General features: G+C 63.8%; 67 protein-coding genes, 1 tRNA gene, 1 other RNA gene and 1 pseudogene (1 of these 70 only partly in view). 18 read left to right on the forward strand and 52 right to left on the reverse strand.

Going from position 1 to position 52,551, the window contains the following annotated elements:
- The first annotated feature begins 175 nt into the window (after positions 1-175).
- Together HKK80_RS07685 and HKK80_RS07690 are read left to right on the forward strand one after the other, a co-directional pair.
- On the forward strand, positions 176-304 hold the full coding sequence (locus HKK80_RS07685) for an AbrB/MazE/SpoVT family DNA-binding domain-containing protein (protein ID WP_411799027.1): 129 nt from the start codon (positions 176-178) through the stop codon (positions 302-304).
- 5 nt (positions 305-309) lie between these two features.
- Positions 310-1,548: an RNA-guided endonuclease InsQ/TnpB family protein gene (locus HKK80_RS07690; RefSeq protein WP_411799028.1), complete on the forward strand. Its 1,239-nt coding sequence runs from the start codon at positions 310-312 to the stop codon at positions 1,546-1,548.
- A gap of 108 nt (positions 1,549-1,656) precedes the next feature.
- On the opposite strand, the gene HKK80_RS07695 is transcribed toward HKK80_RS07690, so the two are convergent.
- A complete protein-coding gene (locus tag HKK80_RS07695; RefSeq protein ID WP_411799029.1) occupies positions 1,657-2,253 on the reverse strand; it encodes a DUF1684 domain-containing protein in 597 nt (198 codons plus the stop codon).
- Between the two features lie 119 nt (positions 2,254-2,372).
- Between HKK80_RS07695 and HKK80_RS07700 the strand changes: the two genes are divergently transcribed.
- The gene (locus tag HKK80_RS07700) at positions 2,373-2,690 is read left to right on the forward strand and encodes a transcriptional regulator (RefSeq protein WP_411799030.1); all 318 of its coding nucleotides are present in this window, start codon (positions 2,373-2,375) and stop codon (positions 2,688-2,690) included.
- 3 nt (positions 2,691-2,693) lie between these two features.
- Here HKK80_RS07700 and HKK80_RS07705 read toward each other — a convergent pair whose 3' ends face one another.
- From HKK80_RS07705 to HKK80_RS07720, 4 genes are all read right to left on the reverse strand, one after another.
- The gene (locus HKK80_RS07705; protein WP_411799031.1) at positions 2,694-4,946 is read right to left on the reverse strand and encodes an NADP-dependent malic enzyme; all 2,253 of its coding nucleotides are present in this window, start codon (positions 4,944-4,946) and stop codon (positions 2,694-2,696) included.
- Between the two features lie 41 nt (positions 4,947-4,987).
- Positions 4,988-6,403: a PAS domain S-box protein gene (locus tag HKK80_RS07710; protein WP_411799032.1), complete on the reverse strand. Its 1,416-nt coding sequence runs from the start codon at positions 6,401-6,403 to the stop codon at positions 4,988-4,990.
- A gap of 142 nt (positions 6,404-6,545) precedes the next feature.
- Positions 6,546-7,676 carry a hypothetical protein gene (locus HKK80_RS07715; protein ID WP_411799033.1) on the reverse strand — a complete coding sequence of 377 codons (1,131 nt, stop codon included), beginning with the start codon at positions 7,674-7,676 and terminating at the stop codon, positions 6,546-6,548.
- A gap of 52 nt (positions 7,677-7,728) precedes the next feature.
- Positions 7,729-8,850 carry a M24 family metallopeptidase gene (locus tag HKK80_RS07720; protein WP_411799034.1) on the reverse strand — a complete coding sequence of 374 codons (1,122 nt, stop codon included), beginning with the start codon at positions 8,848-8,850 and terminating at the stop codon, positions 7,729-7,731.
- Positions 8,851-8,954: 104 nt separating this feature from the next.
- Between HKK80_RS07720 and HKK80_RS07725 the strand changes: the two genes are divergently transcribed.
- Positions 8,955-9,824, forward strand: a complete 870-nt coding sequence (locus HKK80_RS07725) for a COX15/CtaA family protein (RefSeq protein WP_411799035.1) — start codon at positions 8,955-8,957, stop codon at positions 9,822-9,824.
- Positions 9,825-9,866: 42 nt separating this feature from the next.
- Here the strand turns inward: HKK80_RS07725 and HKK80_RS07730 are convergent, their stop codons facing one another.
- The gene (locus HKK80_RS07730; protein ID WP_411799036.1) at positions 9,867-11,354 is read right to left on the reverse strand and encodes a replication factor C large subunit; all 1,488 of its coding nucleotides are present in this window, start codon (positions 11,352-11,354) and stop codon (positions 9,867-9,869) included.
- A gap of 108 nt (positions 11,355-11,462) precedes the next feature.
- On the opposite strand from HKK80_RS07730, the gene HKK80_RS07735 reads away from it, so the two are divergent.
- Both HKK80_RS07735 and HKK80_RS07740 read left to right on the forward strand, forming a co-directional pair.
- Entirely contained in the window at positions 11,463-11,900 is a 438-nt protein-coding gene (locus HKK80_RS07735) for a pyridoxamine 5'-phosphate oxidase family protein (protein WP_411799037.1), read from the forward strand.
- A 124-nt stretch (positions 11,901-12,024) separates the two neighbouring features.
- Positions 12,025-12,732, forward strand: a complete 708-nt coding sequence (locus HKK80_RS07740; RefSeq protein WP_411799038.1) for a helix-turn-helix domain-containing protein — start codon at positions 12,025-12,027, stop codon at positions 12,730-12,732.
- Between the two features lie 36 nt (positions 12,733-12,768).
- On the opposite strand, the gene HKK80_RS07745 is transcribed toward HKK80_RS07740, so the two are convergent.
- The 8 genes from HKK80_RS07745 to rnpB form a co-directional block, all read right to left on the reverse strand.
- The gene (locus tag HKK80_RS07745; protein ID WP_411799039.1) at positions 12,769-12,939 is read right to left on the reverse strand and encodes a hypothetical protein; all 171 of its coding nucleotides are present in this window, start codon (positions 12,937-12,939) and stop codon (positions 12,769-12,771) included.
- 64 nt (positions 12,940-13,003) lie between these two features.
- Positions 13,004-14,479 (reverse strand): lipase maturation factor family protein, encoded by a 1,476-nt coding sequence (locus tag HKK80_RS07750; RefSeq protein WP_411799040.1) that lies wholly within the window; start codon positions 14,477-14,479, stop codon positions 13,004-13,006.
- Between the two features lie 69 nt (positions 14,480-14,548).
- Positions 14,549-14,920, reverse strand: coding sequence for a DUF5811 family protein (locus HKK80_RS07755; RefSeq protein ID WP_411799041.1), 372 nt, complete (start codon positions 14,918-14,920; stop codon positions 14,549-14,551).
- 87 nt (positions 14,921-15,007) lie between these two features.
- The gene (locus tag HKK80_RS07760; RefSeq protein WP_411799042.1) at positions 15,008-15,487 is read right to left on the reverse strand and encodes a pyruvoyl-dependent arginine decarboxylase; all 480 of its coding nucleotides are present in this window, start codon (positions 15,485-15,487) and stop codon (positions 15,008-15,010) included.
- Between the two features lie 119 nt (positions 15,488-15,606).
- Positions 15,607-16,830 (reverse strand): proteasome-activating nucleotidase Pan2, encoded by a 1,224-nt coding sequence (gene pan2, locus HKK80_RS07765; RefSeq protein ID WP_411799043.1) that lies wholly within the window; start codon positions 16,828-16,830, stop codon positions 15,607-15,609.
- Positions 16,831-16,926: 96 nt separating this feature from the next.
- On the reverse strand, positions 16,927-18,735 hold the full coding sequence (gene pepF, locus HKK80_RS07770) for an oligoendopeptidase F (RefSeq protein WP_411799044.1): 1,809 nt from the start codon (positions 18,733-18,735) through the stop codon (positions 16,927-16,929).
- Between the two features lie 24 nt (positions 18,736-18,759).
- Entirely contained in the window at positions 18,760-19,617 is an 858-nt protein-coding gene (gene truA, locus HKK80_RS07775; RefSeq protein WP_411799045.1) for a tRNA pseudouridine(38-40) synthase TruA, read from the reverse strand.
- A gap of 60 nt (positions 19,618-19,677) precedes the next feature.
- Positions 19,678-20,152, reverse strand: an RNA gene (gene rnpB, locus HKK80_RS07780) — RNase P RNA component.
- A 117-nt stretch (positions 20,153-20,269) separates the two neighbouring features.
- Here rnpB and HKK80_RS07785 point away from each other — a divergent pair.
- Complete coding sequence (locus tag HKK80_RS07785; protein WP_120103433.1) at positions 20,270-20,872, forward strand: TIGR00296 family protein; 603 nt, start codon at positions 20,270-20,272, stop codon at positions 20,870-20,872.
- 17 nt (positions 20,873-20,889) lie between these two features.
- Here HKK80_RS07785 and HKK80_RS07790 read toward each other — a convergent pair whose 3' ends face one another.
- From HKK80_RS07790 to HKK80_RS07815, 6 genes are all read right to left on the reverse strand, one after another.
- Positions 20,890-22,062, reverse strand: a complete 1,173-nt coding sequence (locus HKK80_RS07790; RefSeq protein WP_411799046.1) for a nicotinate phosphoribosyltransferase — start codon at positions 22,060-22,062, stop codon at positions 20,890-20,892.
- A gap of 54 nt (positions 22,063-22,116) precedes the next feature.
- Entirely contained in the window at positions 22,117-23,640 is a 1,524-nt protein-coding gene (locus tag HKK80_RS07795; protein WP_411799047.1) for an Hvo_1808 family surface protein, read from the reverse strand.
- Between the two features lie 31 nt (positions 23,641-23,671).
- The gene (locus HKK80_RS07800) at positions 23,672-24,241 is read right to left on the reverse strand and encodes an NUDIX hydrolase (protein ID WP_411799048.1); all 570 of its coding nucleotides are present in this window, start codon (positions 24,239-24,241) and stop codon (positions 23,672-23,674) included.
- A 114-nt stretch (positions 24,242-24,355) separates the two neighbouring features.
- Positions 24,356-24,802, reverse strand: a complete 447-nt coding sequence (locus HKK80_RS07805; RefSeq protein WP_411799160.1) for a hypothetical protein — start codon at positions 24,800-24,802, stop codon at positions 24,356-24,358.
- Positions 24,802-25,338, reverse strand: a complete 537-nt coding sequence (locus HKK80_RS07810) for a hypothetical protein (protein WP_411799049.1) — start codon at positions 25,336-25,338, stop codon at positions 24,802-24,804. The genes HKK80_RS07805 and HKK80_RS07810 overlap by 1 nt, the downstream gene beginning before the upstream one ends.
- A gap of 209 nt (positions 25,339-25,547) precedes the next feature.
- Positions 25,548-25,961 carry an Lrp/AsnC family transcriptional regulator gene (locus tag HKK80_RS07815; protein ID WP_411799050.1) on the reverse strand — a complete coding sequence of 138 codons (414 nt, stop codon included), beginning with the start codon at positions 25,959-25,961 and terminating at the stop codon, positions 25,548-25,550.
- A 96-nt stretch (positions 25,962-26,057) separates the two neighbouring features.
- Here HKK80_RS07815 and carA point away from each other — a divergent pair, with 96 nt between their 5' ends.
- From carA to HKK80_RS07840, 5 genes are all read left to right on the forward strand, one after another.
- A complete protein-coding gene (carA, locus tag HKK80_RS07820; protein ID WP_411799051.1) occupies positions 26,058-27,119 on the forward strand; it encodes a glutamine-hydrolyzing carbamoyl-phosphate synthase small subunit in 1,062 nt (353 codons plus the stop codon).
- Positions 27,120-27,222: 103 nt separating this feature from the next.
- A complete protein-coding gene (locus HKK80_RS07825) occupies positions 27,223-27,615 on the forward strand; it encodes a DUF5778 family protein (protein WP_411799052.1) in 393 nt (130 codons plus the stop codon).
- Between the two features lie 96 nt (positions 27,616-27,711).
- On the forward strand, positions 27,712-27,933 hold the full coding sequence (locus tag HKK80_RS07830) for a hypothetical protein (protein ID WP_411799053.1): 222 nt from the start codon (positions 27,712-27,714) through the stop codon (positions 27,931-27,933).
- An 85-nt stretch (positions 27,934-28,018) separates the two neighbouring features.
- Positions 28,019-28,273, forward strand: a complete 255-nt coding sequence (locus HKK80_RS07835) for a hypothetical protein (RefSeq protein WP_411799054.1) — start codon at positions 28,019-28,021, stop codon at positions 28,271-28,273.
- A gap of 89 nt (positions 28,274-28,362) precedes the next feature.
- Positions 28,363-29,238, forward strand: a complete 876-nt coding sequence (locus HKK80_RS07840) for a homoserine kinase (RefSeq protein ID WP_411799055.1) — start codon at positions 28,363-28,365, stop codon at positions 29,236-29,238.
- 103 nt (positions 29,239-29,341) lie between these two features.
- Here the strand turns inward: HKK80_RS07840 and pdxS are convergent, their stop codons facing one another.
- The 28 genes and pseudogenes from pdxS to HKK80_RS07980 all read right to left on the reverse strand — a co-directional run bounded on the left by pdxS (position 29,342) and on the right by HKK80_RS07980 (position 46,027).
- Positions 29,342-30,250 carry a pyridoxal 5'-phosphate synthase lyase subunit PdxS gene (pdxS, locus tag HKK80_RS07845; protein WP_411799056.1) on the reverse strand — a complete coding sequence of 303 codons (909 nt, stop codon included), beginning with the start codon at positions 30,248-30,250 and terminating at the stop codon, positions 29,342-29,344.
- Positions 30,251-30,530: 280 nt separating this feature from the next.
- Positions 30,531-30,932 (reverse strand): type II toxin-antitoxin system VapC family toxin, encoded by a 402-nt coding sequence (locus HKK80_RS07850; protein WP_411799057.1) that lies wholly within the window; start codon positions 30,930-30,932, stop codon positions 30,531-30,533.
- Positions 30,929-31,081: a hypothetical protein gene (locus HKK80_RS07855; RefSeq protein ID WP_006114452.1), complete on the reverse strand. Its 153-nt coding sequence runs from the start codon at positions 31,079-31,081 to the stop codon at positions 30,929-30,931. Before HKK80_RS07855 ends, HKK80_RS07850 begins: the two co-directional genes overlap by 4 nt.
- Positions 31,082-31,365: 284 nt before the next feature.
- Positions 31,366-32,856 (reverse strand): preprotein translocase subunit SecY, encoded by a 1,491-nt coding sequence (secY, locus tag HKK80_RS07860; protein ID WP_411799058.1) that lies wholly within the window; start codon positions 32,854-32,856, stop codon positions 31,366-31,368.
- Between the two features lie 3 nt (positions 32,857-32,859).
- Positions 32,860-33,342, reverse strand: a complete 483-nt coding sequence (locus tag HKK80_RS07865) for an uL15m family ribosomal protein (RefSeq protein WP_411799059.1) — start codon at positions 33,340-33,342, stop codon at positions 32,860-32,862.
- Entirely contained in the window at positions 33,342-33,806 is a 465-nt protein-coding gene (rpmD, locus tag HKK80_RS07870) for a 50S ribosomal protein L30 (RefSeq protein WP_411799060.1), read from the reverse strand. The genes HKK80_RS07865 and rpmD overlap by 1 nt, the downstream gene beginning before the upstream one ends.
- Complete coding sequence (locus HKK80_RS07875) at positions 33,806-34,453, reverse strand: 30S ribosomal protein S5 (protein ID WP_411799061.1); 648 nt, start codon at positions 34,451-34,453, stop codon at positions 33,806-33,808. Before HKK80_RS07875 ends, rpmD begins: the two co-directional genes overlap by 1 nt.
- Positions 34,450-35,004, reverse strand: a complete 555-nt coding sequence (locus tag HKK80_RS07880; protein WP_411799062.1) for a 50S ribosomal protein L18 — start codon at positions 35,002-35,004, stop codon at positions 34,450-34,452. The genes HKK80_RS07875 and HKK80_RS07880 overlap by 4 nt, the downstream gene beginning before the upstream one ends.
- Positions 35,004-35,462 (reverse strand): 50S ribosomal protein L19e, encoded by a 459-nt coding sequence (locus HKK80_RS07885; RefSeq protein WP_411799063.1) that lies wholly within the window; start codon positions 35,460-35,462, stop codon positions 35,004-35,006. The genes HKK80_RS07880 and HKK80_RS07885 overlap by 1 nt, the downstream gene beginning before the upstream one ends.
- Entirely contained in the window at positions 35,455-36,174 is a 720-nt protein-coding gene (locus HKK80_RS07890) for a 50S ribosomal protein L32e (RefSeq protein WP_411799064.1), read from the reverse strand. Before HKK80_RS07890 ends, HKK80_RS07885 begins: the two co-directional genes overlap by 8 nt.
- Before the next feature lies 1 nt (position 36,175).
- On the reverse strand, positions 36,176-36,715 hold the full coding sequence (locus tag HKK80_RS07895; protein WP_411799065.1) for a 50S ribosomal protein L6: 540 nt from the start codon (positions 36,713-36,715) through the stop codon (positions 36,176-36,178).
- Positions 36,716-36,717: 2 nt separating this feature from the next.
- Positions 36,718-37,110, reverse strand: coding sequence for a 30S ribosomal protein S8 (locus HKK80_RS07900; protein WP_120103451.1), 393 nt, complete (start codon positions 37,108-37,110; stop codon positions 36,718-36,720).
- Between the two features lie 2 nt (positions 37,111-37,112).
- Positions 37,113-37,304 carry a 30S ribosomal protein S14 gene (locus tag HKK80_RS07905; protein WP_411799066.1) on the reverse strand — a complete coding sequence of 64 codons (192 nt, stop codon included), beginning with the start codon at positions 37,302-37,304 and terminating at the stop codon, positions 37,113-37,115.
- Complete coding sequence (locus HKK80_RS07910; RefSeq protein WP_411799067.1) at positions 37,301-37,825, reverse strand: 50S ribosomal protein L5; 525 nt, start codon at positions 37,823-37,825, stop codon at positions 37,301-37,303. Before HKK80_RS07910 ends, HKK80_RS07905 begins: the two co-directional genes overlap by 4 nt.
- Positions 37,826-37,980: 155 nt before the next feature.
- A pseudogene (locus HKK80_RS07915) lies at positions 37,981-38,700 on the reverse strand (30S ribosomal protein S4e); the annotation flags it as partial.
- A complete protein-coding gene (rplX, locus tag HKK80_RS07920; protein ID WP_411799068.1) occupies positions 38,697-39,059 on the reverse strand; it encodes a 50S ribosomal protein L24 in 363 nt (120 codons plus the stop codon). The pseudogene HKK80_RS07915 and the gene rplX, both read right to left, overlap by 4 nt.
- On the reverse strand, positions 39,056-39,454 hold the full coding sequence (locus HKK80_RS07925; RefSeq protein ID WP_120084042.1) for a 50S ribosomal protein L14: 399 nt from the start codon (positions 39,452-39,454) through the stop codon (positions 39,056-39,058). The genes rplX and HKK80_RS07925 overlap by 4 nt, the downstream gene beginning before the upstream one ends.
- Complete coding sequence (locus HKK80_RS07930; RefSeq protein ID WP_411799069.1) at positions 39,454-39,795, reverse strand: 30S ribosomal protein S17; 342 nt, start codon at positions 39,793-39,795, stop codon at positions 39,454-39,456. The genes HKK80_RS07925 and HKK80_RS07930 overlap by 1 nt, the downstream gene beginning before the upstream one ends.
- Complete coding sequence (locus HKK80_RS07935) at positions 39,786-40,268, reverse strand: ribonuclease P protein component 1 (RefSeq protein ID WP_411799070.1); 483 nt, start codon at positions 40,266-40,268, stop codon at positions 39,786-39,788. Before HKK80_RS07935 ends, HKK80_RS07930 begins: the two co-directional genes overlap by 10 nt.
- 2 nt (positions 40,269-40,270) lie before the next feature.
- Complete coding sequence (rpmC, locus tag HKK80_RS07940; protein ID WP_411799071.1) at positions 40,271-40,495, reverse strand: 50S ribosomal protein L29; 225 nt, start codon at positions 40,493-40,495, stop codon at positions 40,271-40,273.
- Positions 40,495-41,505: a 30S ribosomal protein S3 gene (locus HKK80_RS07945; protein ID WP_411799072.1), complete on the reverse strand. Its 1,011-nt coding sequence runs from the start codon at positions 41,503-41,505 to the stop codon at positions 40,495-40,497. Before HKK80_RS07945 ends, rpmC begins: the two co-directional genes overlap by 1 nt.
- Positions 41,505-41,972, reverse strand: coding sequence for a 50S ribosomal protein L22 (locus HKK80_RS07950; protein WP_411799073.1), 468 nt, complete (start codon positions 41,970-41,972; stop codon positions 41,505-41,507). The genes HKK80_RS07945 and HKK80_RS07950 overlap by 1 nt, the downstream gene beginning before the upstream one ends.
- A 2-nt stretch (positions 41,973-41,974) precedes the next feature.
- Positions 41,975-42,397 carry a 30S ribosomal protein S19 gene (locus HKK80_RS07955; RefSeq protein WP_411799074.1) on the reverse strand — a complete coding sequence of 141 codons (423 nt, stop codon included), beginning with the start codon at positions 42,395-42,397 and terminating at the stop codon, positions 41,975-41,977.
- The gene (locus tag HKK80_RS07960; RefSeq protein WP_411799075.1) at positions 42,397-43,125 is read right to left on the reverse strand and encodes a 50S ribosomal protein L2; all 729 of its coding nucleotides are present in this window, start codon (positions 43,123-43,125) and stop codon (positions 42,397-42,399) included. The genes HKK80_RS07955 and HKK80_RS07960 overlap by 1 nt, the downstream gene beginning before the upstream one ends.
- Position 43,126: 1 nt before the next feature.
- Positions 43,127-43,381, reverse strand: a complete 255-nt coding sequence (locus HKK80_RS07965; protein WP_411799076.1) for a 50S ribosomal protein L23 — start codon at positions 43,379-43,381, stop codon at positions 43,127-43,129.
- Positions 43,378-44,124 (reverse strand): 50S ribosomal protein L4, encoded by a 747-nt coding sequence (gene rpl4p, locus HKK80_RS07970; RefSeq protein WP_411799077.1) that lies wholly within the window; start codon positions 44,122-44,124, stop codon positions 43,378-43,380. Before rpl4p ends, HKK80_RS07965 begins: the two co-directional genes overlap by 4 nt.
- Before the next feature lie 2 nt (positions 44,125-44,126).
- Positions 44,127-45,143 carry a 50S ribosomal protein L3 gene (locus HKK80_RS07975; RefSeq protein ID WP_411799078.1) on the reverse strand — a complete coding sequence of 339 codons (1,017 nt, stop codon included), beginning with the start codon at positions 45,141-45,143 and terminating at the stop codon, positions 44,127-44,129.
- A 5-nt stretch (positions 45,144-45,148) separates the two neighbouring features.
- Positions 45,149-46,027, reverse strand: a complete 879-nt coding sequence (locus tag HKK80_RS07980; protein WP_411799079.1) for a putative RNA uridine N3 methyltransferase — start codon at positions 46,025-46,027, stop codon at positions 45,149-45,151.
- A gap of 225 nt (positions 46,028-46,252) precedes the next feature.
- Between HKK80_RS07980 and HKK80_RS07985 the strand changes: the two genes are divergently transcribed.
- The 3 genes from HKK80_RS07985 (at position 46,253) to HKK80_RS07995 (ending at position 48,351) form a co-directional block, all read left to right on the forward strand.
- Positions 46,253-47,293: an NAD(P)-dependent alcohol dehydrogenase gene (locus HKK80_RS07985; protein ID WP_411799080.1), complete on the forward strand. Its 1,041-nt coding sequence runs from the start codon at positions 46,253-46,255 to the stop codon at positions 47,291-47,293.
- Between the two features lie 126 nt (positions 47,294-47,419).
- Positions 47,420-48,127 carry a DUF2270 domain-containing protein gene (locus HKK80_RS07990; protein ID WP_411799081.1) on the forward strand — a complete coding sequence of 236 codons (708 nt, stop codon included), beginning with the start codon at positions 47,420-47,422 and terminating at the stop codon, positions 48,125-48,127.
- Positions 48,128-48,280: 153 nt separating this feature from the next.
- Positions 48,281-48,351: transfer RNA gene (locus HKK80_RS07995), tRNA-Gly, on the forward strand.
- Positions 48,352-48,527: 176 nt separating this feature from the next.
- On the opposite strand, the gene HKK80_RS08000 is transcribed toward HKK80_RS07995, so the two are convergent.
- Positions 48,528-48,977: a type II toxin-antitoxin system VapC family toxin gene (locus HKK80_RS08000; RefSeq protein WP_411799082.1), complete on the reverse strand. Its 450-nt coding sequence runs from the start codon at positions 48,975-48,977 to the stop codon at positions 48,528-48,530.
- On the reverse strand, positions 48,974-49,249 hold the full coding sequence (locus HKK80_RS08005; RefSeq protein ID WP_411799083.1) for a hypothetical protein: 276 nt from the start codon (positions 49,247-49,249) through the stop codon (positions 48,974-48,976). Before HKK80_RS08005 ends, HKK80_RS08000 begins: the two co-directional genes overlap by 4 nt.
- A gap of 105 nt (positions 49,250-49,354) precedes the next feature.
- On the opposite strand from HKK80_RS08005, the gene HKK80_RS08010 reads away from it, so the two are divergent.
- The gene (locus tag HKK80_RS08010; protein WP_411799084.1) at positions 49,355-49,666 is read left to right on the forward strand and encodes an MTH1187 family thiamine-binding protein; all 312 of its coding nucleotides are present in this window, start codon (positions 49,355-49,357) and stop codon (positions 49,664-49,666) included.
- Between the two features lie 104 nt (positions 49,667-49,770).
- On the opposite strand, the gene HKK80_RS08015 is transcribed toward HKK80_RS08010, so the two are convergent.
- On the reverse strand, positions 49,771-50,145 hold the full coding sequence (locus HKK80_RS08015) for a hypothetical protein (RefSeq protein WP_411799085.1): 375 nt from the start codon (positions 50,143-50,145) through the stop codon (positions 49,771-49,773).
- A gap of 154 nt (positions 50,146-50,299) precedes the next feature.
- Between HKK80_RS08015 and mch the strand changes: the two genes are divergently transcribed.
- Both mch and HKK80_RS08025 read left to right on the forward strand, forming a co-directional pair.
- The gene (mch, locus tag HKK80_RS08020; RefSeq protein ID WP_411799086.1) at positions 50,300-51,235 is read left to right on the forward strand and encodes a methenyltetrahydromethanopterin cyclohydrolase; all 936 of its coding nucleotides are present in this window, start codon (positions 50,300-50,302) and stop codon (positions 51,233-51,235) included.
- 97 nt (positions 51,236-51,332) lie between these two features.
- Positions 51,333-52,550, forward strand: a complete 1,218-nt coding sequence (locus HKK80_RS08025) for a potassium channel family protein (RefSeq protein WP_411799087.1) — start codon at positions 51,333-51,335, stop codon at positions 52,548-52,550.
- On the opposite strand, the gene HKK80_RS08030 is transcribed toward HKK80_RS08025, so the two are convergent.
- A protein-coding gene (locus tag HKK80_RS08030) for a GTPBP1 family GTP-binding protein (RefSeq protein WP_411799088.1) crosses the window boundary here: on the reverse strand, positions 52,547-52,551 show its final stretch. 1,627 nt of this gene lie beyond the right edge of the window; 5 of the gene's 1,632 nt are visible here — the last part of the coding sequence; its start codon lies off the right edge, out of view; the stop codon is at positions 52,547-52,549. The genes HKK80_RS08025 and HKK80_RS08030 overlap by 4 nt on opposite strands.

Genomic DNA, 52,551 nt, shown 5'->3' on the forward strand with positions numbered 1-52,551 from the left:
CACCTGATTCACCCGCTTTCACTCAATACTACGTGTCAGCCATTGGGCCGTTATGACAGATTGGACAACTAGCGATTGTGTACAAGCGGTACGAGGCGACTGCCCCGGGGCTTGACCCCGGGGTTGAAGCCGACAACACCCAATCTTCATTACGGTTGAGTATGAATAAATAACAATGAGTTCGATGGAGTGCTACCCAAAACTCAGAGAACGCGGGCAAGTCACAATCCCAGAAGAGGTCCGCGAAGGACTTGATCTGGAAGAAGGCGACCAGCTACAACTCACTGTTGAAAAACTCGACTAACAACGATGAAATACACGCTTCGCTTCCGTGCATACCTGCCCGACGACGTGGCAAGCGAAGCGTGGCACCAGATCGACATTCTCCGGCAGATTCGTAACCATGCCGTACGGGACTACTATAACTCCGACTACAACGACAAGCCATCTGACTACGACCAACACAGCAAACTCAAAGACTGGACAGACCAGTGGCCGACCTTTGCCGACCCGTCACAACACGCCGCACAACAGGCTATCAGCCAAATTCACAGCGACCTAGAGACGCTGCAAGAACGCCGAAACGAAGGCTACGATGTTGGGCGGTTGCAATGGCAAGGATCAGGCGAATTTCGGTCAGTGTCGTACAATCAGTCAAGTCGCTTCAACGTGGATTACAACACGGGCGACCACCGATTCGTGCGACTCCGACTCGAAAAGATTGGCTGGTTCAAAATCCGAGCAGACCGGGACGTACCACCAGCAGAGGACATTGACGAGGTAATCCTAAAAAAAGAGACGACTGGCGAATGGTACGTCTCACTCGTCACCACTGTCGAAGACACACCCGAGAAACCGCCACTCAGTGAGATTGAAGCCGAGGACTGCGTGGGCGTTGACCTTGGTATCACCAGCTACATCCACACTTCGGAGAACCTGTCCGTTGATACACTCGACCTGTCCGATGAGTACGACCGCTACGCACGCGAGCAGCGGAAACTCGACCGGAAAGAACACGGTTCCGCCAACTGGGAAAACCAACGCCGGAAAGTCGCCCAAGCGAAACGAAAAATTAAGCGGAAGGTGCGAGACTACCAGCACAAACTCACGACGTGGCTGGTCACAGAGTACGATTTTGTGGCCGTCGAAGACTTGGATGTGAAGCCAATGCTGGAAACCAGCCAGAACGCCAAGAACAAGCAGGATGCCGCGTGGTCGCAGTTTATCGAACTGCTGGAGTACAAGGCTGACATACACGGCACACACGTCGAAAAGGTGAAGCCGGGAGGAACAACCAAAGAGTGCGCTGTGTGTGGTGTCGAAACAGCCAAGCCAATCTGGGTACGCGAACACTCGTGCCCAGCGTGCGGCCATACGGAAGACCGCGACCTCAACGCGGCGAAGAATATTCTCTCTCGCGGACTGAAGCAGTTAGGGGCGGGACGCTCCGAATCAACGCCTGTGCAGACTGCGCTCCCTACGCTCACGCCTCACCGGGAGGCTGTGAGTGCAAAGCGCGTCGTTGAAGCAGGAAGCCCCGGGGCTTGACCCCGGGGTGAGTTCACCGCAGGCTCACAGGCCACGTCAGTGTCGGTGGCAGGAAGGTCGGGCGACCAGCTATCGGCTGTCGGAGAGCGTGATAGGATCAGCGGTGGGTCACTCGACGATCGCCTCGGGCGGCGTGCGTTCACCCGCCGGCACAGCAACATCCAGCCAGTTCTCTTCGGGCGGGAGCGGGCAGGCGAAGGTGTCGCTGTAGGCACAGAACGGGTTGTACGCGAGGTTGAAATCCAGCGTGACGGTATCCCCGTTTGTGAGCTCCTCGTCGGGTTCGGTCTCCATGTATCGCCCGCGGTGGTAGGTCTGCTGGCCGGTCGTCTTATCGCGGAACGGGATGAAGATCGTGTCGGTGTCCTCGTCTTCCTGCTGGTAGCCGGCGAGCTGTTGGCGTTCATCCCGAAGCTCGAACTCGAAGATGAACCGCCGAAGGTAGCGGATCGGCTGGCCGGCGGTCACCTCCAGTTCGATCGGATCGGGGTTCCCGTAGACGCGAACACGGGTCGGCACGCGGAACGCCGGCTTGGGATCAAAGTACGCCAACCCCTCGAAGTCGTCCCGGACTTCGGGCTGGATCGGCGACTGGGGGTGGTCGGTGAAGAACTCGTCCTTGTCGGCTCGCATCTGTTTGATCTCGCTGACCCAGCGTTCGTACTCCTCGGTATCGTCGGTGTCGGTCGCTTCGGGATCGGTCATACACCGCGTTTGCGGCGGAGCTACCTAACGGCGTTGCACCGCAGCGCGGTCACGGAGCCGCCGATCGGTTGCCGAACGGTAATCGGCGGTTGTTTACTGCCGGCAGCCAAACGATGGGTATGGCCGATCTCAACCCGATCGCAAAGCGGATTCACAACGTGACACCCGACCCGGTGCGGCTGACGCTGGATGACGGCACCGAGGCCGTCTTCGAGTTCGAGTGGACGGAGTTCTTCCAACAGGAGTTTCAGGCCGAGGGGAGCCGCAGCGACGACGACGCCAGCTACCGGCTTGTCTCCAGTGAGGACAACGAGGAGATCCTCGTCGGTCGCCAACCCGCCGGTGGCGACGGCTGGGAGATGCTCGGCGCGATCACCGCCGCCGAAGCCGCCGACAGCGACGCCGAGGCCGCAAACACCGACAGCGACGAGTCATAGCTGTTAGTCGGAATCCTGGGCGTCGACAACGGCGACGCCGGCGAGATTAACGATATCCTTGACCTCGTCGCCGCGCTGGAGGACGTGTACCGGCTTGTCCATCCCGACGAGCATCGGGCCGATGGCGGCCGCGCCGCCGAGCCGCTGGAGCAGCTTGTAGCCGATGTTGCCCGACTCAAGATTCGGGAAGATGAGGACGTTTGCGGGGCCCTCAAGCTGTGCGAACTCGTAGGTATCGGTGAGAATGTCCTCAACGACGGCGGTGTCGGCCTGCATCTCGCCGTCAACCGGGAAGTCGACCCCGCTATCGTCGTGGAGCTGTGAGACGGCATCCCGGATGGTCGCTGTGGCCTCGTTGCGGACGCTGCCGAAGTTCGAGTACGACAGCATCGCGGCCCGCGGTTCGACGTTGAAGCTGCGGGCCAACTCGGCGGTGTGTTTGGTGACCTCCGCCAGCACGTCGGCGTCGGGGTGTTGGTTGACCGTCGTATCGGCACAGAAGACAACGCGATTTTTGAACGCCAAGAGGTAGACGCCGGCGGCGTAGTTGGCGTCCTCGGCGGTGCCGATCACCTGCAGCGGCGCGCGCAACGCCGAGGGGTAGTGGTGGGTGAGTCCGGTCAACATCGCGTCGGCGTCGCCGGCTTCGACCATCACGCTGCCGAGATAGTTGGTGTCGCGCTCGATGAGCTCGGCTGCCTCGCTGCGGGTGATCCCCTTGCGACGCCGCAGCTCATACAGCTGGTCGGCGTAGGCGTCGAGTTCGCGGCCGCCGGGGTCGACGACCTCCGGCTCGAAGGCGAGGCCAAGATCGTCGGCCGTCCGGCGGATATCGCGTTCGTCGCCTAGCAGTACGGGATCGGCGATCCCCTCCTCGGCAAGCTGGTAGGCCGCCCGGATCATCTTTTCATCGGTTCCTTCGGCGAGCGCAACGCGCTTGGGGTCGCTTTTGGCCTTGTTGAGGACGATCCGCATCATCTCGCGGGATTTGCCGAGCCGCGCTTCAAGCTGTTCGGCGTAGGTGTCGAGATCATCGATCTTGGTGCGGGCACAGCCGCTGTCCATCGCCGCTTCGGCGACCGCGGGAGCGACCTCGAACAGCACGCGCGGGTCAAGCGGTTTCGGGATGACGTAGTCGGGGCCGAATTGGAGGGGTTGATCGCCGTAGGCTTTGACCACCTCGTCGGGCACGTCCTTGCGGGCCAGCTCCGCCAGGGCCTCGGCGGCGGCGTGTTTCATGTCCTCATTGATGTCGGTCGCCCGCACGTCGAGGGCACCACGGAAAATAAACGGAAATCCGAGGACGTTGTTGACCATGTTTGGATAATCGGAGCGACCGGTGGCGACGATCACGTCGTCCTCGCGGGCGGCCTTGGCGGACTCGTAGTCGATCTCAGGGTCGGGGTTGGCCATCGCAAAGATGATCGGGTTGTCGGCCATCGACCGCACCATCTCCTGGGAGACGATGCCGCCAACCGAGAGACCGACAAACACGTCCGCACCCGCCATCGCGTCGGCCAACTCGCCGGGAGGTACGTCGCTGGCGAACCGCTGTTTGTACTCGTTGAGATCATCCCGGTCGGTCGTGATGATCCCCGAGGAGTCACACATCGTGATATTGTCGTGGTCGACGCCGAGTGAGACGTAGAACTCGGCGGTCGCAATCGCCGACGCGCCCGCGCCGGAGAAGACGATATCGAGCTCATCGAGGTTCTTGCCCGTGATGTCAGCGGCGTTCAGCAGCGCGGCCCCGGAGATAATCGCCGTCCCGTGTTGGTCGTCGTGAAAGACGGGGATATCCATCCGGTCGCCGAGGCGATCCTCGATCTCGAAGCATTCGGGGGCCGTGATATCCTCCAGGTTGATGCCGCCGAAGGTCGGCTCCATGGCGGCGACCGATTCGACGAAGGCGTCAGGGTCGCTGATATCGAGTTCGATATCGAAGACATCGATGTCGGCAAACCGCTTGAAAAGGACGCCTTTACCCTCCATCACTGGTTTGGAGGCCTGCGCGCCGATGTCGCCAAGGCCGAGGACGGCCGAGCCGTTGGAGACGACGCCGACGAGATTCCCCTTCGCGGTGTACTCGAAGGCGGCCGTCGGATCGGCGTCGATATCGCGGCAGGGGGCGGCGACGCCCGGCGAGTACGCTAAGCTCAGGTCGCGTTGGGTGTTGGTCGGTTTCGTCGTCTCGATTGCGATCTTGCCCGCCGGCGGCTCCCGGTGGTACTCGCGTGCATCGTCATCTAATCCCATAGCTATCGATTACAGGGCAGCGACAAAACGATGGTGGCAGCTCACTTGTTGTCCGGGGGCGCGGTCGCAGCATCAGCCGTCAGCAGCGTTACCCGAATCCGATTGCCGCCGGAGTCGGCGGTTTCGACCGTGATCGACCCCTCCGAGAGCTCGACGACCCAGTAGACGAGCCAGAAGCCGAGACCGCTGCTGTGGTAGAGTGCGTCCATCTCGTGGTCGCCGGTGAGCACGCTTGACTCCATGCTCGGGATGGCGATCCCGTCGTCTTCGACTGTCAGCGTGACCCTGTCGTCGACGCTGACGGTCACCTCGACCGTCGGCTGGGTGGCCTCGTTGTGTGTGACGGCGTTTTCGATGAGTTCGACGACCGCCGCCTCAAGCTCGTCGATCCCGCAGGTCGGCGCGGTGTCCGGAGCCGACAGCGAGATGTTGGCGGCAGGATACTGTTCGCGGACGATCTCGACAGCGTCCTCGGCGACCGCGACGAGATCACGCGGGCGTATCGCAGCCGGGCCGGTCAGTGCCTCGATGACGCCACGCTGTTTTTCCGCGCTGGCGAGCAGGCTCTCGCCGGTGCGTCTGATGACGGCCGCGCGGTCGGCGGCCTCGGGGACGGTCTCCTCGATCAGTTCGGCGTTGCCAACGATGACGCCGATGTCGTTGCGGATGTTGTGCCGGAGGAGGTTATCCATCACCGACAGCTGTCGCTCCCGGCGGCGGCGGTCGGTGATATCGCGGGCAAAGCCGGTGATGCGGACGACCTCGCCGTCCTGAACGATGGGCTCGGCCTGTACCCACACCCAGGTCGTGTAGTTCGTCTGTGGGTTCACACGGTACTCCATGTCGACCGACTGACCCGCGGAAAGACAGTTCATCGCCTCGCGGACGGCCGGTAGGTCGTCGGGGTGGATCGCATCAAGAAACGACGCGGGATCGGCGTCGACGATATCGACCGACTGGCCAAACACCGACTCGTAGGCCGGGTTCACAAACAGGAGTTCCGACCAGTCGGCATCGAACATCCACAGTACGTCGCTGGTCGTCGACGACAGCTCCTGAAGCCGGGTCGTCATCGTGCGACACGCCTGTTCGGCGGTCACGCGGTCGGTGATATCCCGTGAACTCACGACGTAGCCGTCAAGCGACCGATCGGTGACGTTCGACATCCGGCTTTCCAGCCAGACCCACGCGCCGTCGGCCGCCCGAAAGCGGTAGTCGACGCTGCCGGCGGTGTACCCCTCGCTGTTGATCGTCTCGGTGAACCGCTCCCGAACCGCGTCGACATCGTCAGGATGGAGATAATCGAAGGTGTTGGTGCCAACGAGTTCGGCTGGCTTGTAGCCGAGGATCCGCTCGGCCGCGTCGTTGACGTAGGTAATCGAGCCGTCGGCGTCGATGAGGGCGATCTTGTCTTGAGCGTGATCAAGGAGGACGCCCAGTGAGGCCGAGCGTGACATAGCTGCTCTGACATGGGTCGTGAGGGGACAGCAAACGACTGTCTTAGCTACGTTGGGCCAGCATCATAAAAGCCAGTCACGCGTCAGCTACCCGTTGTTTTGGCCAGCGATCCGACACACGAACCCCGGCCGACAGCGACGATCAGTCGACGACCGCCGTCTCGCCGCCGTCGTCGCTGGCGTCCGTTTGGGGTCGCAGCCGCAGGGCGTCGTCACAGGCCGCCAGCATCGACACCTCGTAGGTGGTGACGTAGGTCAACACCGCGATCTGCACCGGCAACAGCAACACCCAGCCGGCCAGCAGCGTCAGCACCGCGAGCAGCCCCAACACCACGAGCGCGGCGGTCGAGGAGGCGGCCGCGCTGAGCCCACCGAACAGCCCAAAGACGATGACCAGCCCGATCACGCCGCCGATGACAAGGACGATCCCGTAGACGATGACCGAAAGGATCGCTCGGGCGATCCCGATCGCCAACAACAGCAGGAAGTGGACGACGAGGTAGACGCCAAACTGCGAGAGTTGCCCGCGGAAGATCGGCCAGAACCGCCGCCACCCATCGAGGACGCCGCTGTCGGTGACGACCATCGTCGGGACGACGAACTCGTCGGTGATCCGGCTCACGATCGTCGACACAAGGATGACCGCAAAGACGACCAGCGCGGCGGCCACGCCGACGCCCAGGCCGATCGGGATATCGGCCAGCACGACAAACGCCACAAGCCCGGCGATCGGCCCGACGGTCAGCAACTGGAGGCCGATCTTGAACACGTACAGCCGGAATGCCTGGCCGAATCGGCGTTTCGCGGGCTCGATGAGCCGCACCCTGTCGGTCTGGAGATCGTCGTAGAAGACGAACCGCAATGTCTCCGTGAGGAGACCGATCACCAGCACAAACCCAAGTATGAGGAGGGCGATCGCGGCGATGATCCCGAGTTCGGCACCGGCCATCTCAAGCAGTTCACTCGGCGGCGGCAGCTCACCGGTCGGCGGCGCGCCGGCGGTCACGTTGCCGTCGGGGGCAAACTCGCCGCCAGGTGGGGCGGTGATGTTCCCGTCGGTGGTCACGTTGCCACCGCCGGTGCTCACGTTACCGGCAGGGTCGTCGCCGGGGATCGAGGAGGGGAGGTTCAACAGGCCGAGGCCGGAGCCGCCCGTCCCGACAAAGATCGAGATGAGGGCGAGTTTCAGCCATCGACCGACGGCAAACGGGGAGAGAAACGACCGAGTTTCCTCGATCGCCTCGTCGACACTATCGATCGCGTGCCATGACATATGTGTGACCAGTCTTGACTCCCTCAAAGGGGTTTCGAAGGCGCAAATCGCGTTATGGGTTCCGATGTAGCACCGCCGGGCGAGCGAGCGTCGCCTCGCCAGCGACATCGTCGACGGCGTCGACCTCGATCGTCGGCCACGCGTCGGGCAGCGTCAGCGGCTCGATCGTATCGGCGGTGACCAACACGGTGCCCTCGCTTTTCGCGCCCTGCACAGTCGGGTTCCACGCGTAGGCCATCGGCGCGACAACGCGGGCCGGGTGGTCGGGTGTGGCGATCCACTCCCGGCCGGCGAAGCCGGCGGCTCCACCCTGATGGTGGTTCGTCCACTCGTCGGGCCAGTCGACGGCGGCGTAGGCCTGTTGAATAGCTCCAAACACGTCGCCGGCGGTGCCGCCGTCGGCTGCGGCCTGCTGGGTCGCCGCCAGCGCGCTTACCTCGACGGCCGCGGCGGCGCGGTGGCGGTCGGCAAGCCAGTCGGGCGCGTCGAAGGCGACCGTTCGGGTCGCACTCGCATACAGGCCGCCGCGGTGGGCGGTCACCGACAGCAACGCGTAGTCGCCAACTGCCGTCTCGGTCGGCGTGTAGTGGCGATACTGCTGGGCGCGCTCATCGCCGCCGACGAGAACGACCGGCGCGACGAGCCCGCGGGCTTCGAGTGCCGCCCGGAGTTCGGTGGCGACCTCGCGTTCGGTGTCAGTGGCGGCGATCGATCGCCCGACAGCCTCGATGGCCGCGGCGACATCCGCACCGACCGCCCGATAGCGATCGATATCGGCGGCTGCCAGCGGTTGGCGGAGCGACGAGGCATCGACTGTCTCGAACCCCGGTACGTCGAAGTCGGCAGCGGCCGGCGTCGGCGACCGCTCGGCGACAGCCTCAGCTAGTGAGTCAGCATACCAGTCGGCCGCCTCAATGGTGAACGCGTCGGGTACCTCCTCGTCACGAAGTCGCGGGGCTTCGATGGTGTCGGTGATGACGCGAAAGCCAGCCTCGCGGTCGTAGCCGGCGGCGGCGACGCCGACCGGCCCCTCGCGGTCGACGACGTTGCTGCCGCCGGTCAGCCACGCGAAGCTGTTGGGGCGAGCAAACCAGACGGCCGCGAGATCGCGGGCGGCGAGATAGCGATCGAGTCGCTCACGGCGGTCGGCCAGCGGCGGTGTTGCAGGTGGCATACCGCTAGCTTCGGCCGCAGCTACTTCAACGCGAAGCTCACTGACACCGGCGGTGCGGCGGCGTGTGAACAGGTCTAAATATCCAGCAGCCCGATGTTAGGCAAATGGTTGAACGCCCAGACTGGCTTAGCTTTCGGCGGTTTGCGGCGGTGACAACCGCGCTCACACTGTCGCTGATCACCCTCGGCGTCTACACCTCGGCGACCGGTTCCGGGCTGGCCTGTCAGGCCCAGTGGCCGCTGTGTTCGGATCAGTTGATCCCCGCGCTCACGATCAACCCGGATTTCATCGAATGGTTCCACCGGGTCGTGGCGATGATCACCGGCTTCTTCATCCTCGGCACCGCGGGCTGGGCATGGCGGCGCGGTGACCGCCAAACGACGCTGGCGGCAGCCGGCGCGGTCATCCTGCTTCCGCTGCAGATCTCGATCGGCGCGATCACCGTAACGATCAACGGGCTTGTGCCGTGGGGGTATTCTGTCCCGACACATGCGGCGCACCTCGTGGCCGCGCTATCGATCTTCACGCTGTTGTCGCTGACGACGATCTACGCCTACCGCGATCACCACAGTCGGCCGCCACGAGCACGGAGTCGACGCGCCCTCAGTGTCACCCTCATCGCGCTGCTGGTCAGTGGCCTGTTCAGTCGTGGCGTCCCGCTGTTGGAGTACTCGGTGGGCGCGCAGGCGTGGTATTACGCCGTGTCGCTGGTCGCGGTTGTCGGGCTGTTGGCGACGGTGCACTGGCTGACCGGTGTCGACCGTCTCGGCCGGCAGTTGGCCGGGGTCGCCCTCGGTATCGTCGTTGCCACCATGTTGATCGGCCGGGATCTCATCGTCTACACGCCGACCGTCCAACTGCTCAACTTCGGGCTCTATGTGGCTGCGGTGGTGCTTGTCGCCGCCGGGCTCTGGCGGCTGTTCGGAGGGGCACAGTCGCCGTCGACGCCGTTCGGAACCGAACACTCAGAGTAGAAGGCATCGTCAACACCAAGCCGTGAAGCGCGTGCCCATCGTCTACATGAAGTCGTTGAGCCCGGCCTGATTCTCATCGTCATCAGCAGTCTCGGCTGTGGCATCGCCGTCAGTGTCGGCGTCGACAGCGGAGTCACTTGCCTCGCTGTCGTCGGAGGCGGCAGGATCGCTCTTCGTCCCATCGGCGTCGCTGTCGGCGTCGCGTGTGGCCCCGGCGAACGCGCCGCCGGAGTGGGCTTCGATCGCCTCCGCGCGCAGTTCCTCGGCGTCGGCGACGATCGACTCAACCTTGTTCGTTGACTCACCGCTGCCGGTAATAAACGAGACCGCCGCTTCGTCGAGCTCGTACGCTGCGGCCATCGCCACGGTCAGTTCCCGGGGCTTGCAGTGGTGTGTCATCGCCGACAGGAACGGCAGCACCTCGCGGCGAGCGGTGTCGATGCTGAGGCCGCTGCGCTCGGCGATCCGCTGGCAGACCTCGTCGGCGGTTTCGTTGGAACCAGGCCAAAACTGCGGGCGGCTGTAGCGCGTCCAGCCGCCGTTGGTGCCGTCGCGGGCGGCGGCGACCCCGGCGGCCGCGTTGTCGGTCGCATACCGCCAGTAGCTGTAGTTTTGGGTGGCACGCACGCGGCCGAGCCAGCGGTCGGCGTTGGCGAGGGCATCGTAGGCGCGGGCAGCCTCGGTTGGCTCGTAGACCGCCAGCAGATTGTTTTCGAGCCACTTCGTCAGGTCATCGGGCGTCTCATCGACGCGGTAGGCCGACTGCAGGGCCTCCTCGGCGGATTCCTCCTTGAGGACGGCATCAAGGAATGGAAACAGATCCATCGCCCGGTCGCGGCCGCTGGTGACGACATCCTCGGCCGTGATCGCATCGCGGCCCTCCGCGGCGGCCTGGAGATCCTTGATCGCCCCACGAAGGTCGCCGTCGTTGGTCTCGGCGATGGCGTCGAGGGCGTCGCCTTCGTACTCGATGTCCTCGCGGCGACAGATATCCCGCAACACGGGGACGATCGATCGGCTCGACACGTCCCGGAACTCGATATCCTCACAGGCGTTGCGCAGCCCCCGGGACATCTCGTAGAACTCGTTGGCGATGAGGACGATCGGTTGGCCGGACTCCTTGACCAGGTTCGTGATCGCCGACGCGCCGCCGCGGTCGTAGGTGCCGTGGATGTTGTCGGCCTCATCAAGGATGACGAGTTGGCGGCTCTCGGTGTCGCCACCGCGGGCACCGCCACCGCCCGCACTGCCGGCCAAGGTAGCATTGTTCGCCGCCCGGCCGGCAAACCGCTCGATCACGTCGGCGGTTCGCTGGTCGGAGGCGTTGAGTTCGACGGTCTCCCAGCCCATATCGTTGGCCAGCGCGTGGGCCGCGGAGGTCTTGCCGACCCCCGGCGAGCCATGGAGGATGACCGCCTGCCCGTGGTCGTCCCACGTTGTGGCCCACTCGTGAAAGGCGTCGCGGGCTTTGTCGTTGCCCCGCACCTCCGAGAGGGTCGTCGGGCGGTAGCGTTCGGTCCAATCAGCCATTATCCGCATGTGGCTCGTCGCTTGCTTAGTGGTTGCGACCGCGGGGGAGGGAACAGAGCCGCATCGGTCGCCGGTAGATTCATCCGGACAGTGACGGAACTGTATGGTATGGGAGAACATCAATCACACGCGATGGATGACAGCGAGATCGATTCACTGCTCGGCAACGGCGGCACGGGCGTGGTCTCGTTCGCTGATGGCGACGAACCGTACGCGATCCCCATCTCCTACGGGTATGACAGCGACGAGGGCAGCATCTACCTCCGGTTTGGCTTCGCCCCTGACAGCGAAAAACGGCAGTTTGTCGACGACGGTGTGACGGCGTCGCTGGTCGTCAGCGATGACACAGGGGGCTGGCGGAGCGTCATCGCCCGCGGACCGCTGACATCGATCTCCGAACCCGCGATCCAGGACGGGGCCACCGAAAGCATCCACCGGATGAACATCCCCTATGTGACGATTCACGAGACACCCGCCACGGAGATGGAGTTCGAGGTCTACCGACTCGATCCGAAAGAACTGACCGGTCGCAAAGAGCGACCCTAAGCGTCGAGCCACCGGAGATAGTGGCTGTCCCCAAGCGGAATACGACAGCTGTCTAGGCGATGGTTCGACACGCTTTTTTCCGAATCGGCGAAACAGCACGTATGAACCAACAGGTGCGTATGCGGTGACAACGACCGTCCGTGAGGATCTCGCCCACCGGATCGCCGGCGAGGTCACGCTGAGCGACGACCCCGGTGCGACGCTGAAGAAGTGGCGCACCGATTTCAACATCTCCCAAACCGAGTTGGCCGCCCAGATCGACGTTTCCTCCTCGGTGATATCGGATTACGAGAGCGGCCGCCGGGAGAGCCCCGGTATCGGCATCGTCCGCCGGCTGGTCACCGCGCTGCTGGATGTCGATGAATCGCGTGGCGGCAGCCACATCCGCCAGTACGGTCGCGTGCTGTCGGCCGGCTTCGAGAGCGACATCGTCCACGACCTCCGGGAGTATCCCGCGGCCCTCGCACTCGATGAGTTCTACGATGCCCTCGACGCCACCGAGGTTAGCGAGGGGAAATGGGATTACGTCAACGGCCACACCGTCATCAACAGCATCCAGACGATCACGCGCCTGAGCAACGAGGAGTTCTACCGGCTGTACGGCCAAAGCACCGACCGCGGGCTCGTGTTTACGAACGTGAGTCGCGGGGAGGGGCCGCTGGTCGCCATGCGCGTCGTCACGCCGACGCCAAACGCCGTCGTTCTGCATGGGATCGAGGCCGACGACCTCTGGGAACACGCGCCCGCACTCGCAGAGATCGACGGCTTCTCGCTGGCGACCTCAACCCGTGACCTCGATGATGCCCTCGCGGAGCTACGGGAGTTGGCCTAAGCGACGGCGGCGACGCGGCAACAACAACGACGACGCTCAGTAGTCGATCTGACTGTTGATCCCGACGGCGAGCGCGACGACACCGACGAGGGCGACAGCAACGCTGCCGAGCCACGCCTGCGAGGACGGGGCAGCGATCTGACTCCCCCAGAGGCCGACGACAAGCGCGAGGCCGCCGGCGACGATGAACTGGACGAACCGTTCCATCGATTGCGGTGTTGCCGCGGCGACGACGAGAATGTTACCGTTTGTCTAGCCACGCGGCACCGACTCAAAACACCCGCCGTCGACGCCCGATGCCGCCCTCACGCAAGTCAGCTTCCGACACCGGCATCACGTACGTCCCGACCCGTTCGCGGCGCCACCAGTCGCCGGTGTCGGCGCGCTCCTCGCGGGTTGTAAACCGGTAGCGATAGCGACGGACGCGGAGTTGCTCCGGCGGCTCATCGGGGAACGGATTCGATTCGAGTAGCGACAGCGTCGCCGCGTCGTTGTCGAGGAGGGCTGCGAGGAACGACTTGAACCACCGCTGTCGCGGGCCGGGTTGCGGGCGCATCGCGGCGAACCAGAGTTGCCAGTCCAGTCGCAGGTGGTAGGGTGCCCACTGCGGCGGTCGCTCGTCGGTGGCGACGGGCTGGCCCTTGAACTCGTAGGCCTGCCAGTCGTCCTCAGTCGGGTTCGTCGCGTCGGTGCCCTCAATCACGAGTTGGAAGCGGTCGGTCGTCACCGAGCCGAACGCGCCGTAGGTGTTGACGAGGTTGAGCGGATCGAAGGCGGTGTTCATCACCTGCGACCGCGAGAGCATGTTCGCCGTCGGGCGGATGCTGAGCGCGGCGACGAAGATAGCCAGCAGGATCGACGCCGCCGAGAGCCACCCAGGCGTCGCCGTCATTGCTGGCGCGGTGATCGGCAACAGGGATGTCAGCACGCCATCGCTGAACAGCGCGACCGACTGAACGATGGTGAGCGCGTTCAGGAACGCGAAATTACCGGTGAGCATGAGCCAGCCCTGAAAGCCGATGGTGGCGACGCCGCCGACAGCGGCGAACGGCTGTGGGGCGAAATAGAGAAACGGCACCGCGAGTTCGACGATGTGGTTGCCCAGCGTTTCCACGCGATGAAACCGATCCGGCAGTCGGTAAGCAAACCAACTCAGCGGGTTCGGGATCGGCTGGGTTTCATAATGGTAGTCGAGACAGGTGAGGTCGCGCCAGCAGTCGTCGCCGCGGATCTTGATCAGGCCCGCGCCGAACATATTGCGGAAGACCAGCCACTTCAGCAGCCAGATCACGACCACGGGCGGCTGGCTCGGCCCTGCGCCGAGGAAGACAGCGAGAAAGCCGGTTTCCAGCAGCATCGACTCCCAGCCGTAGCCGTAGAAGATGCGGCCGGCGTTAACAAACGACTGGTAGAGCCCCCACAGCAGGAGCCACAGTAGCATCGACGCCGGAACGGCATACGGCGTCGGCAGCCAGTACGGCCCAGCGAGGAGGGCGATAGCCGAGAGAGCGACACCGCTCCAGGCCGCAACGCCGATAGCGCGGTCGCTCGGGAAGACGTAGAACAAGCTGGGTCGCTGGCGGAAGGTGGTGCCCTCGACGTATTCTTCGATCGGAAGCAACCCATCCTCGCCGGCCAGCGGGCGGAACTGCGTTGCGGCGACGAGAAACGCGAGCAAGTAGATAACCGCGAGGCCGCGCTGAAAGACGAAGCGAACGAGCCAGTAGCTCCCGACCTCCGGCAGCATATCCTACCCTGACGGCGTGGGCGACAAATACGTACCGCAACACGCGAGCCGACCGCAAAAACGTGATCGCTACCGTGCTGTCGGTGTGATCCCGTCGCCGACAGCGTCCATCACCTGGAGGACGGCACTGGCGGCCAGCCCCTGGGCGACCTCGCGTTGGGTCTCGTCGTCGAGGCCGGCTTCGAGGTCGTCGAGATCCGGCGTGTAGCCGGCGGTTACCGGGTGGCCCGCGGGCGGATCGACCGCGACGGTGGCTGCGGGGCCGCCATCCTGAAGCTCCGAGCCGACATGGTAGCCATCCGGGAGATAGGACTCCGTTTCGGCGACGATCGCGGCGACCGCATGGCGGAGCGCCTGCCGTTGGCCGCCCGAGAGTTCGACATCAGTCGGCTGCTCATCGATGCCCATTCCGGCACCTGCCCCCGGATAGTTTCCGTTCATTAGAGAGTCATACAGGGTAGGTGCGGACGTAATAAAAAGGCGTCGGCGACGGCGATCCTTCGGCCGGTGTGGGATGGCGGTTCAGAATCAGCAGATCGGCTCGCTGTCGCCGTAGGCCGCGAGCACGACTGCGGCGGTGTGGCCGCCGCCGTCGGCGTCGATCGTGGAAACAAGCGCGTCGCGGTCGGTGAACGTCCACTCCCGAAGCTCACAGCCGGCATCGAGGCCGCGGCGGGCAGCGTCCTCGACGGCATCGGGATCGGTGCCGGAGGCCTCGTAGAACAACCCCGGCCCCGGCCCGGTCGCCCACGCGATGGCGGTCGCCGCCGTCTCGACGGCCGCCTCGGGGCCGACGACCGACCGCCCCTCGACGACGGTCAGCCGGTTGCCGGCCGGCCCGAGATCCGGCGCGCGGTCGACAACCTCGATCTCGGCGTCGGCTGGGATGACAGAGGAGACGGCCACAAGGTTGTAGTTGTGGAGGTTGGCGTCGGCGAGTGCGGCGTCGTAGGCAGCCATCGCCGTGGGGGCCCGGCCGATCCCGCCGGCGACATGGATCGTCGTCATTACCGTACCGCGGCGGCCCGGCGGCTAATCGGTTACGGATCACCACGAGAAACGGGAACAGATCACGTAGCCGGGGTCGTCGCCCACGGCGGTCGTCACCGCCGGTGGCAGTGGCGGCGTCAGTGGCGGTATCGAACGACGCCGTCGTTGGTCTCGTTGGTGTCCAGTTTCTCGCGGGCGTCGTCGATATCAGATCGGGTGACAGTCGTCCGGTCGTCGCGGATGGCGAACATCCCGGCCTCGGTGATGAGGCTCTCGATGTCCGCGCCGCTGTAGTCGTTGAGATCGGCTGCGAGATCGGCAAAGTCGACATCGCTGTCGACGTTGATTGCCTCGCTGTGGATCTCAAGGATCTTCTCTCGGCCCTCGGCGTTCGGCTTTGGCACCTCGATGAGCCGGTCGAAGCGACCCGGCCGGAGAATCGCCTCGTCGAGCATGTCGAAGCGGTTCGTGGCGGCCATCAGCTGAATCTCGCCGCGCTCGTCGAAGCCATCCATCTCCGAGAGCAGCTGCATCATCGTTCGCTGTACCTCGGCGTCGCCCGATGTTTTTGAGTCGGTTCGCCGGGAGGCAACGGCGTCGATCTCGTCGATAAAGACGACGGCGGGCTCGCGTTCGGCCGCCAGCGAAAATAGATCCCGGACGAGCCGCGCGCCTTCGCCGATGAACTTTTGAACTAATTCGGAGCCCGTCATCTTGATGAACGTGGCGTTGCTCTCGTTGGCGACAGCCTTCGCCAACATCGTCTTGCCCGTTCCGGGTGGGCCGTGCAGCAGGACGCCCGACGGCGGGTCGATGCCGACGGCGTCAAACTGCTCGGGGTTCTCGATTGCGTCCTCGACGGCCTCCCGTACCTCGGTGATCTGGTCGTCGATCCCGCCGATGTCGTCGTAGGTTACCTCGGGGGATTCGGTGACCTCCATCGCCTGGGCGCGGGCGTCGGTCTCGTCGTCGAGTACCTGCTGGATGCCGAACGATTCGTTGATGGCGACGCGGTCGCCGGATTCGAGTTCGTCTTCCAGCTCCGGGGTGACCTCGGTGAGCACCTCCTGGTTGTTGCCGTGCTGTTTGATGACGACATTGCCGTCGTCGGTGAGCTCCTCGACGCTGGCGATGTAGAGGGCAGCCGTTTTCAACGCCTCGTTGCGATCCTTGAGCCGGCTGACCTCCTCGTGGAGGTCGGTGCGTTGCTCGGTGGCCTCCGAGAGCCGGGTTTCCAGCTCCTCGTTGACGGCCATGAGCCGCTTAAAGTGTTTTTTGAGTGCCGACAGCCGCTCGGCGGGCGACATCTCGGGATCCAGATCCAGCCGTGGGCGGTCGGGAATCGACGGGCTACGTGACATTCGTCATCCGATTTGGTCTGCCGGTAAATGTGCCTTTGGGTCGCGGGGAATGTGCCGTGGTACCACGGTTCCTGTCAGCCACACCGAGTGACCGTCTCAACGAAGCTCGTCGATCCGGTCGAGATACGTGTCGTAGACGCCGAGAGCTGACTCGATGGGGTCGACACTGGTCATATCGATGCCGGCGAGTTCGAGCGCCTCGATCGGGTAGACGCTACCGCCGGCGGCCAGCATCTCGCGGTAGTCGGCGGCCGCCGACTCGTCGACTGCGTCGGTAGCTGAATCGCCGAGAATCCGGTCGACGATGGCGACCGCCGCGGAGATGCCGGTCGCATACTGGTAGACATAGAAGTTGTAGTAGAAGTGCGGAATCCGCTGCCACTCGCGCTGGATGCGGTCGTCGATGACAGCCGGCTCGTAGTAGTCGGTCTTGAGCCCACCGTAGAGCTCGTCGAACACGTCCGGCGTCAACGGCTCGTCGTTCTCGGCGCGTTCGTGGATCTGTTGTTCGAACTCCGCAAACATGGTCTGCCGGTAGAGCGTCGACCGGAACCGTTCGAGGTACTCGTCAAGGACGTGCAGCCGAAGTTCGTCGTCGTCGACGGTCTCAAGCAGGTGCTGGGTGAGCAGCGTCTCGTTGACCGTCGAGGCGACCTCGGCGACGAAGATCTCATAGCTTGCGTCGTGCCACGGCTGGGCCTCCTGTGCCAACTCCGAATGCATCGAGTGGCCCAGCTCGTGGGCCAGCGTAAACATCGAGGAGATGTCGTCCTGGTAGTTCATGAGGATGAACGGCTGGGTGTCGTAGGTGCCCGAGGAGAACGCGCCGGAGCGTTTGCCGCGATTCTCATACACATCGACCCAGCGACTATCGAGCCCCTCAGCCAGTCGGTCGCGGTAGGCCTCACCCAGCGGTTCGACCGCCTCGATGATCCACTCTTTCGCCTGTTCGTATTCGACATCCGGCCCCTCTTCGCCGGTGATCGAGGTGTAAAGATCCCACATCTGGAGGTCATCGACACCGAGGGCGTCGCGTTTGATCTCGGCGTGGCGATGGAGAGAATCGAGGTTGTCGTGAACCGTCTCAACAAGTGTGTCGTAGACCTCGACCGGGACGTTCGGCCCGTCGAGGGCGGCCTCGCGGGCGGTCTCGTAGTTCCGGGCGCGAGCGACCTTCACGTCCTTGCGAACCTGCTTTTTCAGCGACGTGCCGACCGTGTTGCGGACAGTCTCCCACTCGTCGTAGTAGGCCTCATGCACCCGCTGGCGAAAGGCGCGGTTCTCGTGTTTCTGTAGCGTGGTGAAATTGGCTTGGCTGATTTCAATCTCCTCACCGTCGGGATCCTCGACGGTCGGGAACTCCATATCGGCGTTCGACAGCATCGAGTAGATCTCACTCGGCGATGAGGTGACCTCGCCCAGCTCCGCCAGCAGCTCCTCGACTTCCTTCGAGCGCGTGTGGGGCTTCCCACGGAGCACGTCATCGAAGAACTGCTCGTATTCGGCGAGGGCCGGCACCTCGTCGATGAATTGCTCGATGTCGTCCTCCGTCAGTTCCTGTAGCTCGGGCTCGATGTAGGAGGTCGCGCTGGAGGCCTCCGAGGAGAGGGCTTCGGCCTTTCCCGAGAGGGCCTGATACTCCTGATTCCGGGTATCCTCGCTGGATCGCAGGTTCGCATAGACCGACAGCTGGGCGACCTCGCGCATGATCTCCTCGCGGAGTTCCAACAGTTCCAGCAGTGTCTCGGGGCTCTCGGTGGCCCGGCCCTCGTAGGCGGCCAGCTCCTCGATCCGCCCGGAGACGGTCTCGAAGTGTTCGGCCCACGCATCGTCAGACTCGAAGATCGATCCGAGTGCCCATCTGTGCTCCTCGGCGATATCGGATCGCTCGGGTACCGTACTCATACAGGAAGGTGGCCGACAGCGCGCCTAAAGCTTGTCCTCCGCGTCGTCGAGATGATCAGCCAGCGTCGTGCTAACGCGGTGACCGACGAACGCATCCAGCGCGCGTTCGCCGAAGGCCGCAACGCCGCTGGCGGTGGCGTGGGGATCGCACTCGAAGTCGATTCCGGGATACTCGACCGCCGACAACACCAGTGGTTCGGGCGACGCCGTCTGTGGTCGTGGGTCGACCGGATCATCGCCGAGCAGTTGTTCGATCCACGCCAGCGATTTGCTGCCGCTGCCGACAGCCTGCACGACAGCGATAAACCGCCGAACGAAATGGCGCGGGAAGCCGCCGGCAGCGATGGTGACTACCAACACATCGCCGTCCCGGTCAAGCGTGGCGGTGAGGTCGCGGTCGGTGCCGGTGTCGTCGGGCGTCAGATTGTGGAAATCGTGGTGGCCGTTGAGCGCGTCGACCGCCTCGGCAGCGCGGTCATCGTCGATGGTGGAGCGGCCATCGAGCGTTCGGCCGGTGTCGCCGACTTCTTGGGGTGCGTAAAGGTGATAGACGTACTCGCGTCGCACCGGATCGTGGGTCGCATGGAAGTCGTCGGCAACGTCGGCACTCGCCCACGCTCTGATCGTCGCCGGCAGCTCGCTGTTAAGCGCGCGCGGCGACAGCCACGCTGGGCACTCGAAAGCGACTGTCTGGGCGACCGCTGACACGCCGGCGTCGGTGCGGCCTGCGGCAGCGTAGCCGGTCGGTTTGTCGGCTTCGGGTGGGAGGATCGACAGCTCCCGGAGGGCGTCGAATAGCGCGCCCTCAACGGTCGGCACCGACGGCTGTCGCTGAAAGCCGTAGAACGGGCGGCCGTCGTAGGCAAGACGGAACGCTCGCATCGGCTGTTCGTTCCACCGCGGCGGCGAAAAGGGTTCACCTGTCGCTCAGCGACGTAACCGGGTTGAGAGGAGTAAGCCCCCTTCTGTTTCGACCCGACATTCGGCTAAGCAGCCGCGTCGTGTTCGGACTACCTCGGCGGCCGGCGACCACACCGCGTGGCCGGTCGGCCGCCTGACGCGACCTTGCACCGGTGAGGATTCACCGTTCCATCCGTTCCTGCCCGTCTGGTAGGCGATGCCTACGATGGTTCGATGGCGATGCCATCGCAGCCCTCGCGGCTTCGCCGCTCGCAATAACGTGGTGCATAGCACCACGCCCTCGACGGGTTAGCTCCCTTCCCTTACGGGTCGGTTCGCGCGTCTCATCGGTCAGGGCAGGGGGTCTCGTTGCTGTTTCAGCGCCAGCCGTCTCCGACTCCGGGCTTGCGCCCGGTCACCTGTCCGAACGGTGGGGGGACTTTCCTCATGGGGGTGCCCGCTGGCACCGCATGGGTGCCCGCTGGCACCGCGCCACGGGGATCGGGCTCTCTCTACCCGATTGATATCGGCTCAGCGGTCGGATAAACGGTTCGGTGGGGCGGTTGGTCGTCGATCCCGATCCATCCACAACGAATGGGAAGAATTGAAGTCGGCAGCCCTCATGAGTACGTCTATGTCCGAGGCACAGACCGTTCAGCTGAGTTATGATGACGGCGCACGAGCGGTCGAGCTTGCACGAGAAGCAGTCGAATCGTACGTTCTTCATGGCCAACGGGAACACCCCGGAAGTATGCGAGATGCCTTCTATGCCCGAACCGGGGCGTTCGTCCGCATCCAGTCAACACGAGGACGAGGACAACTCCGCGGCTGTGCCGGTGCCTATCGCACCGACGACCAGCTCGGCCACGCCATCGTCGACGCGGCGATCCAGGCCGCCTCGTCGGATTCGGCGGGCTCGGAGATCGGCGCAAAGGAGCTCTCTGATCTCTCGATTTCGGTCTGTGTTGTCAGCAACACCCTCCTGACAAACGATCCCATCGAGGATATCGAACTCGGCACCCACGGCGTCGCCCTCGACACCGGCAACGACCACGCGTGGCTCTACCCGACACTCCCCGTTGAGCAAAACTGGAGCAAAGAAAAGTATCTCTCCTTGGTCTGCAAGAAGGCGAATGTCTCCCCGGTTGCCTGGCAGGACGACGACACGATGATCACCCTTTTCGAAGGTCAAGTCTTCCGCGAGCGGCCTGACGGCGGCAGCGTCGAAGCACTCTAACTGCACGACGCAACGTGCTACAAACGGTCTGTCCGACCAAATCCGACCAGCGACGCGTCACGCGCTGCCCGCTCGGTGGCTCCCGACAGCGAGAGATCGAAGTCGTCGACAACGTCGCCATCGCGGATGAGCGGCTCTAACAGCGGCTCGCCGTCGGCCGGCGGGTCGCCGCCCCGGTGGCCGATATGGTGGCCGCCGTCGGCCGTCCGATACACCGATTTTACGCCCGAGAGCTTCCCGCGTTTCGCGATCGCCTCGCCGTCGACTTCGACGATGTCGAGGGCAAAATCAACTGGGTCGGCATTCGAGATCGTACTGCCAACCCCGAACCCATCGGCAACGTCGCGTAGCTCCCGAAGGTCGTCGACGCCGAGCCCGCCGCTGAGGAAGATATCAACATCTTCGTAGCCGGCGGCGTCGAGTTCCCACCGGACTTCGCGGATGATATGGCGGAATTTACCGCGACGGGAGCCGGTCGTATCGAGCCGGACGCCGTCAAGGGCGTCGCCGAGGGCGTCGGCCGCCCGAAGCGACTCGTCGACCTCGTCGCTGAAGGTGTCACAGAGCGCGATCCGTTGAGTCTCCTCGCCGACAGCGGCATCGAAGGCCCGCCAGGCGGCTTCCTGCTCGCCGCGACCGAAACACAGCAGGAGGGCGTGTGGCATCGTCCCGCTGGCCTCACGGTCGATGACATCGCCGGCGGCAACATGCGAAAAGCCATCAACGCCGGCCAGCAGCGCGGATCGCTCGACGACCGCGGCGATCGAGGGGTGGACGTGTCGCGCCCCGAACGACAACACCGGCGAGTCAGGTGCGGCCGCCCGAACGCGTCGGGCGGCGGTGGCGATCCCCGACGCGTGTGACAGAAAGCCGAGCAGCGAGGTTTCCAGCCGAGCAAAGTCGAGATACGGCCCCTCGATCCGCATGACTGGCCCGCCGTCGAAACAGCGGCCCGGCGGGATCGCGTCGACATCGACCGCGTGGTCGGCCAACAGTGCAGCCGCATCTTTGACGCCCGCGAGCAGTTCGAACTCGCCGGTCGGAAACTGGTCGGCGGTCACCTCGGCGACGACATGTGGGTTGCGGTCGGCGTGGGTGAGCGCGGCCTCGGTGCGCTCAAAGTAGGCGTCGGTCGCCCGGCCGCTGTGGATCGCCTCGGGTGAGATGATATCGAAATCGAGGTCGCGCATAGCCCGGCTTCGGCGGCGGTCACAAAAAGCCCGGTGGCCCGCGGGTCGCTGTCGTCAGTCTCGCGGTCGTGTGGCCGACCACGCGAGTCCCCACCCAACGGCGAGCAGCGCGAGCAGCGCGCCAGCGATGCCGAAGCCAGGGATCTGCTCGGTCGTCGCCGACGGTGTGAGCCCAGGTGCGAGCTCTCGGAGCCCGTCGGTCGTCGGCGCGTGGACGATCCGTACCCGGGTGCCGTCGCGTTCGACCCCGTAGACGCCAGCAAAGCGGTCGTCGTCAAGCTCGTAGATCCCGGGATCGGTTTCAGTTGCGTTGCGCGCCGTGAGAATCGCTGTATAGGCGCGGTGGAACTCGGCGGCATCGGCGGCCGTCTCCCATTCGGTTGTCCAGACGTGGCCGTCATCGTCGCCACGCCGGTAGGGAACGAGCGCGTCGCCGGCCCAGCCGTCGGAGGGTGGCGCGCTGTAGGTTCGGCTGTCGTACTCGCCCTCGGATTCATACAGCGTGCCCGGATCGACGGTGTCGGCCCCGGCGGTCGTCGCCTGATACCAGAACATGACGAAGATCGACGCCTCACCGGCGACCTCCGTTCCGTTGCGGCCCGGCTCGGTGTAGCGTTGCCAGCCGGCGGTCGCCGTCGACGGCGGGTCGACCGGTTGGGGGTCGATCGGTTCGCGGTGGATGATCTCGCTTGTCGTCGTCGGGGGGTCGGTCATCCGCTCGTCGACACCCGCCCACCCCTCGGTGGTGACGATCTCGTGGACGTAGCCCGGGCCGTCGGCGTACGGCTGGAGGACGACCGTGAGGATGCCGCGGTTGCTCGCCCCGCCCTCGCCGCTGGTCGGCGAGGCTCGCTGACACCGCCAGCGGTCATCGTCACAGCGGTGTCTGTACAGGGCTTCGATGTAGCCAGCTTCGCCCTCATAGAGGCCGGTGACCGCCAGATCGGCATCCTGCGTGTCGCCGCTGAACCGCGGGCTGGTGAGGTCGTGGCGTTGATCCTGCAGGGCGTGGGTCAGCTCGTGGATCAGCGTCGCCTCGCTGATCCGCGGGGCAGCGGGGTCGTCGGCGACGATGACGATCTCATCCCGCCTCGGGCTGTAGAGCCCGTTGACCGAGCCGGTCAGCGTGTCGGTGATCGCCGTCTGCGTGCTGGTGTTGTCGCCGACGATGAACAGCGCCTTCCAGACCTGATCGTTCCAGCGTGCGAATCGCGGGTCTGAATCGTTGGCTGTCAGCTGCTCGCGGCCGAAGGTTTCGCTGTCGACAACGCGGATCGGCACTGACTCGGTGAAGGGTTCGCCGCGGAGGTACTCGACGCGTGCCATCGAGCGGGCCAGCAGCCGGTCGCGTTCGGCGTCATCCAGCCCGTCGACCTGTGTGACATTGATCGGATCGTCATGACAGATCCCATCGACACAGCCGAGGCTCGTGTTTGTGGAGTGGTTGGTTGGCGTCGTCGCCGGCGAGGTTGCTGTCGTTGTCGCAGGTGTTGTTGCCGCTGCCGTCGCTGGAACAACAGCACTGATGGCGAGAACGACGAGGGCAACGACCAGCAGCGATCGACCGCGGCGATCCATACCGATCACAGACGGGCGTGCGTCAAGAACGTTACTCGGCGGCGAAATCCCGGCGCATGGCGATCTCAAACCACGGACAGAGCCGCAGTTGGCGGTACCATTCGGGGTGTTCGTGGAGGTGATCGTAGTCGACCCACAGCAGGCCGCCGATCTCCTCCTCGTTGGGATCGAGCGTCGTGTCTTCGAGCGTCACCTGCAGGACAGCACAGACCTCCCACTCGACGCCGGCGTTCTCGTAGTAGCGTTTGTACTCAAATCGGTCGGTGAGTTCGACCTCGTCGTACTGATCGGGGGTGACGCCAAGCTCCTCTTCGAGTCGCTGGATCGTCGCGTCGACCTGGCTTTGGCCCTCAACGGGGTGGGAAGCGACGGTGCCGTCCCAGTGGGTATCCCAGAGGCGTTTCTCGGGGCTGCGCTGGGCGAGCAGGAGCCGCCCCTCGCCGTCGAAGACGAGGCAGGTAAACGCCCGATGGCGGATCCCATCGCCGGTGTGGGCGTCGAGGCGGTTGACAAGCTCCTGTTCGGTGTCGTCGGCGTCGACGGCGATCACGTCCTGGCCGGCGTTTTCATGGCGGTCGTCGCCGGCGTCGTCAGCACTCATAGGTTGGTATGCACACAGCGGGGTCAATAAGGGTTCGATACCGCGTCGGTCAACATCGGGTTGCGATCCTGTTCGCTCGGCTGTGCTACAGAATCTGTAATTGGTGTCGCCGGATCACTGTGGGTGGTGTGTCGGGTGAACGGTCGAGAGCAACCGTTCGATGATCTCCCAGAGCAGCAGCGATGGCGTCTCGTGGTCGAAGGTGACTGTGTGGCGTGTCGTCTCGCCGTCTGTCGTGTACTGGAAATGTGCCGGCCCGAGATCGGGATGTGATTCGTCCTGATGCCAGCCAGCGTGAAATCCCGTGTTGGGATCCCCGTAATCGACGCGAAACCAATCGCGTGGCGTTTGGCGGTACCACGCGATTTCGAGCTCCGGCGGATCGGGGCCTGTCGGTGGTGTGAGGCGATCCGGCCCGAACCTCGCGTGTAGCTGGCTCGCCTCGATTCGGTTCGGCACGAACGCGACGCTCGTGATCTGTGGCACCCGATCTAACACGTCGCGTTTGAGTTGGGCATACAGTCGGGCGTTCGGATCACTGCCCGGATGCGGAACCGACATCACCCCGTCGCCGCCGGGTCGTCGGTCGTCGGCGCGAGGAACTCCCATTCGCGGAGGGCGAAGCCGACGATCCGAATCCGTCGCTGGGTGTGTGCCCACTCGCGGGCGATCTCGGCGCGTCGCTGTTCAGCCTCGGGATCGAGATCGTCGTCGGCGATAGTCGCACGGAGCTGGGTCGGCGAGTCGACATCGAACTCAGCCTCCCACGCTCGCACGCGTGATTTCAATTCTGTCAGCGTCTCCGTAACTGCCTCGGCGGACTGGCCACTGTCGCGGATCGCCATCGCCTCCTGAATCGCTTGCCGTCGATACTCGGGATAGTAGGTCGCATGCGGGCCGCTGTCGTCGCAGCGAACGACGCCGTCATCGACGAGTCGCTGGAGGACGCGCGTTGTCGGCTCGTGAGACCAGTCGGCCTCGTCGGCGATCCAGTTGGCGGTTCGGGGTTCCGACAGCTGTGTGGCAACCATGTGAACGCGATCCTCGCCGGTCGTCTGTTGGGCCACCAGCGATTCGTCGCCGGACGCTGCGGTCATAGATAGCTGTTCGGGGGCGAACTCCATATAGATTGAGGTCGCTCAAGCTATATCGAGAAAATAGTTCGAAACCGATCTAAAACAGACTCAGCAGTTCGAGAATCGCATCGAACACCCACTCGTACCACGATCGCGATTCGTTGTCGTCGTCTTCCTCATCGCTCATAACACGAGATAGCCGGAAGCTGACAAAATTGTTTTGTGGCGATCTATCCGAGCCGTTCATCGAGGATCAGCCGCGTTTTTGTCCCTTTGACCTCCTCTAGCTCGCGGGCCTGGCTGATCAGGTCGTTGACCGCCTGCGTGTCGACGCAGTCGACGACGAGCACAATATCATCTTCCCCTGAGACCTGCCAGACGAAATCAACCTCCTCCCAGTCGGCCATCCGCTCGGAGACCTCGCTGGTGGTGACGTTCATATCGACCGAGACCTCGATCATCGCCTTCACGTTCCCGGTCTGGGTGGTGACAGTGAACCGCTCGATGATCCCCTCGCTTGTGAGGCGATCGACGCGGTTGCGCACGGTGCCCTCCGAGGTGCCGATCTCGTCGGCGATCTCGGTGTAGGGCGTCCGGGCGTCCCGCCGCAGGATCGAGAGGATCTGTCGGTCGAGATCGTCCATGCCGTGAGATGCGCCGGCAGCCCCTTACCGATTACGAATTTCGTAACGAACCTTCGAACGACGCACTTATTAGCGACGGTCGATACGTATCTCGTAATGTCAGACGCCTACATCGCCCTGGCCGACGGTCGCGTGCTGGAGGCGCGCTGTCGCGCACCGGGCACCACCCGCGGCGAACTGGTGTTTACAACCGCCTATACAGGCTATGAGGAAAGCCTCACCGATCCCTCCTACGAGGAGCAGGTGCTCACCTTCTCCTACACGTTGATCGGCAACTACGGCGTCCGGGCCGACCGCTTCGAGTCCAGTCGCATCCACCCGCGTGCCGCCATCGCCCGCGAGTTCACCGACGAGATGGCGACATGGTTTGAATCCGAGGGTGTCCCCGCAATCGATCACATCGAGACGCGGGATCTCGTTACCTCCATCCGCGAAGACGGTGCGATGAAATGCGGGATCGCCGCCGGCGAGGACGTGACCCCCGAGGACGCCAAGGCCGAACTCGCCGAGTGCAAGGAGATGAGCGACCACACCGAGATCGGCCAGCAGGTCACCACACCTGAGCCGACCGTCCACCGCGGCGGCGGCGAGGCCGACGTGGCACTCATCGACTGTGGCGCGAAGGGGTCGATCATCGACTCACTGACCGACCGCGGCGCGGACGTCCACGTGCTGTCGTGTCAGATCTCCGCCGAGGAGATCCGCGAACTCGACCCTGACGTGCTGTTTATCTCCAATGGGCCGGGCGACCCCGCAAACTTCCAGAACGCCCAGTCGCTGGTCGAGGAGTTCGCCGGCGAGGTGCCGATCGCCGGCATCTGTCTCGGCCAGCAGATCGTCGCCCGCGCCTTTGGCGGCGACACCGAGAAGATGGCCTTCGGCCACCGCGGCGTCAACCAACCGGTGATCGATCTCGAAAGCAATCAGGTCGTGATGACGACCCAGAACCACGGCTACACCGTCTCCGATCCAGGCGACCTCGAGGTTACGCAGCGGAACGTCAACGACGACACCGCCGAGGGGCTGGCCGACGACGAGCGCGGCATCATCACCCGTCAGTACCATCCCGAGGCCAACCCTGGCCCACATGACTCGCTTGGCTTCTTTGACGACGTGCTGGCGATGGTCGATCAGCAGTCGGCCGTCACCGCCGACTGAGGCGCGGCGTCGAAGCGGCCCCGGGGAGCGACCGGCTCGAATCAATCACCGCCGACCGAAAATCGGCAGTCGTTTACTGCTTGCTGACCGACCTCTCGCTATCATGGCTGACGTGCTCGATCAGGATCTCTACGAGCGAACCAAGGCACTACTGGAACCCGGCGACATCGAACTGGTTGGTGTAATTGTCCACACCGACCTCTCGGGCGAGGAGGATCTCGAAATGCAGGAGCTCACTGTCGATCTCAACGACGTGATCGCCGACCACACCAACAAGGGCGAGAGCTACATCTACGCCGGCAACGACGACCCCGAGTTCGCCTCGAATCAGTTCCACGGGCGCACGCTGGACGACGACGAGTTCGTCTGGGAGTGCCAGCAACTGCTGCGGGACGGCCGGTTTCAGCTCGTCTTCTACTACGAGGCGACCGCGGATCACGAGGCGATCATCGAAGCGATAGAAGACCGCGGCCTGTCGGTGACGCCGGTCCCGTAGTCGATCGCCGACGGCACGGTCGACGACGACCGAGGAGGGGGTCTGGGTGTCGACGATAACCGGGAGGTTGAGTAGGCTGGCGATCCAACAGATGGTATGGCAGCAACGACGTTGCGAGAGTTTCTCAGCACGGATGCCCTGCTGTTGGCGGCGGTGTTGCTCGTGGGTGTCGCCGGCTCCGGGGTCGCCCGGTGGAGCCTCGGTCAACTCGGGTTTACGACGCTTGGCGAGTTGGTCTACATCGCCGGCTACGGCGGGATGGTTGTCGTCGTCTGGTATGGCTGGATTCGACCGCTTGACATTACTGGCCCGGAGTGAGAGGCGGAGAGACGACCGCAGCCCCATCTTGTGGCGACGAAGAACGGAACTTTAATGCGCGTTTCAGCGACACCACCTACTAGGCATGCTGCCGTTATTCATCGACGCGATCCTGGTCGACTACCACCTTGGGCAGTTCCTCCTGCTCGGGTTCGTCCTGACGACCCTTGGCGCGCTCCCACTGAAATCACAGCGGGTGATCGGTGTCAACACGATCCTGTTCGGATTGATATTCGTGTTGACACCGATATCGCTGATGGAATCCGCACGGGCGTATCTGTTTCTTGGCCTCGCCCTGCTGGTCATCGGCCCGATGATCTACGTCACCGCCCGCGGGTGAGGGTGCGGGCCGATGCACACGACGGCAGCCACAGGCCGGCGGCGGCCGGCTTCGCTACCTTTTTCGGGCGACTGCGATAACCCCAACGCATGATTACGGTTCGGGCACCGGCGACGAGCGCGAACCTCGGCAGCGGGTTCGACGTCTTCGGCGTCGCCTTCGACCGGCCGGCCGACATCATCCGGGTCGAACGCGCCGAGCGGACGACCATCGAGATCACCGGTGTCGGCAGCCAGTATATCCCGACCGACCCCGACAGCAACACCGTCGGCGCGGTCGTCGACGCCTTAGACGCGCCGGCCCACATCGAGATCGACAAAGGCGTCCGGCCAGCCTCGGGGCTGGGCTCCTCGGCGGCGTCGGCAGCCGGCGCGGCCGTCGCGCTCAACGAACTCTACGATCGCGGGCTCTCCCGGGAGGAACTTGTCCCGATCGCCGCCGAGGGCGAGGCTGTCGTCTCCGGGACGGCCCACGCCGACAACGTCGCCCCATCGATCCTCGGCGGCTTCACGATCGCCACCGCCGACGGGGTCGAATCCGTCAGCACCGATATCTCGCTTGTCGCCTGCCTGCCGGAGATCGCCGTCTCGACGCGGGATGCCCGCCGGGTCGTTCCCGAAACCGCACAGATGAGCGAGGTCGTCGAGACCGTCGGCAACGCGGCGACGCTGGCCGTCGGGATGTGTCGCGGCGACCCTGATCTCGTCGGCCGCGGGATGGATGACCCGCTGGTGACGCCCGCCCGCGCGGAGTTGATCACCGGCTACGACGCGGTACGCGAGGCCGCCATCGATGCCGGCGCGACCGGCGTCACCGTCAGCGGAGCCGGCCCGTCGGTGCTGGCGGTCTGCCATGAGGGCGATCGGCGGGCGGTTGGGAGTGCGATGTTGACGGCCTTCGAGAACCACGAGGTCGACGCCCGCGTCTACCAGACGCAGGTGAGCGACGGTGCGACGATTCTGTAGCGTATGCAGTGGTTGTCACTGAGAAACGAGTCAACAGAAGCGAGGGGAGAACAAAGCGAACAGCACGGCGAAAACGGCGCGTCAACAACGTTGCTGTTGCGATTCAGACGCCGCGGCCCTGCAGCTTTTCGTCCTCGTCGAGGTCAACGTTTGCCTGCCCACGCATGCCCTTGCCGGGATCTTTGGCGATCTCTTTCAGGGCCTCGGGATCGTCGTAGTTGTTGACCGCGGCGACAACCGAGGTACCCATCGCTTCGGGGTTTTCGGCACCGAAGATTCCTGAGCCAACAAAGATGCCATCACAGCCGAGCTGCATCATCAGCGCGGCGTCGGCGGGCGTGGCGATCCCGCCGGCAGCGAAGTTGACGACCGGCAGCCGGCCCATCTCGGCGGTCTCGTGGGTCAGCTCCCGCGGCGCACCGTGTTCGCGGGCCCACTCGTCGCGTTCCTCGTGGGCCATCCCGGTGAGCTTGCCGATCGATCGCTGGATGTTGCGCTGGTGGGTGACCGCCTGATTCACGTCGCCGGTGCCAGCCTCGCCCTTGGTGCGGATCATCGCCGCGCCCTCGTCGATCCGCCGGAGTGCTTCGGGGAGATTTCGGGCACCGCAGACGAACGGCGCGGTGAACTCGGTTTTGTCGATATGGTACCGGTCGTCGGCCTGTGTGAGTACCTCGCTTTCGTCGATCATGTCCGCGCCTGCGGCTTCGAGAATCTGAGCCTCGGCGGTGTGGCCGATCCGGGCTTTCCCCATCACCGGGATCGAGACCTCCTCGGCGACCTCCTCCAGCGCGCCGGGGTCGGCCATGCGAGCGACGCCGCCACGTTTGCGAATGTCCGCGGGGACGGATTCGAGATGCATCACCGCGACCGCGCCGGCATCTTCGGCGATACGAGCCTGTTCGCGGGTGACGACATCCATGATGACGCCGCCTTTCTGCATCTGTGCAAAGCCGCGTTTGACCAACGACGTACCACGGCGCAGCGTCTCTAAATCGGTTGCCTCCGACATAGTTACTGTTGGGGACGAGCACACTTAACGGGTGCTTTTCTTGGGAGTATGACGACTGAAACAAGCGGTTGTCGGCGAACAGCGCGGTCGCTCAGCCCTGTGGTGGATCGGAAGCAGCGCGAAAATCGAGGCGGAAAATCGGCGTGGCGGCTACTCGTTGCCGAACATCTGGCGCATGAGTAGTGCGATGTATTTAAGTTATGAACACAAGACAAGATCGGTCGAGCAACATGGACATCAAGCGGAGGTCACGTCCTTCGCGTGTCGGCGGTGTCCCGATTCACACGTCCTCGTCGAGCAGTTGTTGAGGGAGTTCCGCACCGTGCTCGACCAATTCTGAATCAAACGAGACGAGGGTTGCGTCGGCAGCGTCGGCTGCCGAGAGGATCATCGCGTCCATGGGGTACAACAGCGTTTCCGATTGGAGGCGGTTCGCTGCCATCATATCGGAGGCGTCAGGAAAAGTCACGGTCATACGAGCGGTAACTCGGTTCTCGATGGCATCGATTCGATCCCGTTCGAACCGTTTCTTTTTGCTCAGAACACTCCGCAGTTCCATGAGGCTGAGAACCGAAACAAGTGGGTCGTCGACTTGATCAAGCAGTTCGATTGCTTCGTCAGACCGATCGGTATCCCGAGTAACGGCTGCGACGAGAACGTTTGTGTCGAGGAGTACTCTCATAACCGTTCGCGGACGTCACGAACGGCTTCGACAGAGTCAACCTCGACATCGAGTCCCAGCTCTGAGAGTGCCTGTCCGAGCGGAACCGTCTCGTCATCATCGGGATCCGAGGAAACAAACTCCTCGAAATCGTCCGAAGTGAGACTCATGCCTTACCTTACCCACCAACTCGCAAAAGACTACTGGTGGTCTCGTTGTCCGTGATGAGAGGATAACTTCCAGACCATCGATCCGGATATGCGTCTCGCCGCAGTATCGACACTGTGTGACTGACGACTGGATCGAGTCAGTCTGATCGCCGGTGACTGGGTCGGCCTCGTCGAGCTGCCCGAAGAAGTCGTCCGAGTCGGTCACTGCCGCCACCCCCAGGGAGACAATCGAGGACGCTGCAGTCGCTCAGTGTCAAAAAAATGTAAAGGAGTGGAGAGGTTCGTTACTCGTTGCCGAACATCTGCCGCATCATCGGATGCATCTCCATCAGCTGCTCCTCGGCGATCTCCTCGTACAGCTTGTACGTAATGGAGACCGTCAGCAGCAGCCCGGTTCCGGAGACGTTCCCGATGGTGCCGAGCATGTTCGCCATCACCGCCAGCAGCCCGACCAGCGCGCCGCCGATAACGGTTACCTGCGGGATGTACCGCTCCATGACCTTCTCGACGACCTGCGGGTTCCGGCGGAAGCCGGGGATCTGCATCCCCGAGTCCTGGATCTGCTCGGCGGTCGCCTCCGGGCCCATCCCGGTGGTTTCGACCCAGAAGATCGCAAAGATCGCCCCGCCGACGATCATGAAGATCAGGTCGATCCCGACCCGCAGACCGATCTGCCAGGGGTCGATCCCACCGGGCGTCAGCCCGAGGAACCACATCCAATCCTGCCGCGATTGGATCGGAGCCATGTAGTAGAACAGCCCACCGAGTACCTGACTCCCGGTTTCGGTCGCCTGGTACTGTCCCAGCCACGCTGGCATCCCGTCGCCAAGCTGGCTGTAGAGGATCTGACCGATGAACTGGATGTTCGCCTGCAGGGCTCGCACGAGGATCATCGGTAGGACGCTGGCGTAGATCAGCTTCACCGGGAACCGGCCACGCGCCCCGCGGACGCGGGTGTGGCTCAGCGGGATCTCAACCCGAACCGATTCGGCGTAGACGACGATCACGAAGATCAGCAGCGTCGTGAAGATCGCCAGAATGCTCCCCGGATCGAACAGAATGCTCTGGAACCACTGACCGGTAAACGTCGGGCCAAGCGAGAGGTCACCAAAGAGAATCCCGTACCAACTCGCAAGGATCCCGGTTGTCGTGCCGAGCCCCTGCCAGCTGAGGATCCCACCGATCAGCTGTTGGCTCACGCCGGCGATAATGAAGAGGCCGACACCGGAGCCGACCCCCCATTTGCTGACGATCTCATCCAAAAACAGGATGAGGATCCCGCCAACGAACACCTGCGCGAAGATGATCAGCTGCACCCCGAAGGTACCAACCCCAAGCGATTGGCCAAGGGCTTGGTTCGCCGGGAGGAAGCCACCGCTGAACACCATCGGCGCGGCGGTCAGCGCGGTCATCACGACGACAAGGAACTTCTGGAGCCCCTGATAGAGGATCTGATCGCGGGGATCATTCTCCGTATCAAGGCCAAGGAGGTTCGCACCGCCGAGCAGCTGCAAGACGATCGAGGCGGTGACGATCGGGCCGATCCCGACCTGCAGGACTGAGCCCTGCCCGCCGGCGATGATCGAGCGGAACTGTCCGAAGATATCGCTGCCTTGGCCACCCAAGCCGAACAGCTGGATGTTCGTCAGGAAGAAATACACCATGAGGACACTCGCGGTCCACAGGAGCTTCCGTTTGAACGGCACGTGCCCCTCCGGCCGTGCCACTGTCGGCATGCGGGTGAGAACCGGTTCGGCGGCCTCCTTCCAACCCATGTATTAGTCCTCGTCAGAGTCGTCGTTTACATCTTCCGCTTTCTGGCCTGCCTCGGTGAGCTCCGCCGCACCGCCGGCGTCCTCAAGGAGCTCGACAGCGTCAGCACTGAAGGCGTCGGCGGTGACGACCAGTTCGTTGCGAACCTGGCCGTCGCCGAGCACCTTCACCACGTCAACGTCGTGGCCGGCGTCGGCAACGTCGCGGGCATCGATGACGTAGGCGTCACCGTCGGTCTCCGCGACGCCGTCAGCTGCCAGCAGTGCGGCATCCTCATCGAGCTTCTGGACGCTGATCTCCGCAACCGAATCCTGCAGCGAATCCGGTCGGGTGAAGCCGTGTTTGCCGATCGGCTCGTAGTTGTGGAACTCGTGTTTGTCACGGCCCGCACGGCCGCGGCCGCCACGGTGACCGGCACCGCGCCGGTTTTTGTGGGAGCCGCCGCTGTGGGTGCGGGAGCCGCGTTGTCTGCGTTTTTTCGATCCCATTATCGCATCGCCTCCAGGAGCGCGTCGATATCCTCGGTCTCATGGGTGCCGAGCTGGCCGCCCTCGACGACCGGGTGTTTGATGCCGTCGTGACCGCCGCGTGGCGGGTGCAGCCGGACAACCGGTGCGAGGCCCTCATCGCGGAGCGTCGTCTCTTCGTCGACAAGCGCTTCGGCGAGGGCGTCGACATCGGCGTAATCGGTGTTGTCGGCGACCCACGCGTCATCGATGTCGCCGTCGCCCGTCTCGGGCTCACCACGGCGACGCAGCAGCGTTGCCACCGTCTCGACGCTCGGTTCGCCGAAGGCCACGTAGTCGTTGACCTTCGTGATCATGCCGCGGTAGGTGTCGGTCTCGGGGACAAACGTGACGTGGTTCGTGCTGTGAAGATTCAGCATCTTCAGGGTGTCACGCACGTCCTGAGACATGTTGACCTCGCCGCGGAGCTGAACGATCGCCTGCATTATTCGTTGGCCTCCTGTTGGACGGCTTGCGCGCGCTGTGGTGTCCGCGCCTCTCCGGCGTTCTTCAGCGCGTTGTAGGTTGCCTTGGCGAGATTGAGCGTCGTCCGGGTGTTGCCGTGCGACTGTGTCCAAGCGTCCTGGACGCCGGCCAGCTCAAGGATGTTCCGGACGGTTTCGGCAGCCGCCAGCCCAAGGCCCTGTGGGGCGGGCTTGATCTGGACGGTCACCGAGCCGGCCTTCCCTTCGGCGTTGCGGGTCAGGGAGTTGACGCCACCGGCGGAGTCCTCCCAGGAACCCGAGCCGCGGTCGACCTTGATCATGTTCATCTTGGCAACGTCGATGGCCTTCTCGATGGCGCCGCCGACCTGCTCGTCGCGGGCCTGGGCGTAGCCGAGATAGCCGTCGCGGTTGCCGATGACACAGACACAGCGGAACTTGACCCGGCGACCCGAGTCGGTCATCCGCTGCACCATGTTGATATCAAGCACCTCATCTTCCAGCCCCGGGAGGAGCTGATCGACGAGTTCGGGCTCCTTCAGCGGGAGGCCGGACTCCATGGCCTGATCCATCGTCGTGATATCGCCGTCCTGTACCTTGCGGCCGAGCCGCGTGCGCGGTTCCCAGCCGTCGTTGTTACTTTGGCTCATACGTCCTCCTGCAGTGTCTCAAGCACATCGTCGAAGTGCTCGGGTAGTTCTGTGGCGTCGAAATCCCCGCTGTACAGCGGTTCGTCGAGCTGCTCGGCGTAGTCGGCGATATGCTCGCCGCGATTACGCGACCAGTCGGCCAACACGTCGTCGCTGTGGGGGATGTCGAGACCCGCGTCGATCGCTCCTTCCTGTACCGAAAACACCTTGTTCCCTGGCGTCGCCGTTCGCAGCCCGATGTCGAGGACGGCCTCGTCGTGGCCCTCCGCGACGGCGCGACTGCCAAGCAAAAAGCCGGTCAGATACGCGCTGGGAACGTTGCCCGTGGGGGCCTCCCAGCCGTAGTCGTCAAGCTCCTCGCTTGTGGCGGCAACGTGGGTGATATCGCCGTTGGGGCCGGTGGTGATCAGCTGCGCCCTGACGTGGCTGTTGCTCGTCCGAGCGACCAGACGGGGATTGCCGGATTTCAACAGGCGCAACCGCTGGTGGTAATCAGTGCGACCCTCACGGCGGCGGCGCATCGGCACGCTGTATCGTGGTCCAGTTGCCATTATGCGTTCACCTCAATGCCGTAGTTCGTTCGCACGTACGCTTCCAGCCGGTCGACGCTGTCAAACTCGCCACCGCTGGCTTTGTTGTACAGCTCGCGGTACTGTGTTCGATCGATCGTTCCCTCATCGCGAAGCTCCTTGAGCCGAGCGCGCTGGGCGCGAATGCGGGCGACCCAGTCGTCCTTCCGCGCCTGGCGGGCCCCGGCTTTCCCTTTGCGGGAGCCGGCGCCGGTCTGGTGGCCGTAGGAACGCTTTTCGGCGCGTTCTCGCGCACGGCCACGAGAGTTTGTCTTTGCGTCCTTCGCTCGAATGATCCCCTCGTCGACGAGCTCGCGGATGTCGTCGCGGGTGATCGCTTCGGCGATCTCTTCCTGTTCGTCGGGATCGAGCCAGACGCGGTTTTCGCCGACATCAAGGATGTCAGCGGCCAGCCGCTTCTGGGAACCAAGATCAGTCATCGGATTCGACCTCCACTTCGATGTAGGTTGGGTTCAGCACGCGGATCTCCTCGTCTTCACAGATCTCCTCGATCCGTTCACGCTTCCGCTCGCCGACCTTGCTGGCGATCCGCACCGCTTGGGTGTCGCCATCAACGTCGTCGAGGTCGTCGGTGTTGTGGACACGAACCTCCTCGAAGCCGCTGGGGTGGAGCCCACGGGCGGCTTTCGGCGATCGGAACCCGGGGGCGACCTTCGGGCCGCGGCTCTTCATGCCGCGTCGCTGTTTCGAGAGCGTCCCACGCGGCGCGCGCCAGGATTCCGGCGTGCGCTTTTTCATGTGGTAGTCGTCGCGCTTGAAGGCGGGTTTGCCCTCGCGTCGTTTTTGCTGGAGTGCCGATTCGGTCTCCTCGTCGAGCTCGGGCGTCTTGTCAGCGTGACCGCGTGGGCGAAGCTCGGTTTCGACATCCTCGTCGGATTCGGCCTCCTCGGCTTCCTCCTCGGTGTCGTCTTCGACCTCGGCCTCGGTCTCCTCGCTGACCTCGAGGTCGCCAACGCCGGCTTTGATTCGCGCGGCAAGCGCGTTGCCGACGCCGTCGACCTCGCTGAGTTCGCCCTGGCTGGCGGCCTGGATGTCCTCGACGGACTCGTAGCCGGCCTCGCGCAGCGCGTCGGCCTTCGAGGGGCCAACACCGCTGATATCTTCGAGTTCCTCGGGGGTGTCGTCGGCCATCTCAGGCACCTCCTGCCTTCGCCGGCTTCTCGACGATGTAAACCCCGTCCTGGAAGACGCGGTTGTCCTTGTCGGTGACCTTCGTCAGCTGTTCGATGTCGGCGGCGGTCTGCCCGACAGCCTCCTTGTCGGAGCCCGTCAGGGTGATCTCCTCGCCGTCGATCTGTACGTCCGTGTCGCCGCGGATCGGCGTCCGTCGTGCCGCCTTCTCCCCGAGGAAGTTCTCGATGACGACCTCGCTGCCCTCGACATCGACCTGCATCGGGAAGTGTGCGTAGTGGACTTCCATCTTGTACTCCCAGCCGTCGGTGACGCCGTGAACCATGTTGCGAACGTGGCTTTCGAAGGTGCCGACCGTCGCGGTGGTCTTGGCGTCATCGACGTCGGTCGCAATGACGACCTCGTCGCCCTCGACGCTGACGTCGATATCGGGGTACCAGAGGCGGCGTGAGACGCTGCCGTCCGGCCCCTCGACGGTGAGGTCGAGATGATCGACCGTCGCGGAGACGTCGTCAGGAAGTGTGATTGTTGTACTGGTCATTGTTAGTAGACGTATGCGATCACCTGGCCACCGATGCCCTGTTCGCGGGCCTCGTAGTGGCTCATGACGCCGTGGCTCGTTGTGACGATGAGCGACCCATAGTCGCGGGCCGGGAGGAACCGCTTCTCCCATTTCTCATAGCCGTCTGCCCCAACCGAGTAACGGGGTTTGACGATGCCACACTCGTTGATCGCGCCTTTCAGTTCGACCTCGAACTCGCCGGCTTTGCCGTTGTCGACGAACTCGAAGCCGTCGATGTATCCTCGGTCGTAGAAGACCTCAAGGATCGAGCCGATCGTGTTCGAGGCGGGCTGTACGGTGATACCGAGATGGCCGACGCTTTCGGCGTTATCGATGCCCGAAAGCGCGCTGGCCAGTGGATCATTGCCTGCCATAGTTAGCTGTACTTCCTGAATCCCATATCGCGGGCGACCTCACGGAAACACTGCCGACAGAGGTTGATGTCGTACTTGCCGACAAGCCCCTGTTTGCGCTCACACCGCCGGCATTCGAGCTCCTGGCCGGTTTCGGTGTCGGCGACCTCCGTGGTCTCCTCGCTGTCGTCTGTTGGCTGTTCGCTCTGGCTCATTCGTCGACCTCCACGCTATATTCGGATTCGAGATACGCCGCTGCGTCCTCGGGGGTCATCCGGTGGTTGGACGGGATCGACCGCGTCTCCCGATCACGTTTCGAGATCCGATACCCTGGCCGGACGAGCGTGATCGTCACGTCGAGGCCGTAGATACCGATCTGCGGATCGTACTCCTGGCTCGGGAACTCCGTGTGTTCGGCGATCCCGAAGCTGACGTTGCCGGTGTCGTCGAACTGCTCGATCGAGAGATCAGCCAGCGGCACCGCCGTCTCCAGGAAGGCCTCGGCGGCCTCGTTGCGGAGCGTCGTCTTCGCGCCGATCGGATCACCCTCGCGGATGTCGTAGGCCTGGACGGTCTGTTGGGCGAGCGTCCGAACGCTCTCCTGACCGGTGATCTCTTCGAGGATCTCTTGGGCGTTCTGTAGCTCGCGGCCGCCCTCGCCGACGCCCATGTGGACGACGACCTTCTCGATCCGGGGCTGCTGCATCGGGTGGAACTCTGTTGCTGACTCGCTCATTCGGCATCAGCCTCCTCGTCTGCGTCGTCGGCCTCGTCGGCTGCGTCGGCGTCCGCGTCAGCAGCCTCGCTGTCGTCAGCCTCGTCGGCCTCGTCGGCCTCGTCGTCAGCATCCGCAGCGTCGTCGGCTGCGTCAGCGTCGTCCGCACCAGCAGCGTCGCTGCCGGCGGCGAACTCGCTGTCGGCGTCGACGAAGTTCTCGTCGATGACGACGACGTACTCTTCGACCGTCTCGAAGCCGCCGCTCTCGTTGGATGCGTACACCGTGTTGGAGCCGCTGCCCTGCGTGACAACGATCTCGTCGATCTCACCGATGTCGCCGGCGTGTTGGCCGTCGACAGCGGTGACGAGCGCGCCCGCCTCGTAGGTGAAGTGGGCGACGATCGATTTGTCGTCGTTGTCGATGACGAGCGAATCGTTCGTCGCGTACTCGCTGGCATCCTCGACACGGATGTTTGTGCCGTCGTGGAGCGTCAGCTGGAAGTCGCCACCGGTGACCTGCTCCTTGCGGTCGATCTTCCCGAGGCGGCTGCCGGCGGCGTCGCCGTCGATCGGCGTCAGCGCGAGCCGGCCACCCTCATCGGGGAAGACCCGGTAATACTCCTCGCGTTCGGTGAAGGCGATGATGTCGAACATGCCGATCGGGCGGCGTTCGTCGCTGATGGCATCGCCGTTGACGAGGATCGAATCCTGGTTGAGCGCGTAGCGCGCTTCCTTCTTGGAGTCGACGTAGCCCAGCACATCTCGCAGCAACACGAGCAGCGGCACCCCGTCTTCGCCGTGGGGGCCAGCCCCTGCTTTGACCGTGTAGGTCTCGGTCTTCCGCTCGACCGGCCACGAGTTCGGCACTGAGAGCCGTTTCTGGTGGTTGCTCATTCGCTATCCTCCTCGCCGCGGAGCCGCGCCTCACGACGCTCGTCCTCAAGGGTCAGCTCGGTCACGGTGACGTTGCTGGCATCGAGCGGGCGGGGAACCTCCTCCCCGTCGGCTTTCTCGATGGTCACGTCTTCGACGTGGATGACGGCGTCCTTGAGGTCGACAGTGAGGACTTCGCCCTCGGTGCCGGCGAAATCGCCGCGCTGTACCTCGACGGTATCGCCCGCGTTGACGCGGACGCTGCGGCGCTCGTACTCCTCGCGGAGGTCGCTCGACAACGGGGCCATGACCTGCGTGTGTCGCTCGTGGAGCGACGCGGTCGCGTCGGCCTGTCGTTGTTTGTGTGGTTGTGTCGTCATACGATCATACTCGCCGTGGATGCGATGCTCCCGAAGCGTTCGGCGACTTCGCGTGCGATGGGCCCCTTGATGTCGGTGCCGCGGGGCTCCTCGTTTTCGTCGATGAGGACGGCCGCGTTGTCCTCGAACTTCATGCGAATGCCGTCGGGTCTGCGGATCGGCTTGCGCTGGCGGACGACGACCGCCTCCAGCACCTGCCGCCGCATTTCGGGCGTGCCCTTGGTGACCGAGACGGTCACCTTGTCGGCAAGCCCGGCTTTGGGGTGTCGATTCTTCGTGCCGGAGTAGCCAGCCACGCTGATGACGCGCAGTTCGCGCGCCCCACTGTTGTCGGCACACGTGATCAGCGAGCCCTTTTCGAGGCCCTGTGTCACGTCAGCTTTGAGGGCCTCCATCAGGCATCGCCTCCGGTTGCGACGACAACGTGGGATTTCGTCTTCGACAGCGGGCGGGTCTCCGCGATTGTTACTTCGTCACCAACATCGAGTCCGTCGAGTACGCCGGGTACGTGGGCCGGAATACGGGATCGGCGTTTCATATACCGATCGTATTTGGGCACGAACACGTCGTACTCCTGCTCGACGATGACGGTCTTTGCCATATCCGTCGAGACAACAGTCCCACTGCGGGTCTGGCCTCGAACGGGTAGCTGTCCGTAGAACGGACACGTCTCGTAGTCATACGCCTCCGGATTGTCTGGTTCCGGGGGCATGGGTACGTCAAGTCCTATCGCCATTTCGAATCTCCTGTGCGTTCGGTTCGCGCTGCAGGCCGCGCACACACGCTGTGTCCATCCACCGTTACGTAGACTCCGCCCTCGCATCCACCCGCGAAGGGGTTTGCGGAACATCCCGACGGCCAAGACTGACGGGGGCGAACCCCCGCAGTATCCTCGCCGAGTTCGAACGGAGACCCTGCGGCCGGACGGGCGGTCGAGCCCGCTGTGGCGTCTGCCACACCGGTCGCAGCGGCTTCATCTGTGTCGCCTGCAGTCTGGTCAGCGGTCGATACATCGAGTGCCATCTCGAAGGTTGTCCCCGCCTTGGGGACGCGTTTCTCACCCGAGTCAGTCGCAACGACGAACGTCTGCATCGTCTCGCTGACGATGCGGCCGCTGAGCCCGACAAGGTCGGGGTTGGGCGCGTCGGCGACCCGGAGCGGGACGCCGATGAGTTCGTGTCGCGTGAGTGTCTCGGGTGTCAGTGGCATCGTTATTCCTCAGTTTCGTCCGCGTCGAGATCACCCTCTTCGCGCTGGATCGTCTTGATCCGCGCGATGGCCCGCCGAAGCTTTTTCAGCTTGGTCGGATCCTCAGGCACGCCACCGGCGGCCTGCAGGGCTTTCGTGTTGAGCAGCTCGGTTTCGAGCTCTTCGAGTTCGACCTCGCGCTCGGCGGCCGTCATGTCGCGGAGCTCCTCGGGTCGGATGATCGCCATCAGTTATCAGCCTCCGTGTCGTCTGCGTCGTCACCGTCTTCCATCTCCTCGACGAGATCGGCGGCCTCCTCGGCCACATCCTCGTCAAGCTCCTCGTCGGCAACGGAGTCACCGTCGTCGTCAGCGTCGGAACCAGCTGACTCGTCGGCGTCGCCGTCGTCCGCATCGGCGTCGTCGGAATCGGCGTCCGCATCGTCGGCAGCGTCGCCGTCCGCGTCGTCGCCGGTCTCCTCTTCGATGACCTCCTCGACGATCTCCTCGTCGATCGCCTCGGCGGGATCCTCGTCGGGAACCTCGACATCCTCGTCGTCGCCGGGGGCGGCGTCGGCCTCCTCCGGCTCGCCGGCAAGCAGCTCCTCGACGCTCTCGTCATCGTCAGCGTCGACGACCGCCTGCTCGACGGGCTCGAACTCGACATCCTCGTGGATGGCGAAGTCGTCGGGCAGCGTTGCTCCCGGCGGGATGATCTTCACGGTCACGCCGATCGTGCCGAGCTTCATCACGGCGACGCCCTGGCCTTCGTCGACCACGTCTTGGGCGGGTTCGCCGTTGTGTTTGATGTAGCCCCGGTTGAATTTTTCAACTCTGGAGCGTGCACCCGTAACCTTCCCGCTGAGGACGATCTCCGCGCCGAGCGCGCCGGCTTCCATGATCCGGTCGATCGTGGTGTGACCGGCTTTCCGGAAGTACCAGCCGCGTTCGAGCGCGTTGGCCAGTCGGTCGGCGACGATCCGGGCGTTGAGATCCGGCTCGTCGACCTCTTGGACATCGACCTGTGGGTCGTCCATCCCGAACTCCTCGGTGAGGGTGGTGGTAATTTTCCGAATATTCTTCCCACCCTTGCCGATGACCATCCCTGGTTTCTCGGCTTTGAGGACGATCTGTGTGCCCATCGGCGTTTTGGCGATATCCATCCCGCCGTAGCCCGCCCGGTCGAGCTCTTCTTGGAAGAACTCGTCAATCTGGGCGCGCTGGAGGCCGTTTTCGATAAACTGCTGTTCGTCGGCCATCAGTTCTCCTCCTCCGGTGCTTCAAGCACCAGCTCAACATCACAGAGCGTGGTGTTCGAGGGGCTGGCGCGGCCAAAGGCTCGGGAGGTACGGCCCTGCTGTTCGCCCACCTTGTGGGGGGCGATGTGGGCGATCTCCATTGCGGGGCCGTCAAAGCCCTGCTCGGTGCCGTTGTTGCGGGCGTTGATCAGGAGCTTCTTGAAATCCTCGGCGGCCTTCTCGGGGTAGCGGCCGGCATCCCAGCCGTCGATATCCGAGCGGTGACCGACACCGGTGTTGTGTTGTTTGAACGGCACCGACCGCTCCTCGGCGATGACCGCATCGAGGTACTCCAGGGCCTCGCTGACGGGCATCCCCTTGATCGCGCGGGCGATGGCCTTGCTGTGCTTCAGGCTGATGGGCCGCTCCCGGATAATTGCTTTCGCGGTGGTGTCGGGGTCGGCCTCGACGCTGTAGTTGATTCCCATAGTTATTTGAGCGGCACGAACTTTGAGGAGCGGGTCGCGCCAATCCCGGCCTGTCCGTGCTCGACCGAGCTCCGGGTGAGCTGGAACTCGCCGAGGTAGTGCCCGATCATCTCGGGTTTGACCTCGACGCGCTCGAAGCTCTGTCCGGTGTAGACAGCGAACGTCAGCCCGACGAACTCCGGCAGGACGGGCATGTCCCGCAGGTGAGTTCGGAGGGGGTTGTCCGCCGTCTCCTCCTCGGTGCTGTCTCTGGCTTTTGCCAGCAGCTTCTGGTGTTCCGCGGACAGTCCACGGGTGATGGTGCGCCGCTGTCGAGCGGGAAGCAGTTCCGCAACCTCATCAAGCTCCATCTCTTGGAGCTCGTCGAGTGTGTGACCGCGGTAGGTGAACTCACCTTCACGGCCGGTTCGGTATTCAGTACTCATTAGTTACCTCCCGTGCTGCCACGTCCGGTGCGTTTCGAGGCGATATCGCCGACCTTCCGTCCCGGCGGGGCGTCCCGCGAGACCGATTTCGGCTTGCCGGGGTGTTGGCGGCCACCGCCACCGAAGGGGTGGTCGATGGCGTTCATCGCAACACCACGAACGCGGGGGTACTTCGTCCCGCGAGCCTTCATCTTGTGATGCTTGTTGCCAGCTTTGACAAACGGCTTCTCGGTGCGGCCACCGCCGGCGACGACGCCGATCGTGGCGCGACACTCGGGGTTGAGCCGTTTGACCTCGCCGCTCGGCAGTTGGATGACCGCAACGTTGCGGTCGTGGGTCATCAGCTGGGCGGAGACGCCCGTCGCACGGGCAAACTTCCCGCCGTCACCGGGGGAGCTCTCGACGTTGCAGATGAGGACACCCTCCGGGATCTCACCGATCGGGAGCGTGTTCCCGGGTTTGATCTCCGCGCTGACGCCGACCTGGATCGTCTCGCCGACGGTGACACCCTCGGGGGCGAGGATGAGGCGACGGTCGCCGTCCTCGAACTCCACGTCTGCGAGAGGGGCACTCCGGGCGGGATCGTGCTCGATGCCGACGATCTCGCCGGAGATCGTATCGGTGTCTTCGGACTTCTTGTGCGACAGTTCGGCTTTGTAGCGGTGTGATGGCGCGCGGAAGGTTGGGCCACCACGGCCGCGTCGTTGTCCCTGAATTCGTCGTCCCATCTTAGAACACCCCGATTCTGGAGGCGATCTCGGTTGCGTCGTCGTCCTCGCTCAGCGTGATCGTCGCCTTCTTCTCGGCATCCGGCGTGATCTGCGTGTTGATGTCGACGACGGTCACGTCGTACCGTTCTTCGATCTCGTCGCTGATTTCCGGCTTGTCGGCGTCGATATGGGTGATGAACTGGAGTTTGTTGTCGAAGTCCATCTCGTCCATCGCCTTCTCGGTGACCAGCGGATGTTCGAGAATCGAGTTCATCGGTCGGCCACCTCCGCGATCGCACTTTCGGTGTAGATCGTGAGTCGGCCGGCGTGGGTACCGGGCGCCAGATCCTCGACGTTGACATCGTGGGCGGTTGCCACGTCAGCACCCGCAAGGTTGCGGGCGGCCTTCGACGGCTCCTCGCTGGTCACGAAGAGGATCGATTTTGGCTCCTGGTATTTCCGGCCGCGGGTCGTTCCCTGGCCGGCACGGATCGTCTTCCCGTCGTCAGCGCGCTCGATGTCGTCGGCGACACCAAGCTCCTCAAGCAGGGAGACGACCTCCTGCGTTTTGACGAGATCCTCGAACTCGTCGCTGACGACAAGCGGGAGGTCGAGATCATCGTCGAACTCGTGGCCGCGGTCGGCGACGCGGTCGGCGTCGGCCGTGGCGGCGAGTGCGGATCGCGTTGCCAGCTGTCGTGTCTGTTTGTTGATCGATTTGCCCTGTTCCTTCTCGGCCTTCGGTGGGTGTGCACGACGGCCCCCAACGGCGTGGGGGACGCGTTTCACGACGCCGTCCTGCCGGGGGTCGTGAGACATGCCGCGGCCGCTGCCCATCGATTCGGCGGGCGTTCGCAGCCCGGCGAACTCGTCGGCACCGTAGGCCTGTTTCCGGTTTGCCTGTGCGGCGACGACGGCCTGCTGGATGAGATCCGGACGGAAATGTGTCTCAAAGATCTCCGGGAGCTCGACCGAGCCGGCGTCGTCACCGTTCAGGTCGCGTACTGTTGCCTGCATAGTTAGCCCTGATTGGATGCGGTTGAGACGTACCGAACCTCGGGATCGAGGCGCGGCTGGTCGTTCGGCCGGATGGCCGGGCGGAACCGCAGCAGCCGTTGGTTCGGCCCTGGCAGCGACCCTTTGATCAACACGTAGTTGCCGTCGACCTCGCCGTGGTTGACGAAGCCGCCGTCAACGCTGGCCTCGTCGCCGTCGCCGATATCGATCAGGCGTTTGTTGAGCTCGGTTCGCTGCTGGTAGCCGGTCTGTCCTTGCTGTGGCACCGTCGAACGGACGCGGGAGGGGTTCCACGGACCGAGGTTGCCGATCCGGCGTCGCCATCCCTGGCGGGCGTGTTTGCCCTTCCGTTTCTGGACGCCCCACCGCTTGACGGGGCCTTGGGTGCCTTTCCCTTTCGTGATCCCGGAGACATCGAGATACTCGCCGGCGCGGAACACGTCGTCAACGCTGTGTTCGCCGCCGTCTTCGAGGAGTTCGAGCCCGAAGTCGGCGCGCTCGCTGAGTGAGCCGCCGCCGACGCGTGTCTCCATGATGTCGGGTTTCTTCTTCGGAACGTTGGGACTCTCGTCGGGAACAGTGTGTGTGATCAGTCGCAGATCGTCCACGTTCCCGGCGTCGAGTTCGTTCCGGAGTGCCTCCGAATCGCTCTCGAAGGTATCTTCGGCCGGCAGGTCGAGGGCGCGGTCGAGTTCGTCGTGGAACTCGGTGGCCCAGACCTCGCTGACCGGCTTCTGTCCGTACGGCGTGTCTTCGTAGGCTCGGAGCGCGACCGCCCGCATCGGCGGTACCTCGACGACCGTGACGGGAACGGATTCCTCCATCCCTTCACGCGAGGAGTCCGCCTCGTCGTTGACCATGACAACGTGGGTCATGCCGGCCTTGTAGCCGGCAAAGCCCTGCGGCGCGGGTGCGCCGTCGTCGTCAGGCCACGAGCGGATGCGTGGGACTTCCGAGTCCGCACGCTTGCGGGGGCTAAAGCCCAGCGAGCCTTTGCGTGGTCTGCTTGGTTGTGGCATGTGGTTTACTCCGTGAGTGTGAGGCAGGCGAGCGACGCGAACATCGCTTCCTCGGTTCGGACCGTCTCGCTGCCCTGTCGCGGAATCGTATTGAGCCAGCGGTCGAACCCCGGATCGGAGTCGACGTGGTCGTCGTCCAAGCCGTATGGCTTGGCGTCCCCGGCTGCGTCAGCAGCCGAGATTGCCTCGGGTGGAATCCCGAGTATCTCCGGCAGCCCGCGGCCCGGCGCGCCGAAAGCGACGGTCAGCCCGTCCCGGTAGTCGGGACGGAACTCGGCCAGTCGCCCGATGGACAGCTGCTGTCCATGGCGGGAGGTGGCGATCCGTCGTCCGGCGGCGTCGGCAAGGGCGGCCGACAGGTTCACAGTCGCCACGTCGAAGCCCGGTGTGGGCTCGTCGACGAGGCGCGCGCGAACCGGTTCTCTCGAAGAGATCCTGACGGTGACGCGCTCCCCCTCGGCCGGTGTCGCCATCGACGGCGGCACGGTGAGAGAGATCGGGTGTTGCAGTCCGCAAGTGACCCGGACGCGGCCTTCAGGTCCGACCTCGGTCACGATTCCCTGGTTGACAGCCGACTCGGACGAATCGGCTGTGGTCTGCGACGAGAGCCGCAAGGGCGGAAGCACGCCCGCAAACTGCAGTTCGTCGCGTTTTCCCCACACCTCATCTTTGAGGTGCGGTGGTGTCGCGGCGTACTGCAGGACGATGCGGACGAAGTCTTCGCCCCACCGACGTTCGCCGTCCCGGTCGGGGAAGACGCAGAGTCGGTCGGCCCGGAAGACCGCTGCCGCACGGGCAACGTAGCCGAGTTTGCGAGTCGCCTCGCGTTTGTCCTCGGCTTCCCGGACGACCGACGACGGAATCAGTAGTGTGAGTCCGTCCATCGGTCTGTCTCGTCGCTAGACTGTAACCCCGCTTTCCGACGGGAGCCTAAAAGGATAGCGGAACAGGCCGCCCTTTGTGTCCCGTTCACACGCTCATCAGCCGCTGATACGGCCGAATTGAGGATGTGAACGAATCCCACTCACCGTGTCATGTCACGCCATCGGTCATACTACTCACCTGTGATGTTAATGAATGTTTATTATGATTCGGCAAGAGATGTTGGTATGCGCGCTGCACGATTACACGAGTACACCGACGACATGACACAGGGGCTTTCGATTGATGACGTGGAGAAACCACAGATAACAACCAGCGACGGGGTCGTCGTCGCCGTCGAGGGCGCGGGCTGGTGTCAGACGGACAACCACATCATCGAGGGGATGTGGGAGCAGTACGTGCCCCAACCGCTGCCGATGACACTGGGCCACGAGAACGCCGGCACCGTCATCGAAACCGGCAACGAGGTCGGCCTCGTCGAGGAGGGCGATCAGGTGATCTGTCACCCCGTCCAGACCTGCGGGACGTGTCGACCCTGCCGGCAGGGCGAAACGATGTACTGCGAGAACGACGCGTTCAACGGGCTGACGACCGACGGCGGCTTCGCCGACGAACTGCTGACCAGCGAACGCGCGGTGATTCCCTTACCGGACGGCGTCGATCCAGCCGACATCGCGCCGCACGCCGACGCGGGGATCACGGCCTACCACGCCGCAAAGAAAGCCGTCGACGGGCTCAACCCCGGCGACGCCGCGGTCGTCATCGGTATCGGCGGGCTGGGCCACATCGGCCTCCAGTGTCTCAACGAGATGAGCGCGGCCGACCTCGTCGCTGTCGATATCAAGGAGTCAGCCCGGGAGTTGGCCGATGATCTCGGTGCCCACTACACGGTTGATCCGCGAAGCGAAGACGTGGCCGACGCGGTCGCCGACATCACCGACGGCGTCGGCGCGGCGCAAGTACTCGACTTCGTTGGGGCCGATGAGACGACGGCACTCGCGCCGGACATCTGTGCCGCGGGCGGCGACCACCACATCATCGGCTACGGCGGCCATATTCACGAGCCGGCCCAAGCCCTCGTCAACGGCGAGTTCGCCTTCCAGGGCAACATCGTCGGGCGATACGCCGAGTTACAGGAGTTGGTCGCGCTGGTCGAACGCGATGCGGTGGATCTGCACACGACCCGGTACGATCTCGACGCTGTCAACGAGGTCGCCGAAAAGTTGGAGCACGGTGAGATCGACGGTCGGGCCGTGATCACGCCGTAGCGGTCGGATCGGTTGCTCTCTCAGATTTTTGCTTTTCGCGTTCGAGCGCGCACACGGGCAGAGACAAGAGAGAGATAGCCCGGTTCGGCGATGGGGTTTACCCGTCGGCTGGCAGTAGGCGGGTGTATGGCGGACTCGTCCGATGAGTTTGATCCGGAATCACCCGAGGAACGTGAGGTTGCCGGTGAGGCAGCCGGTGACCGCACCGATTTTTTGTCGCTCATGGGCCATGCGTATCGGGGTGAGTTGAGCCGGGCAACGGCGTGGCGCACCCGGATCGACAGAACGACCAACTGGGCGGTCGTCCTCACAGCCAGCCTGCTCACATGGGCGTTTTCCGGCGGCAGTCGACCACACTACATCCTGCTGCTTGGGGTGGTGATGGTGACCGTCTTTCTGGTGATCGAGACCCGTCGCTACCGCGTCTACGACATCTGGCGATCGCGGGTGCGGATCCTCGAAGAGAACGTCTTTGCCAACGCACTCGACTCCGAAGGGGTCGAACAGACCAACTGGCGGGAGCTACTGAGCGATGATCTCCGGCAGCCAGCGGTGAAAACACCGATCGTTGAAGCGGTCTCACGCCGGCTGCAACGCGTCTATTTCGCCCTGTTTTCGGTATTGTTTGGCGCGTGGCTCGTCCGGCTGACCGTCTTTGCGGAGACGCCGGCCGGGCTCGTCGAAACAGCGGCAGTCGGCCAGCTTCCGGGGGTCATAGTGAGCGTTGCCGTTGGGTGCTACTACGCGATCGTCGTGGTGCTCACAGTCTGGCCAGGGAGCCGACAGGCGAAGGGTGAACTTCGCTCGCGGCCCGACACTGAGGAGTGGCGGTAACGACCACGCACAGGCTGTCAGCGAAGTCCAACAGGTCGACGACGGAGGGTCGTACAGCGAACTGATCGTGGTCGCTGAGCAGATCGTGGCCCTTCGGTGGGGTGGTTTCGCAACCCTTATACAGTCATCGGCGGTTACGTTGAATTGCACAGGGCGTCGGTAGTGTAGTGGTATCACGTAACCTTGCCATGGTTACAACCCGGGTTCAAATCCCGGCCGACGCACTTCTGCCGAGGACAAAACCAGTGAGCGACTTTTATATCGCTCACACCCCGTCCGAGGCTGCCTGCGACACGCCGGATTTGAACCAGGGAGCGGCGCGAACGACGTGAGCAGAGCGACCGTGGTTCACATCCCGGCCGACGCACTGTCTCTCAACACCTTGCTCCTGTAACAGCACCTACGTACGTCCAGCCGCGTCTATTTCTTCCGGATCGACTCGGTCAACCACTCCATCGAAATCGTCGTCAAAACTCAGGAGATACTCGATTTCGTGGCGTTCGATGAGCGCCACGCTCGTCGCGTCGGTGAAACTCAGTTGTTGATCTCCGTACTGTTCGAAGATCTCGATTGCCGCGGTAAACACCGGCTCCGAAACGCGAACCCGCTCAAAAGCCTCGGGATACGATCCGGTACCGCGAAGCCGTTCGCCCAACTGTTTGGCTGGTTCGAACGACCCACCACGCATCAGCGTGAGTGTCACCGCTTCGTCGTAGATGTAGTCACTGACGTACGGCTGACCGAGTGTTCCGTCGTAGATGGCTTCGAGTGCCGTGCTGGCTGTCTCATGTCGTGATGCGTCCGTATCGTGATCGGCATAGAGAACACCGGTATCGACCAGTACCGTCATCCGTAGAGCGTGTCGTCGATATCTTCCTCAGTTGTTTCGACACCGGAACTGAATCGACCACGTTGCATCGCCTCTTTTTCGCTTTCGGAGAGCGGCACTGTCGACTCGCGGAACGAGTCGATTATTTCTTTGCGGGATTCGTAAGCATCGTCGATGAATCGTTCGAGGAGTTCCTTCTGTGTGACCGAGGTTCCCGTTCGAAGTCTAACCTCGGCCTGTAGCTCTTCGAGGCGGTCTTTCCGATCCTCGTCGATTTTGACAGCAGTTGTCATGCACAGTAGTTTTGTCTACAACTAAGTAACGTTTACTACCACAGTCATGCGACCAACGGGCTTCGCACCAGCGGAGTTAGAAGCATCCGGTTCGAAACAGCAGCTATGACCGTCATTGCACTCCTCAGCGTCGCGCCGGTGATCGAAGACAGCATGGCCGGCGAGGTCGCAAAGGCTGTCGACGCCCTCGACGATCACGACGTACGCTACGAGACGAATCCGATGGGCACCGTCATCGAGGCCGCCGATATCGACACCCTGCTGGCGGCCGTCGGCGACGCCCACAAGGCCGTCGACGGCGACCGCGTCAGTACGGTGCTCAAGATCGACCACAAACGCGACACCGACCAGGCGGCCGCCGAGAAGGTCGAGGCGGTTGAATCCGAGTTGGGGCGGCCGGCAAAAACGGAGGAGTAACGATTACTCGCTGTCCTCGTCGTCCAACGCCGCGGCAAGACGAGCACGAACCCGGTCGAAATGCGCCGTGATACGCTCGGGCATCTCCTCAAACTCTGCGTCGCTCACAGGTTCGCTCCGTTGTTGATTCCGTGCCATGATTCGAATCTCCTGATGTATCGTTCGGCGTTCTCGTGTAAATCTGCTTCGGCAGCAGTGAACCCCTCGTTTGCTGGGATCGGCCCAGTAATCTGTTCGAGCCTGTGTTTGTCACCGTCACGGTACACGTCCAGGTGTAACCCCTCAGTTGTGATATCGTGGCCGCCAGCCGCGTCGCGATCGTGATCATAGCGGACGACCTCCCGCCATGCACCATCAAGCCAGTACTCCAGTTGGATCATGAACCGTGAGACAGTTCCGCTGTCAGTCGAAAACCGTGTCCTGAGCTGTACCCGATCGGCGAGGCGATCCGGTGGGGGTGCCACATCATAATCGGTCATTTGGAGCCGAACTACGGTCTCTGCCTCGGTACCGCATAAATAGCTCCGGGTGCGTTGGAGGGCAGTCGGTAGCAGCCGTTTGATCCGCGAGAGCTACAACAGCAATCTCTGACGACGACGAATCTCTTTAGGAGATCACGCGTAACCCACCCGTATGGAGAGCATCAACCGCTCGGCGATCGAACTCCTCGATGAGGCGTTGGACTTCGCGGATGAACTCGGACTCACCATCACAGAGCTCGGCTGTGGATCAACCATCCTCGATTTCGGCGTCGATGTCGACGGCGGGGTCGAGGCCGGACTCATGCTGGCGGATATCCAAACCGCCGGGATGGCGACGGTGTACACCCAGATGGATCGCGTCGCCGACGCGCCGATCCCCTACGTCGAGTTGACGACCGACCACCCCGGGATCGCGCTGTTGTGTTCCCAGAAGGCCGGTTGGGAGCTCGACCTCGGCGATTTCGACGGGCTCGGATCGGGGCCGGCCCGCGCACTGGTCGGCGACGAGGCGGAGTTCGGGCGCGTCGGCTACTACGACGAGTTCGATTTCGCAGTGTTGACCGTCGAAAGCGACGAGCTGCCCGGCAACGAGATCGCCGAATATATCGCCAAGACTGCCGGGGTCGATCCGCCCAGCCTCTTTCTGCCGACCTACGCCGCCGGCTCGACGGCCGGCAGCGTCTCGATGGCCGCCCGCGCCGCCGAACTGGCGGCGTTCCGGCTCTCGGAGCTGGGGTATCCGCCAACCGAGATCCGGACAGCAACCGGCCGCGCGCCGGTCGCACCGGTCAGCCACAACGAGTCGCTGGCGATGGCGCGAACGAACGACGCCCTCGCCTATGGTGGCGAGGTGTATCTCCAGGTCGGCGAGGAGTCGACAGTGTTTGAGGATGTCCCATCAACCGCCCGCGAGGAGTACGGCACCCCCTTCGAGGAGATCTTCGAAGCGGCCGACTGGGATTTCTACGAGGTGCCGGAATCCGTCTTTGCGCCCGCGAAGGTCACCATCGATGTCGTCGATGGCGACACCTACGTCGTCGGCGAGACCGACGAGGAACTCCTCGCGGAGTCGTTCGGGCTGCGGTAGCGATCTGACCGAAGCGACGAGGGTTGCGAAACCCCTCTGTGGGCTGATCGCTGTGGGCGTGAGAACACTTAACCCGATTCCAAGGGAGAGATAGCGCATGGAACCACTCGAAGCCGAGGGGCTCCAGGAGTCAGTCTCCTACGAGCCGGTCAGCGTCAAGGAGCTGCTCGTCGAGATGAAAGACACCTCCGAGCTCCTCATCGATCTGGCCTACTCGGCGGTGCTCCATCAGAGCGACCAGATCGCCCACGAGGTGCTGGAGCTCGAAGCGAAGATGCAGGTGCTGCAGGTGCGCGCCCGGATGAGCCTCATGCTGGCGGCCCGCAGCCCCGACGAGGCCGAGGCCCTCGCGCCCGTGTTGGGCGTCGTCGAGGCCGCCGACACGATCGCGGATGCGGCCGGCGATATCGCCAAGATCGTCATCGAGGAGATCGGCCTCCCGCCGTCGATGCGGGGCGCGCTCTCGACGGCCGTCGAGCTGTTGGTTCGAGGAACAGTCGCCGACGACTCGCCGTACGCCGGTCAGACCCTCCAAGAGATCGATCTCGAATCCGAGACCGGGATCCGCGTGATCGCGGTTCGCCGCGGCGACGAGTGGATCCGCAACCCCGGCCCGGACACAACGATCGAAGCCGGCGACGTGACGCTGCTCCGGGGGCCCGAGGCGGCGATCGGCGAGGTCTACGGGCGGTTGACCGGTGATGACTACGAGCCCGAGCCAGCCCCCGAGCCGGCGATGGCGGATCTCGAACGCGCCGTCGACTCCATCGTGTTGATGAAGAACCTCTCGGAGCTAGCGGTCGATATCGCCTACGGCGCGATCCTCTTCGACAACGAGGCGTTGGCCACGGAGGTCGCCAACCTCGAAGTCGAGGTCGACGCCCTCCAGTCGCGGTTCGAGGCCTGGGTGTTGCAGGCCGCCGCCGAGGCCGACGACCCGGTCGCCCTGCGCGGGCTGATCCATCTCGGCATCAGCACCGAGGTCATCAGCGACGCCGCTGTCTCGATCAGCGAGGGCGTGTTGCGCAACATCGGCGTCCACCCGGTCGTCGAACTCGCGGTACAGGAAAGCGACGAACTCATCGCCCGCGTCGAGATCGACGCGGACAGTGAGCTTGCGGGCACCGAGATCGTCGACGGTGTGCCGGCCGTCGATGTCTCAACGAGCGTCATTGCGATCCGTCGCCCGGAAGACGGGTGGCTCGTCGGGCCGGATATGGACACGACGCTGCGAGCCGGCGATGTGTTGATCACGAAAGGCACCCGCACCTCGGCGGCGGAGTTCGAATCGTTGGCAACGGCGTCGCCCGATTAGT

The organism is Halonotius sp. F2-221B, assembly GCF_046719765.1.
Lineage (GTDB): Archaea > Halobacteriota > Halobacteria > Halobacteriales > Haloferacaceae > Halonotius.

Coding starts and splice junctions, on each gene's coding strand:
- HKK80_RS07685 (WP_411799027.1), top strand. CDS start 176: ATGAGTTCGATGGAGTGCTACCCAAAACTCAGAGAACGCGGGCAAGTC.
- HKK80_RS07690 (WP_411799028.1), top strand. CDS start 310: ATGAAATACACGCTTCGCTTCCGTGCATACCTGCCCGACGACGTGGCA.
- HKK80_RS07695 (WP_411799029.1), bottom strand. CDS start 2,253: ATGACCGATCCCGAAGCGACCGACACCGACGATACCGAGGAGTACGAA.
- HKK80_RS07700 (WP_411799030.1), top strand. CDS start 2,373: ATGGCCGATCTCAACCCGATCGCAAAGCGGATTCACAACGTGACACCC.
- HKK80_RS07705 (WP_411799031.1), bottom strand. CDS start 4,946: ATGGGATTAGATGACGATGCACGCGAGTACCACCGGGAGCCGCCGGCG.
- HKK80_RS07710 (WP_411799032.1), bottom strand. CDS start 6,403: ATGTCACGCTCGGCCTCACTGGGCGTCCTCCTTGATCACGCTCAAGAC.
- HKK80_RS07715 (WP_411799033.1), bottom strand. CDS start 7,676: ATGTCATGGCACGCGATCGATAGTGTCGACGAGGCGATCGAGGAAACT.
- HKK80_RS07720 (WP_411799034.1), bottom strand. CDS start 8,850: ATGCCACCTGCAACACCGCCGCTGGCCGACCGCCGTGAGCGACTCGAT.
- HKK80_RS07725 (WP_411799035.1), top strand. CDS start 8,955: ATGGTTGAACGCCCAGACTGGCTTAGCTTTCGGCGGTTTGCGGCGGTG.
- HKK80_RS07730 (WP_411799036.1), bottom strand. CDS start 11,354: ATGGCTGATTGGACCGAACGCTACCGCCCGACGACCCTCTCGGAGGTG.
- HKK80_RS07735 (WP_411799037.1), top strand. CDS start 11,463: ATGGGAGAACATCAATCACACGCGATGGATGACAGCGAGATCGATTCA.
- HKK80_RS07745 (WP_411799039.1), bottom strand. CDS start 12,939: ATGGAACGGTTCGTCCAGTTCATCGTCGCCGGCGGCCTCGCGCTTGTC.
- HKK80_RS07750 (WP_411799040.1), bottom strand. CDS start 14,479: ATGCTGCCGGAGGTCGGGAGCTACTGGCTCGTTCGCTTCGTCTTTCAG.
- HKK80_RS07755 (WP_411799041.1), bottom strand. CDS start 14,920: ATGAACGGAAACTATCCGGGGGCAGGTGCCGGAATGGGCATCGATGAG.
- HKK80_RS07760 (WP_411799042.1), bottom strand. CDS start 15,487: ATGACGACGATCCATGTCGCCGGCGGGATCGGCCGGGCCCCCACGGCG.
- pan2 (WP_411799043.1), bottom strand. CDS start 16,830: ATGTCACGTAGCCCGTCGATTCCCGACCGCCCACGGCTGGATCTGGAT.
- pepF (WP_411799044.1), bottom strand. CDS start 18,735: ATGAGTACGGTACCCGAGCGATCCGATATCGCCGAGGAGCACAGATGG.
- truA (WP_411799045.1), bottom strand. CDS start 19,617: ATGCGAGCGTTCCGTCTTGCCTACGACGGCCGCCCGTTCTACGGCTTT.
- HKK80_RS07785 (WP_120103433.1), top strand. CDS start 20,270: ATGTCCGAGGCACAGACCGTTCAGCTGAGTTATGATGACGGCGCACGA.
- HKK80_RS07790 (WP_411799046.1), bottom strand. CDS start 22,062: ATGCGCGACCTCGATTTCGATATCATCTCACCCGAGGCGATCCACAGC.
- HKK80_RS07795 (WP_411799047.1), bottom strand. CDS start 23,640: ATGGATCGCCGCGGTCGATCGCTGCTGGTCGTTGCCCTCGTCGTTCTC.
- HKK80_RS07800 (WP_411799048.1), bottom strand. CDS start 24,241: ATGAGTGCTGACGACGCCGGCGACGACCGCCATGAAAACGCCGGCCAG.
- HKK80_RS07805 (WP_411799160.1), bottom strand. CDS start 24,802: ATGTCGGTTCCGCATCCGGGCAGTGATCCGAACGCCCGACTGTATGCC.
- HKK80_RS07810 (WP_411799049.1), bottom strand. CDS start 25,338: ATGACCGCAGCGTCCGGCGACGAATCGCTGGTGGCCCAACAGACGACC.
- HKK80_RS07815 (WP_411799050.1), bottom strand. CDS start 25,961: ATGGACGATCTCGACCGACAGATCCTCTCGATCCTGCGGCGGGACGCC.
- carA (WP_411799051.1), top strand. CDS start 26,058: ATGTCAGACGCCTACATCGCCCTGGCCGACGGTCGCGTGCTGGAGGCG.
- HKK80_RS07825 (WP_411799052.1), top strand. CDS start 27,223: ATGGCTGACGTGCTCGATCAGGATCTCTACGAGCGAACCAAGGCACTA.
- HKK80_RS07830 (WP_411799053.1), top strand. CDS start 27,712: ATGGCAGCAACGACGTTGCGAGAGTTTCTCAGCACGGATGCCCTGCTG.
- HKK80_RS07835 (WP_411799054.1), top strand. CDS start 28,019: ATGCTGCCGTTATTCATCGACGCGATCCTGGTCGACTACCACCTTGGG.
- HKK80_RS07840 (WP_411799055.1), top strand. CDS start 28,363: ATGATTACGGTTCGGGCACCGGCGACGAGCGCGAACCTCGGCAGCGGG.
- pdxS (WP_411799056.1), bottom strand. CDS start 30,250: ATGTCGGAGGCAACCGATTTAGAGACGCTGCGCCGTGGTACGTCGTTG.
- HKK80_RS07850 (WP_411799057.1), bottom strand. CDS start 30,932: ATGAGAGTACTCCTCGACACAAACGTTCTCGTCGCAGCCGTTACTCGG.
- HKK80_RS07855 (WP_006114452.1), bottom strand. CDS start 31,081: ATGAGTCTCACTTCGGACGATTTCGAGGAGTTTGTTTCCTCGGATCCC.
- secY (WP_411799058.1), bottom strand. CDS start 32,856: ATGGGTTGGAAGGAGGCCGCCGAACCGGTTCTCACCCGCATGCCGACA.
- HKK80_RS07865 (WP_411799059.1), bottom strand. CDS start 33,342: ATGGGATCGAAAAAACGCAGACAACGCGGCTCCCGCACCCACAGCGGC.
- rpmD (WP_411799060.1), bottom strand. CDS start 33,806: ATGCAGGCGATCGTTCAGCTCCGCGGCGAGGTCAACATGTCTCAGGAC.
- HKK80_RS07875 (WP_411799061.1), bottom strand. CDS start 34,453: ATGAGCCAAAGTAACAACGACGGCTGGGAACCGCGCACGCGGCTCGGC.
- HKK80_RS07880 (WP_411799062.1), bottom strand. CDS start 35,004: ATGGCAACTGGACCACGATACAGCGTGCCGATGCGCCGCCGCCGTGAG.
- HKK80_RS07885 (WP_411799063.1), bottom strand. CDS start 35,462: ATGACTGATCTTGGTTCCCAGAAGCGGCTGGCCGCTGACATCCTTGAT.
- HKK80_RS07890 (WP_411799064.1), bottom strand. CDS start 36,174: ATGGCCGACGACACCCCCGAGGAACTCGAAGATATCAGCGGTGTTGGC.
- HKK80_RS07895 (WP_411799065.1), bottom strand. CDS start 36,715: ATGACCAGTACAACAATCACACTTCCTGACGACGTCTCCGCGACGGTC.
- HKK80_RS07900 (WP_120103451.1), bottom strand. CDS start 37,110: ATGGCAGGCAATGATCCACTGGCCAGCGCGCTTTCGGGCATCGATAAC.
- HKK80_RS07905 (WP_411799066.1), bottom strand. CDS start 37,304: ATGAGCCAGAGCGAACAGCCAACAGACGACAGCGAGGAGACCACGGAG.
- HKK80_RS07910 (WP_411799067.1), bottom strand. CDS start 37,825: ATGAGCGAGTCAGCAACAGAGTTCCACCCGATGCAGCAGCCCCGGATC.
- rplX (WP_411799068.1), bottom strand. CDS start 39,059: ATGACGACACAACCACACAAACAACGACAGGCCGACGCGACCGCGTCG.
- HKK80_RS07925 (WP_120084042.1), bottom strand. CDS start 39,454: ATGGAGGCCCTCAAAGCTGACGTGACACAGGGCCTCGAAAAGGGCTCG.
- HKK80_RS07930 (WP_411799069.1), bottom strand. CDS start 39,795: ATGGCGATAGGACTTGACGTACCCATGCCCCCGGAACCAGACAATCCG.
- HKK80_RS07935 (WP_411799070.1), bottom strand. CDS start 40,268: ATGCCACTGACACCCGAGACACTCACGCGACACGAACTCATCGGCGTC.
- rpmC (WP_411799071.1), bottom strand. CDS start 40,495: ATGGCGATCATCCGACCCGAGGAGCTCCGCGACATGACGGCCGCCGAG.
- HKK80_RS07945 (WP_411799072.1), bottom strand. CDS start 41,505: ATGGCCGACGAACAGCAGTTTATCGAAAACGGCCTCCAGCGCGCCCAG.
- HKK80_RS07950 (WP_411799073.1), bottom strand. CDS start 41,972: ATGGGAATCAACTACAGCGTCGAGGCCGACCCCGACACCACCGCGAAA.
- HKK80_RS07955 (WP_411799074.1), bottom strand. CDS start 42,397: ATGAGTACTGAATACCGAACCGGCCGTGAAGGTGAGTTCACCTACCGC.
- HKK80_RS07960 (WP_411799075.1), bottom strand. CDS start 43,125: ATGGGACGACGAATTCAGGGACAACGACGCGGCCGTGGTGGCCCAACC.
- HKK80_RS07965 (WP_411799076.1), bottom strand. CDS start 43,381: ATGAACTCGATTCTCGAACATCCGCTGGTCACCGAGAAGGCGATGGAC.
- rpl4p (WP_411799077.1), bottom strand. CDS start 44,124: ATGCAGGCAACAGTACGCGACCTGAACGGTGACGACGCCGGCTCGGTC.
- HKK80_RS07975 (WP_411799078.1), bottom strand. CDS start 45,143: ATGCCACAACCAAGCAGACCACGCAAAGGCTCGCTGGGCTTTAGCCCC.
- HKK80_RS07980 (WP_411799079.1), bottom strand. CDS start 46,027: ATGGACGGACTCACACTACTGATTCCGTCGTCGGTCGTCCGGGAAGCC.
- HKK80_RS07985 (WP_411799080.1), top strand. CDS start 46,253: ATGCGCGCTGCACGATTACACGAGTACACCGACGACATGACACAGGGG.
- HKK80_RS07990 (WP_411799081.1), top strand. CDS start 47,420: ATGGCGGACTCGTCCGATGAGTTTGATCCGGAATCACCCGAGGAACGT.
- HKK80_RS08000 (WP_411799082.1), bottom strand. CDS start 48,977: ATGACGGTACTGGTCGATACCGGTGTTCTCTATGCCGATCACGATACG.
- HKK80_RS08005 (WP_411799083.1), bottom strand. CDS start 49,249: ATGACAACTGCTGTCAAAATCGACGAGGATCGGAAAGACCGCCTCGAA.
- HKK80_RS08010 (WP_411799084.1), top strand. CDS start 49,355: ATGACCGTCATTGCACTCCTCAGCGTCGCGCCGGTGATCGAAGACAGC.
- HKK80_RS08015 (WP_411799085.1), bottom strand. CDS start 50,145: ATGACCGATTATGATGTGGCACCCCCACCGGATCGCCTCGCCGATCGG.
- mch (WP_411799086.1), top strand. CDS start 50,300: ATGGAGAGCATCAACCGCTCGGCGATCGAACTCCTCGATGAGGCGTTG.
- HKK80_RS08025 (WP_411799087.1), top strand. CDS start 51,333: ATGGAACCACTCGAAGCCGAGGGGCTCCAGGAGTCAGTCTCCTACGAG.